The sequence below is a fragment of the Muricoccus nepalensis genome, from assembly GCF_006438825.1.
Taxonomy (GTDB): Bacteria; Pseudomonadota; Alphaproteobacteria; order Acetobacterales; family Acetobacteraceae; genus Roseomonas; species Roseomonas nepalensis.
Genome location: NZ_RCZP01000032.1, coordinates 1 through 54,579 on the forward strand (window position 1 = coordinate 1; position 54,579 = coordinate 54,579).

The 54,579-nt window shown below is 74.0% G+C and carries 54 protein-coding genes, 1 tRNA gene and 1 pseudogene (1 of these 56 only partly in view); 35 read left to right on the forward strand and 21 right to left on the reverse strand.

The window, feature by feature from the left end; genetic code table 11:
* From EAH89_RS22700 to ccmA, 4 genes and pseudogenes are all read right to left on the reverse strand, one after another.
* Nucleotides 1-260, reverse strand: a pseudogene (locus tag EAH89_RS22700) (hypothetical protein); the annotation flags it as partial.
* A gap of 51 nt (nt 261-311) precedes the next feature.
* Nucleotides 312-725, reverse strand: coding sequence for a hypothetical protein (locus tag EAH89_RS22705; protein ID WP_140885988.1), 414 nt, complete (start codon nt 723-725; stop codon nt 312-314).
* Nucleotides 726-757: 32 nt separating this feature from the next.
* On the reverse strand, nt 758-1,408 hold the full coding sequence (gene ccmB / locus EAH89_RS22710; protein ID WP_140885989.1) for a heme exporter protein CcmB: 651 nt from the start codon (nt 1,406-1,408) through the stop codon (nt 758-760).
* Nucleotides 1,405-1,995, reverse strand: coding sequence for a heme ABC exporter ATP-binding protein CcmA (ccmA, locus tag EAH89_RS22715; RefSeq protein ID WP_241667156.1), 591 nt, complete (start codon nt 1,993-1,995; stop codon nt 1,405-1,407). Before ccmA ends, ccmB begins: the two co-directional genes overlap by 4 nt.
* Before the next feature lie 103 nt (nt 1,996-2,098).
* Between ccmA and acnA the strand changes: the two genes are divergently transcribed.
* The 3 genes from acnA to EAH89_RS22730 all read left to right on the forward strand — a co-directional run bounded on the left by acnA (nt 2,099) and on the right by EAH89_RS22730 (nt 6,658).
* Entirely contained in the window at nt 2,099-4,804 is a 2,706-nt protein-coding gene (acnA, locus tag EAH89_RS22720) for an aconitate hydratase AcnA (protein ID WP_140885991.1), read from the forward strand.
* 148 nt (nt 4,805-4,952) lie between these two features.
* A complete protein-coding gene (locus EAH89_RS22725; protein ID WP_140885992.1) occupies nt 4,953-5,900 on the forward strand; it encodes a diacylglycerol/lipid kinase family protein in 948 nt (315 codons plus the stop codon).
* Nucleotides 5,897-6,658: a metallophosphoesterase family protein gene (locus EAH89_RS22730; RefSeq protein ID WP_140885993.1), complete on the forward strand. Its 762-nt coding sequence runs from the start codon at nt 5,897-5,899 to the stop codon at nt 6,656-6,658. The genes EAH89_RS22725 and EAH89_RS22730 overlap by 4 nt, the downstream gene beginning before the upstream one ends.
* A gap of 78 nt (nt 6,659-6,736) precedes the next feature.
* Here EAH89_RS22730 and EAH89_RS22735 read toward each other — a convergent pair whose 3' ends face one another.
* Nucleotides 6,737-7,978, reverse strand: a complete 1,242-nt coding sequence (locus EAH89_RS22735) for an MFS transporter (protein WP_140885994.1) — start codon at nt 7,976-7,978, stop codon at nt 6,737-6,739.
* A 71-nt stretch (nt 7,979-8,049) separates the two neighbouring features.
* On the opposite strand from EAH89_RS22735, the gene EAH89_RS22740 reads away from it, so the two are divergent.
* The 4 genes from EAH89_RS22740 (at nt 8,050) to EAH89_RS22755 (ending at nt 13,128) form a co-directional block, all read left to right on the forward strand.
* On the forward strand, nt 8,050-11,070 hold the full coding sequence (locus EAH89_RS22740) for a helicase-related protein (RefSeq protein ID WP_241667158.1): 3,021 nt from the start codon (nt 8,050-8,052) through the stop codon (nt 11,068-11,070).
* A 9-nt stretch (nt 11,071-11,079) separates the two neighbouring features.
* Complete coding sequence (locus tag EAH89_RS22745; protein ID WP_140885995.1) at nt 11,080-11,373, forward strand: RNA-binding S4 domain-containing protein; 294 nt, start codon at nt 11,080-11,082, stop codon at nt 11,371-11,373.
* Between the two features lie 147 nt (nt 11,374-11,520).
* The gene (gene fdxA / locus EAH89_RS22750; RefSeq protein ID WP_140885996.1) at nt 11,521-11,853 is read left to right on the forward strand and encodes a ferredoxin FdxA; all 333 of its coding nucleotides are present in this window, start codon (nt 11,521-11,523) and stop codon (nt 11,851-11,853) included.
* Between the two features lie 432 nt (nt 11,854-12,285).
* Nucleotides 12,286-13,128 carry a CarD family transcriptional regulator gene (locus EAH89_RS22755; protein ID WP_241667159.1) on the forward strand — a complete coding sequence of 281 codons (843 nt, stop codon included), beginning with the start codon at nt 12,286-12,288 and terminating at the stop codon, nt 13,126-13,128.
* Nucleotides 13,129-13,261: 133 nt separating this feature from the next.
* On the opposite strand, the gene EAH89_RS22760 is transcribed toward EAH89_RS22755, so the two are convergent.
* The 3 genes from EAH89_RS22760 to EAH89_RS22770 form a co-directional block, all read right to left on the reverse strand.
* Nucleotides 13,262-14,059 (reverse strand): Bax inhibitor-1/YccA family protein, encoded by a 798-nt coding sequence (locus tag EAH89_RS22760; protein ID WP_140885997.1) that lies wholly within the window; start codon nt 14,057-14,059, stop codon nt 13,262-13,264.
* A gap of 124 nt (nt 14,060-14,183) precedes the next feature.
* Nucleotides 14,184-16,697, reverse strand: a complete 2,514-nt coding sequence (locus EAH89_RS22765; RefSeq protein ID WP_338325544.1) for an ABC transporter permease — start codon at nt 16,695-16,697, stop codon at nt 14,184-14,186.
* A 10-nt stretch (nt 16,698-16,707) separates the two neighbouring features.
* Entirely contained in the window at nt 16,708-17,442 is a 735-nt protein-coding gene (locus tag EAH89_RS22770; protein ID WP_140885998.1) for an ABC transporter ATP-binding protein, read from the reverse strand.
* 58 nt (nt 17,443-17,500) lie between these two features.
* Between EAH89_RS22770 and EAH89_RS22775 the strand changes: the two genes are divergently transcribed.
* The 6 genes from EAH89_RS22775 (at nt 17,501) to EAH89_RS22800 (ending at nt 21,550) form a co-directional block, all read left to right on the forward strand.
* A complete protein-coding gene (locus tag EAH89_RS22775; protein WP_241667160.1) occupies nt 17,501-18,112 on the forward strand; it encodes an arylesterase in 612 nt (203 codons plus the stop codon).
* A 6-nt stretch (nt 18,113-18,118) separates the two neighbouring features.
* Nucleotides 18,119-18,655 (forward strand): RNA 2',3'-cyclic phosphodiesterase, encoded by a 537-nt coding sequence (gene thpR / locus EAH89_RS22780; protein ID WP_140886000.1) that lies wholly within the window; start codon nt 18,119-18,121, stop codon nt 18,653-18,655.
* A gap of 29 nt (nt 18,656-18,684) precedes the next feature.
* A complete protein-coding gene (locus EAH89_RS22785) occupies nt 18,685-19,395 on the forward strand; it encodes an NAD-dependent deacylase (RefSeq protein ID WP_140886001.1) in 711 nt (236 codons plus the stop codon).
* Nucleotides 19,386-20,021: a uracil-DNA glycosylase family protein gene (locus EAH89_RS22790; RefSeq protein ID WP_161993718.1), complete on the forward strand. Its 636-nt coding sequence runs from the start codon at nt 19,386-19,388 to the stop codon at nt 20,019-20,021. Before EAH89_RS22785 ends, EAH89_RS22790 begins: the two co-directional genes overlap by 10 nt.
* An 85-nt stretch (nt 20,022-20,106) precedes the next feature.
* Nucleotides 20,107-20,823 (forward strand): phosphatase PAP2 family protein, encoded by a 717-nt coding sequence (locus tag EAH89_RS22795; RefSeq protein WP_140886002.1) that lies wholly within the window; start codon nt 20,107-20,109, stop codon nt 20,821-20,823.
* 112 nt (nt 20,824-20,935) lie between these two features.
* Nucleotides 20,936-21,550: a LysE family translocator gene (locus EAH89_RS22800; protein WP_140886003.1), complete on the forward strand. Its 615-nt coding sequence runs from the start codon at nt 20,936-20,938 to the stop codon at nt 21,548-21,550.
* A gap of 9 nt (nt 21,551-21,559) precedes the next feature.
* Here EAH89_RS22800 and EAH89_RS22805 read toward each other — a convergent pair whose 3' ends face one another.
* The 5 genes from EAH89_RS22805 to EAH89_RS22825 all read right to left on the reverse strand — a co-directional run bounded on the left by EAH89_RS22805 (nt 21,560) and on the right by EAH89_RS22825 (nt 27,098).
* Nucleotides 21,560-22,447, reverse strand: a complete 888-nt coding sequence (locus tag EAH89_RS22805; RefSeq protein WP_140886004.1) for an NAD(P)H-hydrate dehydratase — start codon at nt 22,445-22,447, stop codon at nt 21,560-21,562.
* A 28-nt stretch (nt 22,448-22,475) separates the two neighbouring features.
* A complete protein-coding gene (locus EAH89_RS22810) occupies nt 22,476-23,249 on the reverse strand; it encodes a histidine phosphatase family protein (protein WP_140886005.1) in 774 nt (257 codons plus the stop codon).
* Nucleotides 23,250-23,316: 67 nt separating this feature from the next.
* Nucleotides 23,317-24,009, reverse strand: a complete 693-nt coding sequence (locus EAH89_RS22815; protein ID WP_140886006.1) for a DUF6544 family protein — start codon at nt 24,007-24,009, stop codon at nt 23,317-23,319.
* 323 nt (nt 24,010-24,332) lie between these two features.
* A complete protein-coding gene (locus EAH89_RS22820; RefSeq protein WP_140886007.1) occupies nt 24,333-26,510 on the reverse strand; it encodes a TonB-dependent receptor in 2,178 nt (725 codons plus the stop codon).
* A 180-nt stretch (nt 26,511-26,690) separates the two neighbouring features.
* Nucleotides 26,691-27,098 (reverse strand): metallopeptidase family protein, encoded by a 408-nt coding sequence (locus EAH89_RS22825; RefSeq protein ID WP_241667161.1) that lies wholly within the window; start codon nt 27,096-27,098, stop codon nt 26,691-26,693.
* A 48-nt stretch (nt 27,099-27,146) separates the two neighbouring features.
* On the opposite strand from EAH89_RS22825, the gene EAH89_RS22830 reads away from it, so the two are divergent.
* The 3 genes from EAH89_RS22830 (at nt 27,147) to EAH89_RS22840 (ending at nt 29,415) form a co-directional block, all read left to right on the forward strand.
* Nucleotides 27,147-27,437: a 4a-hydroxytetrahydrobiopterin dehydratase gene (locus tag EAH89_RS22830; RefSeq protein WP_140886008.1), complete on the forward strand. Its 291-nt coding sequence runs from the start codon at nt 27,147-27,149 to the stop codon at nt 27,435-27,437.
* 110 nt (nt 27,438-27,547) lie between these two features.
* Complete coding sequence (locus EAH89_RS22835) at nt 27,548-28,534, forward strand: tripartite tricarboxylate transporter substrate binding protein (protein WP_140886009.1); 987 nt, start codon at nt 27,548-27,550, stop codon at nt 28,532-28,534.
* 65 nt (nt 28,535-28,599) lie between these two features.
* The gene (locus EAH89_RS22840; RefSeq protein WP_140886010.1) at nt 28,600-29,415 is read left to right on the forward strand and encodes an ABC transporter substrate-binding protein; all 816 of its coding nucleotides are present in this window, start codon (nt 28,600-28,602) and stop codon (nt 29,413-29,415) included.
* A 91-nt stretch (nt 29,416-29,506) separates the two neighbouring features.
* Here the strand turns inward: EAH89_RS22840 and EAH89_RS33170 are convergent, their stop codons facing one another.
* The gene (locus EAH89_RS33170; protein WP_140886011.1) at nt 29,507-30,046 is read right to left on the reverse strand and encodes a TetR/AcrR family transcriptional regulator; all 540 of its coding nucleotides are present in this window, start codon (nt 30,044-30,046) and stop codon (nt 29,507-29,509) included.
* Between the two features lie 52 nt (nt 30,047-30,098).
* Between EAH89_RS33170 and EAH89_RS22850 the strand changes: the two genes are divergently transcribed.
* Entirely contained in the window at nt 30,099-30,461 is a 363-nt protein-coding gene (locus EAH89_RS22850; protein WP_140886012.1) for a DUF2306 domain-containing protein, read from the forward strand.
* A gap of 44 nt (nt 30,462-30,505) precedes the next feature.
* Nucleotides 30,506-31,381 carry a PhzF family phenazine biosynthesis protein gene (locus EAH89_RS22855; protein WP_140886013.1) on the forward strand — a complete coding sequence of 292 codons (876 nt, stop codon included), beginning with the start codon at nt 30,506-30,508 and terminating at the stop codon, nt 31,379-31,381.
* A 42-nt stretch (nt 31,382-31,423) separates the two neighbouring features.
* Here the strand turns inward: EAH89_RS22855 and gluQRS are convergent, their stop codons facing one another.
* A complete protein-coding gene (gene gluQRS / locus EAH89_RS22860) occupies nt 31,424-32,278 on the reverse strand; it encodes a tRNA glutamyl-Q(34) synthetase GluQRS (protein ID WP_140886014.1) in 855 nt (284 codons plus the stop codon).
* A gap of 44 nt (nt 32,279-32,322) precedes the next feature.
* On the opposite strand from gluQRS, the gene EAH89_RS22865 reads away from it, so the two are divergent.
* The 3 genes from EAH89_RS22865 to EAH89_RS22875 all read left to right on the forward strand — a co-directional run bounded on the left by EAH89_RS22865 (nt 32,323) and on the right by EAH89_RS22875 (nt 34,544).
* Nucleotides 32,323-33,003: an alpha/beta hydrolase gene (locus EAH89_RS22865; RefSeq protein WP_140886015.1), complete on the forward strand. Its 681-nt coding sequence runs from the start codon at nt 32,323-32,325 to the stop codon at nt 33,001-33,003.
* Between the two features lie 222 nt (nt 33,004-33,225).
* Nucleotides 33,226-33,807, forward strand: coding sequence for an HNH endonuclease (locus EAH89_RS22870; RefSeq protein ID WP_408906315.1), 582 nt, complete (start codon nt 33,226-33,228; stop codon nt 33,805-33,807).
* Nucleotides 33,808-33,857: 50 nt separating this feature from the next.
* Entirely contained in the window at nt 33,858-34,544 is a 687-nt protein-coding gene (locus tag EAH89_RS22875) for a hypothetical protein (protein ID WP_140886017.1), read from the forward strand.
* A gap of 16 nt (nt 34,545-34,560) precedes the next feature.
* On the opposite strand, the gene EAH89_RS22880 is transcribed toward EAH89_RS22875, so the two are convergent.
* Together EAH89_RS22880 and EAH89_RS22885 are read right to left on the reverse strand one after the other, a co-directional pair.
* Entirely contained in the window at nt 34,561-35,139 is a 579-nt protein-coding gene (locus EAH89_RS22880) for a demethoxyubiquinone hydroxylase family protein (protein WP_140886018.1), read from the reverse strand.
* On the reverse strand, nt 35,139-35,627 hold the full coding sequence (locus tag EAH89_RS22885; RefSeq protein ID WP_140886019.1) for a disulfide bond formation protein B: 489 nt from the start codon (nt 35,625-35,627) through the stop codon (nt 35,139-35,141). Before EAH89_RS22885 ends, EAH89_RS22880 begins: the two co-directional genes overlap by 1 nt.
* A gap of 85 nt (nt 35,628-35,712) precedes the next feature.
* Here EAH89_RS22885 and EAH89_RS22890 point away from each other — a divergent pair, with 85 nt between their 5' ends.
* The 13 genes from EAH89_RS22890 (at nt 35,713) to EAH89_RS22950 (ending at nt 48,330) form a co-directional block, all read left to right on the forward strand.
* The gene (locus EAH89_RS22890) at nt 35,713-36,177 is read left to right on the forward strand and encodes a cupin domain-containing protein (protein WP_241667162.1); all 465 of its coding nucleotides are present in this window, start codon (nt 35,713-35,715) and stop codon (nt 36,175-36,177) included.
* Nucleotides 36,157-36,242: transfer RNA gene (locus tag EAH89_RS22895), tRNA-Leu, on the forward strand. Before EAH89_RS22890 ends, EAH89_RS22895 begins: the two co-directional genes overlap by 21 nt.
* A 190-nt stretch (nt 36,243-36,432) precedes the next feature.
* On the forward strand, nt 36,433-39,228 hold the full coding sequence (locus tag EAH89_RS22900) for a PAS domain S-box protein (RefSeq protein WP_140886022.1): 2,796 nt from the start codon (nt 36,433-36,435) through the stop codon (nt 39,226-39,228).
* 103 nt (nt 39,229-39,331) lie between these two features.
* Nucleotides 39,332-40,282: a glycine betaine ABC transporter substrate-binding protein OsmF gene (gene osmF / locus EAH89_RS22905; protein ID WP_140886024.1), complete on the forward strand. Its 951-nt coding sequence runs from the start codon at nt 39,332-39,334 to the stop codon at nt 40,280-40,282.
* A gap of 10 nt (nt 40,283-40,292) precedes the next feature.
* The gene (locus EAH89_RS22910; protein WP_140886026.1) at nt 40,293-41,453 is read left to right on the forward strand and encodes an ABC transporter permease subunit; all 1,161 of its coding nucleotides are present in this window, start codon (nt 40,293-40,295) and stop codon (nt 41,451-41,453) included.
* Nucleotides 41,450-42,376, forward strand: coding sequence for an ABC transporter ATP-binding protein (locus tag EAH89_RS22915; RefSeq protein WP_140886027.1), 927 nt, complete (start codon nt 41,450-41,452; stop codon nt 42,374-42,376). The genes EAH89_RS22910 and EAH89_RS22915 overlap by 4 nt, the downstream gene beginning before the upstream one ends.
* The gene (locus tag EAH89_RS22920) at nt 42,373-43,110 is read left to right on the forward strand and encodes an ABC transporter permease (protein WP_140886028.1); all 738 of its coding nucleotides are present in this window, start codon (nt 42,373-42,375) and stop codon (nt 43,108-43,110) included. The genes EAH89_RS22915 and EAH89_RS22920 overlap by 4 nt, the downstream gene beginning before the upstream one ends.
* Before the next feature lie 120 nt (nt 43,111-43,230).
* Nucleotides 43,231-43,524: an acyl carrier protein gene (locus EAH89_RS22925; RefSeq protein ID WP_140886030.1), complete on the forward strand. Its 294-nt coding sequence runs from the start codon at nt 43,231-43,233 to the stop codon at nt 43,522-43,524.
* Between the two features lie 7 nt (nt 43,525-43,531).
* Entirely contained in the window at nt 43,532-43,990 is a 459-nt protein-coding gene (locus EAH89_RS22930) for a 3-hydroxyacyl-ACP dehydratase FabZ family protein (protein WP_140886031.1), read from the forward strand.
* On the forward strand, nt 43,987-45,156 hold the full coding sequence (locus tag EAH89_RS22935) for a beta-ketoacyl-ACP synthase (protein WP_140886033.1): 1,170 nt from the start codon (nt 43,987-43,989) through the stop codon (nt 45,154-45,156). The genes EAH89_RS22930 and EAH89_RS22935 overlap by 4 nt, the downstream gene beginning before the upstream one ends.
* Nucleotides 45,157-45,158: 2 nt before the next feature.
* Nucleotides 45,159-46,409, forward strand: a complete 1,251-nt coding sequence (locus EAH89_RS22940) for a beta-ketoacyl-ACP synthase (protein ID WP_140886034.1) — start codon at nt 45,159-45,161, stop codon at nt 46,407-46,409.
* Nucleotides 46,409-47,431, forward strand: a complete 1,023-nt coding sequence (locus EAH89_RS22945) for a zinc-binding dehydrogenase (protein WP_140886035.1) — start codon at nt 46,409-46,411, stop codon at nt 47,429-47,431. Before EAH89_RS22940 ends, EAH89_RS22945 begins: the two co-directional genes overlap by 1 nt.
* Before the next feature lie 2 nt (nt 47,432-47,433).
* Nucleotides 47,434-48,330, forward strand: a complete 897-nt coding sequence (locus EAH89_RS22950; protein WP_140886037.1) for a lipid A biosynthesis lauroyl acyltransferase — start codon at nt 47,434-47,436, stop codon at nt 48,328-48,330.
* A 3-nt stretch (nt 48,331-48,333) separates the two neighbouring features.
* On the opposite strand, the gene EAH89_RS22955 is transcribed toward EAH89_RS22950, so the two are convergent.
* The 4 genes from EAH89_RS22955 to EAH89_RS22970 all read right to left on the reverse strand — a co-directional run bounded on the left by EAH89_RS22955 (nt 48,334) and on the right by EAH89_RS22970 (nt 53,774).
* Nucleotides 48,334-50,163: an SLC13 family permease gene (locus EAH89_RS22955; RefSeq protein ID WP_140886039.1), complete on the reverse strand. Its 1,830-nt coding sequence runs from the start codon at nt 50,161-50,163 to the stop codon at nt 48,334-48,336.
* A 112-nt stretch (nt 50,164-50,275) separates the two neighbouring features.
* Nucleotides 50,276-51,157 (reverse strand): 3-hydroxyisobutyrate dehydrogenase, encoded by an 882-nt coding sequence (gene mmsB, locus EAH89_RS22960; protein ID WP_140886041.1) that lies wholly within the window; start codon nt 51,155-51,157, stop codon nt 50,276-50,278.
* Between the two features lie 81 nt (nt 51,158-51,238).
* Nucleotides 51,239-53,212 (reverse strand): methyl-accepting chemotaxis protein, encoded by a 1,974-nt coding sequence (locus EAH89_RS22965; RefSeq protein WP_140886043.1) that lies wholly within the window; start codon nt 53,210-53,212, stop codon nt 51,239-51,241.
* An 88-nt stretch (nt 53,213-53,300) separates the two neighbouring features.
* Entirely contained in the window at nt 53,301-53,774 is a 474-nt protein-coding gene (locus EAH89_RS22970; protein WP_140886045.1) for an Lrp/AsnC family transcriptional regulator, read from the reverse strand.
* A 114-nt stretch (nt 53,775-53,888) separates the two neighbouring features.
* Between EAH89_RS22970 and phhA the strand changes: the two genes are divergently transcribed.
* Nucleotides 53,889-54,579 carry the 5' portion of a phenylalanine 4-monooxygenase gene (gene phhA / locus EAH89_RS22975; RefSeq protein ID WP_140886047.1) on the forward strand. Its footprint extends 170 nt past the window's final position, so 691 of the gene's 861 nt are visible here — the first part of the coding sequence; it begins with the start codon at nt 53,889-53,891; its stop codon lies beyond the right edge, outside the window.

Here is a 54,579-nt window from a genome sequence, read left to right on the forward strand (position 1 = left end):
GCGGGGCGCGGCGGCCGGGCCTCGCGCGCGGGCGGGCGGGCGGCGGGGGCGCCCTTGCGCGCGGCCGGCCGGGACGGCGCCACCGCGCGCCGCGGCGACGCGCCCGCCCTGGCCCGCGCGCCGGCGGGCGGAGTCGCGCGGGCGGGGGCTTGGCGAGCGGCCGCGGCCGGGCGCGCCCCGCCGGGCTCGCGCGGCGCCGGGGCGGCGGCGGGCCCGGTGAGGAGGCAGGCGAGGATCAGGGCGGCGCGGCGGAACGTCATGGCCGCATCCTGCACCGCCGGCCCCGCCGCGTCAGGCGGGCCGGCGGGCGGTCAGGTTTCCGGGAAGAGGGGAAGCGCGCCCTCGTCCTCGCGCCGCCGGCGGGCGCGGGCGGCCTCGGCGGCGCGCAGGCGGAGCAGCTCGTCCAGCATGCGGTCCATGGTCTGCCAGAGGGGCTCGTTGCCCTGGCGCTCCTTCATGACCAGCGCGTGGGCGGCGAGCGTCACGTTCAGCGTGCCGCGGGTGGTCTCCGGGCGCGGCATCCGCATCTGGACGAGGGCCTTCTCCACCTCCTCCAGCGGCGCGCCGATGGTCTCCGCGATGAAGGCGGGCTCGTGCCCGGCGCGGCGCAGGCGGCGTGCCTCGTCGCGCTGGCGCGGCTCCAGGGCAATGGCGGGGCGCAGCATCACCGTGCGGCGCGACATCTCGCCCGAGCCGGAGCCCGGCGGCTTTCCCTTGAATGCCATGCCGATACTAACGCCGGAAAGCGGCCCCCAATTCAACCCTCCCGCAGCGCGGCCCCGGCCGCCAGAGGCGCGAGCGGCAGGGCGCCCGCGAGGAAGGCGGCGAGCAGGAGGAGGAAGGGGCGCGGCTCCGCGCCCGCCGAGGCGGCCTCGATCGCGCCGGCCGCGAAGATGACCACGGGCACGGCCAGCGGCAGGACGAGCAGCGGCAGCAGCACGCCCCCCCGCCGCGCCCCGAGCGTCAGCGCCGCGCCGAGGGTGCCGAGCAGCGACAGGACCGCCGAGGCGAGGCCGAGGGCGAGCACCGCCACCCCCCAGGCCTCGGCCGGCAGGGCAAGGAGGGCGCTGGCGATGGGCGTGGCCAGCAGCAGCGGCAGGCCGGTGACCACCCAGTGCGCGGCCGCCTTCGCGGCGGCGAGCCCCGCGGGAGGGAGGCCCGTGGTGAGGAGGAGGTCGAGCGATCCGTCCTCCGCCTCGGCGGCGAAGAGGCGGTCGAGCGGCAGGAGGGCGGCCAGCAGCGCGGCCGTGACGAGCGCGCCGGGCGCCAGCCGGGCGAGCGCCTCGGGCGAGGGGCCGACGCCGAAGGGGAAGAGGGCGCAGACGATGACGAAGAAGAGCACCGCCGCCAGCGCCTCCGCGGGGTGGCGGAGGGCAAGCCGGAGCTCGCGCAGGAAGACCGCGATCAAAGCTGGAAGTCCCGCGCGCCCGGCAGCGGCAGCGGCAGGTGGGTGGCGGCGAGCACGATGCCGCCGCGCGCGCGGTGCGCGGCGAGGAGGGTGCCGAGGCGGGCGACGGAGGCGGTGTCGAGTCCCAGCGTCGGTTCGTCGAGCAGCCAGAGCGGGGCGTCGCCCAGGACGAGGCGCGCGAGCGCCAGCCGGCGCCGCTGCCCGGCGGAGAGGGTGCGGCAGGGCAGCCCGGCCAGCGCCGAGAGGCCGAGCGCCTCGAGCGCCGCCGCCGGCTCGCCCCCGCGGAGGCGGGCCCAGAAGGCGAGGTCCTCGGCCGGGGTCAGCGCGGGCTTGATGGCGTCCTGGTGGCCAAGGTAGCGCGTGCGGGCGCCGTGGGCCGCGGCGTCGGCGGCGATGTCCTCGCCCTCCCAGGCCAGGCGCCCCGCGGCCGGGCGCAGCAGGCCGGCGATCACCCGCAGGAGGGTAGACTTGCCGGCGCCGTTGGGGCCAAGGAGCAGGAGGGCCTCCCCGGGCGCCGCGCGCAGCGACAGCCCGGCGAAAACCACCCTTCCGCCGCGCCGGGCGGCCAGGTCTTCCGCCGCCAGCACGCCCCCCGGATCCCCCCTGAAAACGGTCCCGCCCCTGGACCGGAAACCCTTGCCATGCTTCAAGCAGCCCCGAAATTCAAGCATGCCCGGGGAGTTGCGACGCATGACCAAGATCGGCCAGGACACCCTCAAGACGCGCCGGACGATCTCCGTCGGCGGCAAGACCTACAACTACTTCTCCATTCCCGATGCGGGTAAGGCCCTGGGCGTCGATTTCGCCCGGCTTCCGAACAGCCTGAAGGTGCTGCTCGAGAACGTGCTGCGCTTCGAGAACGGCGGCACCTACAAGGTCGAGGACGCGAAGGCGATCGCCGGCTGGCTCGAGAAGGGGCAGTCCGACCGCGAGGTTCCGTTCCGCCCCGCGCGCATCCTCATGCAGGACTTCACGGGCGTGCCGGCCGTGGTCGACCTCGCCGCCATGCGCGACGGCATGCTCAAGCTCGGCGGCGACCCGCAGAAGGTGAACCCGCTGGTGCCGGTCGACCTCGTGATCGACCACTCCGTGATGGTGGACGTCTCGGGCACCGCCGACGCGCTGCGCAAGAACGTCGACATCGAGTACGAGCGCAACGGCGAGCGCTACGAGTTCCTCCGCTGGGGCTCGGCCGCCTTCGACAACTTCCGCGTCGTGCCCCCCGGCACCGGCATCTGCCACCAGGTGAACCTCGAGTACCTGGCGCAGGTGGTGTGGACGAACGACGACGCCGGCGACACCTACGCCTATCCTGACAGCTGCTACGGCACGGACAGCCACACCACCATGGTGAACGGCCTGGGCGTGCTCGGCTGGGGCGTGGGCGGCATCGAGGCGGAGGCCGCGATGCTCGGCCAGGCCATCGCCATGCTCATCCCCGACGTCATCGGCTTCAAGCTGGTCGGCAAGCTCAAGGAGGGCGTCACCGCCACCGACCTCGTGCTGACGGTTACGCAGATGCTCCGCAAGAAGGGCGTGGTCGGCAAGTTCGTGGAGTTCTACGGCCAGGGCCTGACGCACCTGCCGGTCGCGGACCGCGCGACCATCGGCAACATGGCGCCCGAGTACGGCGCGACCTGCGGCTTCTTCCCCGTGGACGAGGCCACGCTCGGCTATCTCCGCCTCTCCGGCCGCGAGGAGGCCCGCATCGACCTCGTGCGCGCCTTCGCCCAGGCCCAGGGCATGTGGCGCGACGACAGCACGCCGGACCCGGTCTTCACGGACACGCTGGAGCTCGACCTCTCGACCGTCGTGCCCTCAATGGCCGGGCCGAAGCGGCCGCAGGACAGGGTGGTGCTGACCGAGATCGCCACCTCCTTCGGCCGCGAGCTGCCGAACCTGGCCGCCCCCGGCGCCCCGCCGGCCGATTCGCGGGTCGCCGTCGCCGGTGCGAACTACGACCTCGGGCACGGGGACGTGGTGATCGCCGCCATCACCTCCTGCACCAACACCTCCAACCCCTACGTGCTCGTGGCCGCCGGCCTCGTCGCGCAGAAGGCGCGGGCGAAGGGCCTGAAGCCGAAGCCCTGGGTGAAGACCTCGCTCGCCCCCGGCTCCCAGGTGGTGACCGACTACCTAATGGCCTCCGGGCTGCAGGCGGAGCTGGACGCGCTCGGCTTCCAGACGGTCGGCTATGGCTGCACCACCTGCATCGGCAACTCCGGCCCGCTGGCGGACGCGATCGTGGACGCGGTGGAGGACAACAAGCTCGTCGTTGCTTCCGTGCTCTCGGGCAACCGCAACTTCGAGGGGCGCGTGCACCCGAACGTGCGCGCGAACTACCTCGCCTCCCCGCCCCTCGTGGTCGCCTACGCCCTGGCCGGCACCATCACGAAGGACATCACCACAGCGCCGCTCGGCAACGGGCATGACGGGCAGCCCGTGTACCTCCGCGACATCTGGCCGGAGCAGGCGGAGATCAACGAGGTCGTCCACCGCGTCCTCACCCGCGAGATGTTCCGCTCCCGCTACGCCGACGTCTTCAAGGGCGACGAGCACTGGCAGGGCATCCAGGTCGAGATGGGCAGCGACACCTACCGCTGGAACTCGGGCTCCACCTACGTGCAGAACCCGCCCTATTTCGAGGGCATCTCGCCCGAGCCCGCGCCGGTCGGCTCCGTGACCGGGGCCCGCGTGCTTGCCGAGCTCGCGGACAGCATCACAACCGACCACATCTCCCCGGCCGGCTCCATCAAGAAGGCCTCGCCCGCCGGCGAGTACCTCCTGGAGCACCAGGTGCGGCAGGACGACTTCAACTCCTACGGCGCCCGCCGCGGGAACCACGAGGTCATGATGCGCGGCACCTTCGCCAACATCCGCATCAAGAACGAGCTCGTCCCGGGGATCGAGGGCGGCATCACCAAGCACTACCCCTCCGAGCAGGTGATGCCGATCTACGACGCGGCCATGAAGTACAAGGCCGAGGGCGTGCCGCTGGTGATCTTCGGCGGCAAGGAGTACGGCACGGGCTCGTCCCGCGACTGGGCCGCCAAGGGCACGATGCTGCTCGGCGTGAAGGCGGTGATCGCCGAGAGCTTCGAGCGCATCCACCGCTCGAACCTGGTGGGCATGGGCGTGCTGCCGCTCGTCTTCAAGCCGGGCGAGGACCGCAAGAGCCTCGGCATCACCGGCGCCGAGACGATCGACATCCTCGGCCTCGAGGACCTCAAGGCGCGGATGCTGCTCGACATCGTCATCCACCGCCCGGACGGCACCGAGACCCGCACCCAGGTCCAGTGCCGCGTCGATACGGCCGACGAGGTCGAGTACTACAAGCAGGGCGGCATCCTTCACTACGTGCTGCGCAGCATGGCCGGGGTGAAGGTCGCGGCCTGACCCGGCGGCGAAGGCCGGCATGGAAGGGGGCGCGGGCCGGGGGGTCCGCGCCCCTTTTCGTTTCGCGCCCCTCCCGGCCGGCTCTTTTCGGGCTGGGGCCGTGCCGCGGGCGAAACCCTTCCACGCGGCGCGGCGTTCGCCCGGCGCAATGGGGGACAGGCTTCTGGACGATCAGCGCCCACTGAAGCGGGCAGTCCTGGTGATGAACGGGCGCGCGGGCACGCTCTCCGCCCGGCCCGAGCTGCCCCGTCTGATTCCGGAGGCGCTCCGCGCCGCGGGATTCGACCTCACCATCATCGCCGAGGACGCGGCCCCAGACATGCAGGGCCGGGTGGAGGCCGCCATCGCGACCGACGCGCCGGTGGTGATCGTAGGCGGGGGGGACGGCACGATCCGCAGCGTCGCCTCCCGGCTCGGCGAGAGCGGGCGGACCCTCGCGGTGCTGCCGCTCGGCACCCTGAACCTCCTCGCCCGCGACCTCGGCATGCCGCTCGACCCTGTGGAGGCGGCGCTCGCCCTCGGGCGGTCCGTCGAGCGGCGGATCGACGTCGGCGAGGTCAACGGCGAGGTCTTCCTCTGCCAGGCGGTCATCGGCCTGCCGAACTACATCAACCGCTACCGGGAGCTGCACCGGCGGGAGAAAAGCTGGCGCTCGCTGCTGAAGGTCTTCCTGGCCGCCGGCCGCTTCCTGCTCCGGCAGCGGCCGCACCGGCTGATGATCAACGCGCCCGGCTGGCACAAGCCCTGGCGGATCTGGACGCGGGCGCTCTCGGTCGTGAACAACGGCTACGAGGAGGGGGCGGGGCGGATGTTCCACCGCCCCGTGCTCGACGGGGGGGAGCTGCACCTCTACGTCAGCCGTCGCTTCTCGGTCGGCTGGTCGGCCAAGATGCTGCTCTCGATGGCGCTCGGCATGTGGAAGCGCTCGCGCGAGATCGAGATCGTCTCCGGGCCCTCCTTCACCGTCCGCTCCCGCCGGCAGAGATTGCGGGTGATGAACGACGGCGAGGCCTGCATCCTGCGCACCCCCCTGCAATTCTCGATGCGCCCGCGCGGCCTGGCCGTGCTCGCCCCGCCCCCGGAGGCGGAGGGATGAGGATCATCGACCACATCTCGGACCTGCACTTCCGCCGGATCGACCAGCGCGCGGTGGACGCGCTGCTCGAGCGGCTCAACGCGGACCCGGCGCATCTCATCGTCGTCTCGGGCGACCTGACGATGCGCGCCCGCCCGCGCGAGTTCCGCGCCGCCCGCGCCTTCCTCGACGCGCTGACGGTGCCCTGGCTCGCCGTGCCGGGGAACCACGACATCACCGCCTATTACCTGTGGGAGCGGCTCCTCAATCCCTTCGGCCGCTGGGAGCAGATGATCGCCTCCGACACGGAGCCGATGTACGAGGACGAGGAGATCCAGGTGATCGGCCTCAACACCGTCTCGCGCGGCGGGCTGCACCTGAACTGGGAGAACGGCCGCGTGCCCCGCTCCGGGCTGCTGCGGCTGGTCCGCCGGCTGCGCCGCCTGCCGGAGGGGCCCTTCCGCATCGTGGTGGCCCACCACCCCTTCCTCGCGCCGCCGGAGCGGCCCGACACGCCCGTGGTGAAGCGGGGCGAGCGGGCGCTGCGCGACCTGGCGCAGGCCGGCGTCCGGCTCGTGCTCTCGGGACACCTGCACGTGGGCTTCCACAACCTGCACGCCGTGACCGCCGAGGAGGGGGACTCGCTGCTCGTGCTGCAGGCGGGCTCCGCCACCTCCACCCGGCTCAGGGGCGAGCGGAACGCCTACAACCGCGTCATCGTGGAGAACGGGCGCGCGCGCTGGACCGCGCATCACTGGGACGGCGAGGCCTGGTCCTAGGGCATCGCCGCCCGTCGCCGCGGACACGGGCGGCACCCCCTTCCCCGCCCGGCCCGGCGGGAGGGTGCCCCGCCGGCCTCAGCCCTCCCGCCAGCGCCAGGCCACCGGCAGCGCCACGGCGCAGAGCGCCGCCATCGCCAGGAAGGCTCCGGCCCCGTAGGTCGCGTAGAGCGCGCCCGCCGCCAGCATCGCCATCGCCTGCGCCCCCGTGTTGCCGAGCGCCGCGTGCAGGCTCTGGGCCGAGAGCGCCTCCCCGGGCGGCGCGTTCGCGGAGAGCCAGCGCATCGCGCCCATGTACTGCACGCCGAAGGTGACGGCGTGGAGCGCCTGGAGCGGCACCAGCAGCCAGAACTCCGTCGTGGCAGCCAGCGCGCACCAGCGCAGGACGCCGGCGCCGGCCGCGAGCAGCATGAGGGTCCGGGGCGAGAGCCGCCCGAGCAGCGGCCGCGCCCAGAAGAAGAGCAGCACCTCCGCGAGCACCCCCTCGGACCAGAGGAAGCCGATCGCTTCCGGCGAGTGCCCGGCCCGCGCCCAGTGGATGGAGGAGAAGCCGTAATAGGCGGCGTGGCTTCCCTGGACGAGGCCGGTGATGGCGACCAGCCGCCCGAAGCCCGGCCGCCGCAGGAGGTGCAGCGGGAAGACCCGGCGCAGCCCGCCGCCACGGGTGGGGGCCGGGCGCGGCGCCCCGGCCTCGGCGCGCGGGAGCGCCCAGGCGGCGAGCGCGGCCGCGGCGTAGCACCCGCCGAGGAGCCAGGGCATGGCCGCGTAGCCGATCCGGGAGGCCAGCCACCCCGCCCCGACCGCGCCGAGGATGAAGGCGACCGACCCCGCGGAGCGGACCCGCCCGTAATCCGCGCCGGCCCGGCGCGTGGCGGCCAGCGTCAGCGCCTCGCCCACCGGGCCGAGGGGTGCCATGGCGGCGGCGAAGACGACCTGGACCGCGAGCACCGCGAGGAAGCCGCCCGCCGGGAGGAACATCGGCGCGGCGAGGGCCGCGGCGGCGGCGCAGGGCACCAGCATCAGCCGCCCGTCGCCCAGCCGGTCCGCCAGCCGCCCGAAGGCCGGGCCCACCGCGAAGCGCACCAGCGAGCCCGCGAAGAGAACCCCCGCCACCGCCTCGGCCCCCAGCCCCTTCCCCGCGAGGAAGGGCGGCAGGAAGGGCATGGTGACGCCGACGCCGAGGAAGCTGGCCGCGAGGAGCAGCGCGAGGCGGAGGAGCGGTTCCCCTGGCCGCGGGGCGGAACGGGCCGCCGGCGCGGGGCCGGGCCCGGCGATGGCTCCGGGGGCGGGTGGCACGGGGACGGGAGGGGGCGCGTTCATGAGTCCCCGGCACCCTCCCGCTAACCTCAGCGCTTGCCAAGGCGGCGATGCGGGGCCACACGTCCCGGCCAATGAGCCCGCTCTCAGACCGCCAGATGTTCCCCTCCCGCGTGAAGGCCGTCCTTGGCCCGACGAACACCGGGAAGACCCATCTGGCCATCACCCGCCTGCTGGCCCATTCCAGCGGCATCATCGGCTTCCCGCTCCGCCTGCTGGCGCGCGAGAACTACGACCGGATGGTGGCCGCCAAGGGCGAGCGGCACGTCGCCCTCATCACCGGGGAGGAGAAGATCGTCCCCCCCGGGGCGAAGTGGTTCGCCTGCACGGTGGAGGCCATGCCGCTCGACCGCCAGGCGGAGTTCGTGGCGGTGGACGAGATTCAGCTCTGCGCCGACGCCGACCGCGGGCACGTCTTCACGGACCGGCTGCTGAACGCGCGCGGGCTGGTCGAGACGATGTTCCTTGGCGCCGAGACGATCCGGCCCTTGCTGCAGCGCCTCGTGCCGCAGGCGGAGATCGAGAGCCGGCCGCGACTGTCCCAGCTCACCTATGCCGGGCCGGCCAAGCTCACCCGCCTGCCCTCCCGCTCGGCGGTCGTCGCCTTCTCGGCGGGGGAGGTCTACGCGATCGCGGAGGCCATCCGGCGGCGGCGGGGCGGCTGCGCGGTGGTGATGGGCCGACTGAGCCCCCGCACGCGCAACGCCCAGGTTGCCCTCTACCAGAACCGGGAGGTCGACTTCCTCGTCGCGACCGACGCGATCGGGATGGGGCTGAACATGGACGTGGACCATGTCGCCTTCGCGAACCTGCAGAAGTTCGACGGCCACCGCCCCCGCCTGCTGAACCCGCAGGAGGCCGCCCAGATCGCCGGGCGCGCGGGGCGCGGCATGCGGGACGGCACCTTCGGCGTCACCGCCGACTGCCCGCCGCTCTCCGACGAGATGGTCTACAAGATCGAGGGCCATCACTTCGAGCCGCTGACGACGCTGGCCTGGCGGAACAGCGACCTCGACCTCGGGAGCATCGACGGGCTGCTCGACAGCCTCGCCCGGCCACCGCCCTTCCAGGGGCTGGCGCGGGGCAACGACGCCACCGACCACGTCACGCTGGAGGCCCTCTCGCGCGAGCCCGAGGTGCGGCGCCTGGCGGGTTCCCGCGCCCGCGTGCGCCTTCTCTGGGAGGCCTGCCAGATCCCGGACTTCCGGAAGCTGGCGGACGAGAGCCACACCCGTTTCTGCGCCCGCGTCTTCGGGCATCTGGCGCAGGAGGGGACTCTGCCGGCAGACTGGGCCGAATCCCAGATCGCCTATCTCGACAACACCGAGGGCGACCTCGATACGCTGATGGCCCGGCTCTCGGGCATCCGCACCTGGACCTATGTCGCCGCCCGCGCCGACTGGCTGAAGGACGCAACCGCCATGCAGGAGGCCGCACGCGCCGCCGAGGACCATGTCTCCGACGCGCTGCACGAGAGGCTCACCGCCCGCTTCGTGGACCGCCGCGCGGCCCATCTCATCCGCAAGCTCGACGAGGGGGAGGACGACCTTCTCTCGGCGGTCGCGCGGAACGGGGACGTGGTGGTCGAGGGCCATCCCGTCGGGCAGGTGAAGGGCTTCGTCTTCGAGACCTCGGCCGACGCCGAGGACGAGGAGGAGCGCAAGGTCATGCTCCGCGCCGCCCGCCGGGCGCTGCGCGAGGAGATGCCGCGCCGCGTCGCCGCCCTCGAGGCCGCGCCGGACGAGGCCTTCGGGCTGACGAAGTTCCAGCGGATCACCTGGAAGGCGGAGGGGGCCGACGAGCCGGCCGAGGTGGCCAAGCTCAAGCCCGGCACCTCGCCCGAGAAGCCGGTGATCGAGCCGATCGACTCGGAGTTCATCGACAGCGCCCAGCGCGACCGCATCCGCGCGAAGCTGGCCACCTGGTTCGACGCCCTGGTCGCGCGCGACTTCGCGCCGCTGATCGAGGCCGAGGCCAAGGCGGCCGAGGACGCGGAGCTGCGCGGCCACCTCTTCCGGCTGCGCGAGTACCTGGGCCTTCTGCCCGGCGGCACGGAGCGCGAGATCACGCCCGAGCTGCGCGGCAAGCTGAAGGCGATCGGCGTCCGCGCCGGGCGCTTCGCCCTCTACATCCCCGAGATGCTCAAGCCCCGCCCCATGGCGCTCAGGGCGCAGCTCTGGGCGCTGAAGGCGAACTCCGCCGTGCCCTCCCTGCCCGGCGGCGGGCTCGTCTCCATCGTGCCGCCGCGCGACTGGCCCCGCGGCTTCGCGGCGACCATGGGCTGGGTCCAGGCCGGCCCCGCGCTGGTGCGCCTCGACGTCGCCGAGCGGATCGCGGGCGAGCTCGGGCATCTCACCCGCCGCTCCCCCGCCGCGCTGCCGATGGACGTGGCCAGCCGCCTCGGCGCCAAGGCCGACACGCTGCCGGCGGTGCTGAACGCGCTCGGCTTCCGCCTTCTCGCGTCCGAGCCGCTGGAGGAGGGCGCCTACGGCCCGCCCGCGCCGCAGCTCGTCGCCGCCCGGCGGGAGGACAGCCAGCGCCACCGGGGCCCGCGCCGCGAGGGCGCCGAGGGAGAGGCACGCGGCTTGCGGGAGGGCCAGGACCGCCGCGGGCGCGACCGCCCGCGCCGGGACGCCGCGCCGGCCACGCCCGCCGAGGGCGCCCCCCTTCCCGAGGGGGCCGAGGCGGCGCCGGCGGAAGGGGCTGCCCCCGCCGAGGGAACCCCGGCGGTCGCGCGCGAGGGACGCCCGCCGCGCGGGCCGCGCCGCGACAACCGCCAGGGCCAGGGCCAAGGCCAGCGCCAGGGCGGCGAGCGCGCCGCGGGCGCGCCGGAGGCCGGGCGCGGCGGGGATCGCGGCCGCCCGGACCGCGGCCCCCGGCCGCCCGGCGACGCGCCCCGCGGCCCGCGGCCCGAGGGCCAGCGCTTCGAGGGGCCCCGCGGGGAGGGCCCGCGCGGCGACCGCGGCCCGCGCCGCGACCGCCGCGACGACGCCCCGCCGCAGCCCCGCCCCGTCTTCGAGGCGCGGCGCGACAAGGCCGCGGACCCGGACAGCCCCTTCGCCGTGCTCGCCCGGCTGAAGCTCGGAAAGACCTGACGCCCCGGCATGGCGGAGGCGGAGGACCGGGACTGGCAGCGCCTGGACAAGTGGCTCTGGTGCGCGCGCCTGTCCAAGACGCGCTCGGCCTGCGCCGCCTTCGTCGAGCGCGGGGGGGTGCGCCTGAACCGGCAGCCCGTGGACAAGCCGCACGCCCGGCTCCGCCCCGGCGACGTGCTGACCCTGGCGCTGGGCGGCGCGGAGCGCGGCGTGGTGAAGGTCTGGCGCGTCCAGGCCCTGGCCGAGCGGCGCGGCCCGCTGGCGGAGGCGCGGACGCTCTACGAGGAGATCGGGCCGGAATGAACGCCGCGCGCGGGCACGCCGGGCGGCCGATGTTCGCGCCGCGCGCTCCTGCTCGCCAATTCCGCGCCTTGCGCAGCGCGTCCCCGCGGTCCATTTCCGCCGGGTCGGGGCCGCCCGCCGTTCCGCGGGCTCTATGAGGGGCTGACTGTGACCTACGTCGTCACCGAGAACTGCATCAAGTGCAAGTACATGGACTGTGTCGAGGTTTGTCCGGTGGACTGCTTCTACGTCGGCGCGAACATGCTCGTGATCCATCCCGACGAGTGCATCGACTGCGGCGTCTGCGAGCCCGAGTGCCCGGCGGAGGCGATCCTTCCCGACAGCGACGACCGCGCGACCGACTGGGCCGAGCTGAATCGCACCTACTCCGCGCAGTGGCCGAACATCTCCCGCAAGGGCGAGCCGCCGGCCGACGCGAAGGAGTGGGACGGCAAGCCCGGCAAGGCCGAGCTGTTCGACGCCGCGCCCGGCGAGGGCTGACGCCCCGCCGCATGGGGCCGGCGCGGCGCCCGGCCGCGTCGTTGCAGCCGTGGAGCTTCCTTCGCGGCGTCCCCACAACCCCGGCGCGTCCGCGGCGTTGCGCCGTGATGATTCCCTGCGTCGTGACCGGGCCGGCAATCCGTGCTACGGTTCGTTATCGAATACGGACACCGGACCGGGCGATGCCGGGCTGGGGACGGAAAACACGCGCCAGGATGGCCGCCGGGCGCGTCGTCCCGTCGTGGCCGGAACACCCCTCACCGATCCCGATGCCCGCGCGGGCGCCAGGGTCGTGACGCCGTGCCGGCGCCGGCGGGCGGGATCGTGGCTGGGCCTCTTCGAGGGGCCCGGTTCCCCGAACCTCGGCTTCCAGGCGCCATCCCGGCCCTTGCCGGCGGGAACGGCGGCGAGACAGAGATTGCGGAGAGCATGATGAAGGCACCCGCCGGGAGCAAGTCCCCGAGCAACCCGAGCCTGCCCAAGGCGGCCGCGCCGACGGCGAAGGCCAAGCCCATCGCGTCCGACCGCAAGACGGAGCCGGAGGCGGCCGCGCCGAAGAAGGCGCCGGCCGTGGCGCCGAAGGCGAAGGCCGCCGCCGCCCGGACCGACGTCGCCGCGAAGACCGAGGCCCCGGCCAAGCGGGCGCCGGAGAAGCCGGGGATGGCCGAGGCCCAGGCCCCCGCGCCCGTGCCGCCGCCCGAGCCCGCGGCGCCGGAGGCGGTGATCCAGGCGCCGATGCGTCCGGCGCCGCCGCCCAAGCCGCTCGGCAACGCCGGCAAGGACTTCCGCGCCGGCGACTTCGTCGTCTACCCCACCCACGGCGTCGGCCAGGTGCAGGGCATCGAGGACGTGCCGATCGCGGGCCAGACCCTCAAGGTGATCACCGTCACCTTCGAGGAGAACCGGATGACGCTGAAGGTCCCGATGGCCAAGGCGGCCTCCTCGGGCCTGCGCAAGCTCGCCTCCGAGAAGGTGATGGGCGAGGCCATGGAGACGCTGCGGGGCCGCGCACGGATCAAGCGCACGATGTGGTCGCGCCGCGCGCAGGAGTACGAGCAGAAGATCAACTCGGGCGACCCGATCGCCATCGCCGAGGTGGTGCGCGACCTGCACCGCAACGCCGGCCAGCCCGACCAGTCCTTCTCCGAGCGGCAGATCTACGAGCTGGCGCTGGAGCGGCTGGCCGCCGAGGTCGGCGCGTTGGACCGCACGGACAAGGTGGCGGCGACGCAGAAGCTGCTGGACCACCTCAAGACGGTGGAGAAGGAGAAGTAGCCCTCCCCTCCCCGCCGCCCGGCCCCCGCGAGGGGAGCCGGGCTTTTTCATGCGCGGGCCGACCCGTTGGACGAGCACGAAAAAACCCCGGGGATTGCTCCCCGGGGTTCCGTCGTTCGGCGTCCTGCCGCGGTCAGTCGGACGAGTTGCGCACGCCCATGAACTGCAGCAGCAGCTGGAAGAGGTTCACGAAGTTGAGGTAGAGGCCCAGCGCGTCCATCACGGAGCGCTTGCCCGCCTCGTCGGAACCCTCGGCGTAGCTGTACTCGATGTAGTCGCTCTTGATCCGCTGCGTGTCGTAGGCGGTGAGGCCCGTGAAGATCACCACGCCGAGGACCGAGATCGCGAACTGCAGCGCGGAGCTGCCCACGAAGGCGTTGACCAGGCCGGCGATGAGGATGCCGATGAGGCCCATCATCAGGAAGCCACCCATCCGCGTCAGGTCGGCCTTCGTGGTGTAGCCGTAGAGGCTGACGGCCGCGAACATGCCGGCGGTGACGAAGAAGGTGCTGGCGACCGAGGCGCCGACATAGACGACGAAGATGTTCGCCATGCTGGCGCCCATCGCCACGCAGAAGGCCCAGAACAGCGCCTGGGTCGTCGTGCGCGAGAGCCGGTTGATGCCGAAGGACAGCACCATCACGAAGGCCAGCGGCGCGAACATCGCGACGAAGCCGAGGATGGTGGGCTGGGTGGCCAGGCCGCGCGGCGTCCGCACCACGTTGAAGAACAGCTCGGCGAGGCCGGTGTTCGCGATCAGGTAGGCGGTGATGGCCGTCAGCGCGAGGCCGGAGGCCATCCAGTTGTAGACGCGCAGCATGTAGGCGCGCAGCCCGGCATCCAGTGTGGCGGCATCGGTGGCGGCGCGACCCAGCGGCTGGTTCCAGACGGACGGGCCGTTCTGGAGACGGTTGTCGGGACCGAAGGCCATGAGGTTCAGAACTCCTTCCGGGATGGACACCCGCCCATCCCTGCGTGAGAGATATATGGACTTCTTGTAATGCGGATCAAGCGGCAATCCGCAGGGAGGGGCCGGAAAGCGGGGGTGGTGCCCATCACTCGTTCCGCAGCAGCGGCGCCGCCTTCGCCCGCAGGGCCAGGGCGGTCCCGGCATAGCCCATCGCGAGGGTGAGGGCGATGCAGAGAAGGATCGTCACCGCGAGGGTGCCGGGCAGGAAGGTCCAGTCCGTCCGCATGACGAATCGGGTCACCCCCCAGGAGGCCAGCGTGCCCACGGCCGCCGCGACCAGGCCGGCCACGAGGCCGAGCAGCCCGAACTCGACCAGCCAGGCGCGCCGGATCTGCGAGCGGGAGGCGCCGAGCGTCTTGAGCACCACCGCGTCCCGGATCCGCCGCCGCTGCCCCGCCGCCACGGCGCCCGCCAGCACCAGCAGGCCCGAGACGAGCGTCAGCGCCGCCGTGGAGGAGAGCGCCGTGCCCAGCCGCTGCAGGAGCACGGCCAGGGCGTCGAGGGCGTCCCGCACGCGGATGCCCGTCACGTTCGGCAGCGCGTCGGTCACCGCCCGCAGGAGGTTGCCGTCCTGGGCGGGGTCGCCGCGGACGGTCGCGATGTGGGTGTGGGGCGCGGCCTCCAGCATGCCGGGCGAGGCGATCATGGAGAAGTTCAGCCCGAGGCCCCGCCACTCAATGTCGCGGGTGGAGGCGACCTTGAGGTCGATGTCGCGGCCGAGGACGTTCACCGTGATCGTCGAGCCGGGGCCGGCCTTCCAGCCGCGCGCGAGGTTGTCGTCGAGGGAGACGAGGGGCTCGCCCCGGTAGTCCGCCGGCCACCAAGCGCCCTGCACCACGCGCGTGCCCTCGGGCGGGGCGGCGGCGTAGGTGAGGCCGCGGTCGCCGCGGAGCGCCCAGCGGGTCTCCTCCGTCGCCTGCACCTGGTCGGCCGGCACCCCGTTCACCTTCGCGATGCGGGCGCGGAGCGACGGCACGCGGCGGACCTCGGTGACGCCGGGCACGGCCCTCGCGACCCGGTCGAACTCGGCGGCCTGATCGGACTGGATATCGATGAAGTAGAAGGAGGGCGCGGCGTCCGGCAGGCTCTCGCTGATCTGCTTGCGAAGGTTCCCCTGGATGAGGGCAATGGCCGCGAGCGTGGAGAGGCCGATGCCCAGCGAGACGAGCATCAGCGAGGTCGGCGCCCCCGGCCGGTGCAGGTTGGCCAGTCCCAGGCGGAGGGAGGGGCGTCGCCGCACCGGCAGCCGCCGGGCCACCGCCTGCAGCCCGGCCGCCGCCAGCCGGAAGAGGCCGAGCGTGCCGAGGGCGGCGAGGCAGAACCAGAGGGCGAAGAGCGGCCGCTCCGCCGTGCCCACCACCAGCGCGATGAGCGCGGCCACGGCCGCGGCGTTGGCCAGGACCAGCCCGGGCCGCGGCCGACGCGCGTCGGGCAGCAGGTTGTCCCGGAACAGCGCGGCGCCGGGGATGTCCCTGGCACGGCCGAGCGGCCAAAGCGCGAAGGCGAGGGCCGTCAGCAGCCCGTAGGCCGCGGCGAGCGCCAGGGGCAGCGGGTAGAAGCCCAGTCGCGGCGGCACCGGCAGGGCGCCGGCGAGCGCCACCGCGGCCAGCGCCGTCAGCGCGTAGCCGGCGACGAGCCCGATGACGATCCCGAGCAGCGCGAGGCCGAGTACCTGGATGAGGTAGGTGGCGAAGATGGCCCCCGCGGGCGCACCGAGGCAGCGCAGCGTCGCGATGGTCCGCGCCCGCTGCTCCAGCCAGGAGCGCACGCCGGTGGCCACGCCGATGCCGCCCACGAGCAGCGCCGTCAGCCCCGCGAGCACGAGGAAGGAGGCGGCCTGGTCGAGGAAGCGCGTGACGCCCGGCTGGCCCTGGGAGGAATCGCGCACCCGCCAGCCGCCGTCGGCGAAGGGCTGGGCGCGGAGCGCGTCGGCGACGGCGCGCGCGTCGGCGCCGGGCGGCAGGGCGGTGCGCATCTCGTAGGTCACGAGGCTGCCGGGCTGCACCAGCCCCGCGGCCTCCAGTGCCGCGAGGGGGATGATGGCGCGGGGGCCGAGCACGGCAGCGCCCGCGGCCTTGTCGGGCTCCGAGACGATCGCGCCGCGGTAGCGGAAGCGGGCGTCGCCGATCCGCACCACCGCGCCGGGCGAGAGGCCCAGCCGCTGCGCGACCAGCGGGTCGAGCGCCACGGGCGGCAGCTCCCCCGGCCCCGCGCCGAGCGGCCCCGGGGGATCGAGCGCCAGCTCGCCGTACAGAGGGTAGGCGTCGTCGGCCGCCTTCAGCTCGACCAGGGTCCGCTCGCCCGAGGGGGCCACGGCCATGGAGCGGGTGAGGACGAGCCGGGAGACGCGGCCGCCGCGCGCCTCGGCCCAGGCAAGGGCCTCAGGCGGGAAGGGCCGGGAATTGGCGGCCAGCACGTCGCCGCCCATCAGCCGGGCGCCGTCGGCCTCGAGCCCCGCCTGCACGGCGGCGCGCAGGGTGCCCACCGCCGCGATGGCCGCGACCCCGAGGGCGAGGCAGGCGAGCACGATCCTCAGGCCCCGGACGCCCCCGCGCAGCTCCCGCCGCGCCAGGCGCCAGCCCATGGCCCAGTTCTTCACGCGACGTTCCTCACGCGGATGGGCCCGTGTCGGAGACGATGCGGCCGTCCTCCACCCGGATCTGGCGCTCGCAGCGGGCGGCCAGGGCGGGGTCGTGGGTGATCAGCAGCAGGGTGGTCCGGAACCGCTCCCGCATGCCGAAGAGAAGGTCCATGACCTTCTCCCCCGTGGCGCGGTCGAGGTTGCCGGTGGGCTCGTCGGCCAGAAGGAGGGCGGGCTCGGCCACGAAGGCGCGGGCGAGGGCGACGCGCTGCTGCTCGCCGCCCGAGAGCTGGCCGGGGTAGTGGCCGACCCGGTGGCCGAGGCCGACGGACTTCAAGGCCTCCTCCGCCCGCTCGAAGGCGTCGGGGCGGCCGGCGAATTCGAGGGGGATGGCGACGTTCTCGAGCGCCGTCATGGTCGGCACGAGGTGGAAGGCCTGGAAGACGATGCCGAGGTTGTCGCGCCGGAAGCGGGCCAGCTCGTCCTCGTCCAGGGCGGCGAGGTCCTCGTCGGCCACGCGGAGGGTGCCGCCGCTGGGGCGCTCCAGCCCGGCCAGCAGCATCATGAGCGAGGTCTTGCCGGAGCCCGAAGGCCCAACGATCCCAACCGCCTCGCCGGGGTTCACGGAGAGATCGACGCCCCGGAGGATGTTGACCTCACCCCCCGCCCCCACCACCCTGAAGGCGAGTGAGCGTGCGTCGATCAGGGGCGCGCTGGCCGTCACCGTCGTGGCGGCCGGGGTCTGAGTCAGGGAATCCGGCATGGGGGCGAGATTGGGGCGCCGGGCGCTCATCGGTAGGGGCAGCGCCGGTTTCGTTCTGTTGCTGGCCGGAAATGGTCGGGCCGGCGCGCAGGCCCCGGCCGGCCGGCCGCTGCGCCTGCTGATGCTCGGCGACAGCATCACCGCCGCCTACGGCCTCTCGCGCCCCGAAGGCCTGCCCGCCCGGCTGGAGGCCGCGCTGCAGGCCAAGGGCCGGCCCGTCACGGTCCTCGATGCCGGCGTCTCCGGGGACACCACGGCGGGCGGGCGCTCCCGCCTCGAGTGGTCGCTGGCCGAGAAGCCGGACGCCGTGATCGTGGCGCTGGGCGGCAACGACGGGCTGCGGGCGATCGAGCCGCGGGCCAGCCAGGCGAACCTGAAGGCGATCCTCGAAACGCTGAAGGCCCGCGGGATCCCCGCGCTGCTGGCGGGCATGTACGCGCCGCCGAACCTCGGCGCCGACTACGTCCGGGAGTTCGCGGGCGTCTTCCGGCGGCTGACCGAGGAGAACCCGGAGGTCGTCTTCTACCCCTTCCTGCTCGACGGCGTGGCCGGGGACCGGGCGCTGAACCAGGCCGACGGCATCCACCCGAACCCCCGGGGCGTTGAGGAGATGGTCCGCCAGATGCTCCCGGCGGTTGAGACGCTCCTCGATAAGGTGAGGCCCGCCTGAGCTGCCATGGTCCGTCTCTTCGTCGCGCTCGCCCTGCCGGACACGCTGCGAACGCAGCTCTCCATGCTCGCGGGCGGCATCCAGGGCGCCCGCTGGGTGCGCCCCGAGAACTACCACCTGACCCTTCGCTTCATCGGCGAGGTCGAGAACTGGCGGGCCGACGAGGTGGACGAGGCGCTCTCGGCCATCCGCTGCAAGACCTTCGACCTCTCGCTCCGCGGCGTCGGCACCTTCGAGAAGGCGGGCAAGATCGGGGCGCTGTGGATCGGCGTCGAGAAGAACGAGGGGCTGACGCACCTGCAGTCGAAGATCGAGACGGCGCTGCAGCGCGTCGGGCTGGAGCCGGAGCGCCGCCGCTTCGCGCCGCACGTCACCCTCGCCCGGACCGACCGCGCGCCGCCCGAGAAGCTGGTGGCCTGGGTGCAGGCCCACAACCTGTTCCGCGCGCCGCCGGAGCCGATGGAGCACTTCACCCTCTTCTCCTCGCGCCTCGGCAAGGAGAGCCCGGTCTACGTGCCCGAGGTCGAGTACGAGCTTGCCTGACGCGGGGGCGATGACGATCTGAGGGCGGCATGGCAGCCCCCACGATCGTCATCCTCACCGGCGCCGGGATCTCCCGCGAATCCGGCCTGCACACCTTCCGCGACCCCGACGGGATCTGGGCGCGGCACCGGATCGAGGACGTGGCGACCCCCGAGGCCTTCGCCCGCGACCCCGCCCTGGTGCAGGGCTTCTACAACGCCCGGCGCGCGGCGCTGCGCGACCCCGCGATCCGCCCCAACGCCGCGCACGAGGCCCTGGCCGAGCTCGACTGGCGCTGGCCGGGCGACCTGCTGCTGGTGACGCAGAACGTGGACGACCTGCACGACCGCGCGGGCTCGCGGCGCCTCGTCCACATGCACGGGGAGTTGGCCAAGGCGCGCTGCCTCCGCTGCGGCGCCGTCGGGCCCTGGGAGGGGGACCTCTCTCCGGAAACCCCCTGCCCGGCCTGCGGGGCGGCGGGGGGGATGCGGCCCCATGTCGTCTGGTTCGGCGAGCTGCCGCTCGAGATGGAGCGGATCGAGGCGGCGCTGGACGACTGCGGCCTGTTCGTCTCGATCGGCACGAGCGGCGCGGTCTACCCGGCCGCCGGCTTCGTGCGGGAGGTGCGGCACCGCGCCGAGACGCTGGAGCTGAACCTCGAGCCGAGCGAGGGGAGCCATCTCTTCGGCGAGGCCCGGCACGGCCCCGCGACGGTCCTCGTCCCCGCCTTCGTGCGGGAGGTGCTGGCCCGATGGGGGTGATCCCGCCGGGCGGGGCCGAGCCGCGGGACCCCGGCCTGGCGCCCGGCGCCAGCATGGCCGAGGCGGCGGCGGCGGCGAGCGCCTGCACCCTCTGCGCCCGCCACCTGCCGCTCGGCCCCCGCCCTATCCACCAGCTGCACGAGCGGGCGCGCATCCTCGTGACCAGTCAGGCGCCCGGGACGAAGGCGCACCTGTCGGGCATCCCCTTCGAGGACGCCTCGGGCGAGCGGCTGCGCGACTGGCTCGGGATGGATCGCGACCGCTTCTACGACCCGACGAAGCTCGCGATCCTGCCCATGGGCCTCTGCTACCCGGGGCGCCTCCCGCGGGGCGGCGACTGCCCGCCGCGGCCGGAATGCGCGCCCCTCTGGCACCCGAGGATCCTGCCGCGCTTCACCAACCTCCGGCTCCGCCTGCTGGTCGGCGCCCACGCGGTGCGCTTTGTCCTCGGCGGGCGGATGCCGCTGGCCGAGCGGGTGGCGCGCCACGCGGAAACCCTGCCCGCGCATTTTCCGCTGCCGCATCCCTCCTGGCGGACCCTGGTCTGGGCCAAGCGGCACCCCTGGTTCGACGCGGAGGTCATCCCCGCCCTGCGCCGGGAGGTGGAGCGGGCGCTCGCGGAGTGAGGCCGGCCTGCGCCGAGGGAATCGGCGAGGCGTCCAAACTGATTTCGTAACGGCTTGTCAGGGCTCTTCTGTCATAGCCTTCGGCATGCAGGCTCTGGACTCCGCGGCTCTCCTGTCGCTCAACCGCTGGGTCGGGACGAGCTGGACCTTCGACTACCTGCTGCTGACGGTCCTCGAATCCTCGCTGCTCAAGGGCGGCGTGCTCGTCGCGCTGCTCTGGTGGCTCTGGGAGCGGGACGCCTCCGACCGCTCGCCGCTCCTGGTCGCGAGGACCCTGGCCGGGACCCTCGTCGCGGTCGCGCTCGCGCGGGGGATGCAGAACTTCCTTCCCATGCGGCCGCGCCCCCTGCACGACGCGGCCCTGGCGGGGAGAGGCTTCCGGCTCGCCGAGGATATCCCCGCCACCATCCTGGAGGGGTGGAGCTCCTTCCCGAGCGACCATGCCGTCCTCGCCTTTGCCATGGCGACGGCGGTCTTCCTGGCGCATCGCGGGCTCGGCGCCTTCGCCCTCTTCTGGGCGCTGGTCGTGAACGGCCTGCCGCGGGTCTATTTCGGCCTTCACTACCCCTCGGACATCCTGGGCGGCGCCGCGATCGGCATCGCCGTCATGGCCCTGGTGCACGGCCTGCGGGTGTCTGGCGGCGTGGAGCGGGCCGTGAGGCGCTTCGCCACCGAACGCCGGGGGCTGTACTACGCCGTCTTGTTCCTCGTGACCAACCAGATGGCCACCGTCTTCGAGGGAGCGCGCGACCTGGCCGAGGCCGGCGCCACCGTGGCGAAGCTGATGCTGCAACGCCTCTGACCCAGGGGGGACGCGGCGCGCAATGGGGCGGAGGCGTGGCTTCACAGCCGCTCCCGCCAGGAGGATGATCCCAGGACGGCCGAACGCGGCCTCTCACCGGGACCTGGCCTCCATGACCCTCTCCGGCCTGCTGGTCTTCGCGGCCGCCTACCTCGTGGCGACCGCCTCCCCTGGGCCCGGGATCGCGGCGCTTGTCGCCCGCGTGCTGGCGAAGGGCACGCGGGGCGTCCCCTGGTTCATCGCGGGCTTCGTGGTGGGGGACCTCGCCTGGCTCGCGATCACGGCGGCGGGGCTCTCGGTGCTCGCGCAGCGCTTCGCGGTCCTGTTCCTGGTCATCAAGTACGCGGGGGCGGCCTACCTGCTCTTCCTGGCCTTCCGGCTGTGGTCCGCGCCGCGCGATCCCGTGGCCCTGGACCGGCCCGTGCCGGCGGAGAGTGGTCCGCGGCTGTTCCTCGCGGGGCTGGCGGTCACGCTCGGCAACCCGAAGGTGATCGTCTTCTTCGTGGCCCTGCTCCCGACCGTCGTGCGGCTGGACGCGCTCTCCCTCGCGGGCCTGCTGGAGATCGCCGCGCTCGGCGCCGCCATCCTGACGGCGGTGCTGTCCGGCTACGCCCTCGCGGCCGCGCGGGCGCGGCGGCTCTTCACCTCGCCGCGGGCCGTTCGCGCGTTGAACCGGGGCACCGGGGCCGTGATGGCGGGCGCGGCGGTGGCCATCGCCGCGCGCTGAACGCCCGCGCTAGCCGGCCGTCGCCGAGAGGTCCGCCATGATGGCGGGGATCTCGGCCAGCAGTTCCCGCGCGAGGAAGCCGAGCGGCCCGATCCGCCGGGAGAGGCGGTGCCCGGCCTCCGCGTGCAGCCAGACCGCCCAGGCCGTGGCCTGCACCGGGGTTGCGCCGCGCGCCAGCAGCCCAGCCACGATCCCCGCCAGCGTGTCCCCGGAGCCGGAGGTGGCGAGGCCGACGAGGCCGTGGTCGCAGGACAGGGCGGCACCCCCGGGCGCCACCACCCAGGTCAGCGAGCCCTTCATCGCAACGACCGCCCCGAGCGCGTCCGCCGCGCGGCGGGCGGCGGCGAGCGGGTCGGCGGAGACTTCCTCCTTCGGGATGTGAAGGATGCTCGCCATCTCGCCGGCATGGGGCGTGACCACGCTGCGGCCGCCGTGGCGGCGGAGCGCCTCCGGGTGCGCGCCGAGGTTGCTCATGGCCCCGGCGTCGAGAACGATGCCGGCGCCCGGGTCCAGCCCGTCGAGCAGGGCGGCGGCGAGCGCCCGCGCGCCCTCCCCGCTCATCCCGGGCCCGAGCAGGACCGCGGCGCAGCCGTCCAGGCGGGGCAGGAGCGCGGCGGCGGCGCCGGGGGCGATGGTGCCCTCCGCGGTCTCCTCGAGGGCGACGACGAGGGCCTCCGGCATGGCCATCGCGAGGTGGAAGGCGGCGGAGCGCACGGTGGCTAGGCGCAGCTTCCCGGCGCCAGCCCGCAGGGCGGCCTCGCCGGCCAGCAGCACCGCGCCGGGCACCTCCGCGCAGCCGCCAACAACCTGGACGGTGCCGCGCTGGGACTTGTCGTCGTCGGCGGCGGGGATGGGGAGAGGGTGGGCGCGCAGCCAGGCGGGGTCGATCGCCGTCATGCCCGGGGGTTCCGGGCGAGGAGGGCCCTCATGGCGCGACCTCCTTCGCGTCCGGCTCGGCCGTGACGGGCGTTCCCTCGCGCTCCAGCGGCGCCACGAAGTTGTAGCGGGCGAGGTGCAGCGCGCCCGTGGCCCCCTTCGCGCGGTCGAAGCGGTACTCGGTGATGCCGCAGTTCGGCACGTCCCCCTCGCGGTCGATGGCCAGGATGCGCTCCTCCGTCATGTTCTCGAGCAGGTAGCGCAGGCAGAGCACGACCACCTGGTGGCCGACGACGATCACCCGCCGCCCGCCGTGGTGAAGGCTGATCGTGTCGAGCGCGGAGCGCAGGCGCAGGATCACGTCGCACCAGGATTCGCCCCCCGGCGGCCGGTGGTAGAACTTGCCGAGCAGGCGGCGGAACTCGGCCTGATCGGGGTGCACGTCGCGGATGCCGCGCGTGGTGAGGCCGTCGAGGACGCCGAACTCCTTCTCCCGCAGGCGCTCGTCGATGACGAAGTCGTCGGGCGCGACGGGCAGGCCGCCGGCCTCGTGGATCAAGCCGGCCGTCTGGCGGGCGCGGTGGTAGGGCGAGCAGAGCACGACCTCGGGCCGCGCCTCCTCCGGCATGGCGCCGAACCAGCGGCCGAGGGAGCGCGACTGCTCCTCGCCGAGGGCGCTGAGCGGCACGTCGACGTCCCGCCCCGGGACCTCGATGCGGGCAGCGCCGGCGCGGTGCGCCGCGTCGCGCGCGACGTTCCCCGCGCTCTCGCCGTGGCGGACGATCCACAGCGTGTCGGGCCAGCGTTGGGACGGGTGCTGCATGGGGGCGCGATCCTCTTCCCCAGCCCAACGCCCCGCTGCCGGGTCGGTTGGGCCGGGGGTGCCGCGGTCAGGCGATGGCCCAGCGCTCGATCCGCCCCTGCCATACGGTGAACCAGCGCCCTTCCACCTGCCAGCCGACCTCGCCCGCGAAGGGCAGCCATCGTCCCTCGTGCCGCCGGTGGTCGTGGAACCGCCCGCGCCAGGGGCGTGGAACGAAGCGCCCGCCCTCGTGGCGCGGCCGGTCGTCGGCCCGGGCCGAGGCGATCCGCCCCTCCTCGTCCAGCCCGAGTTCCACCTCCGCCCGCGCCGCGCCCTGGCCGGCGGCCACGCGGAGCGTCCGCTCGTCCAGCACCCGCCAGGAGAGGAACGGGTTCGACAGGATCGCGTCCGGTGCCCAGGCGAGCTCGGCGAGGTAGCGCATCATCTCTCCCCTCGCCGCCTCCTCCCCGCCCCGCAGCCCCGCGATCCGCAAGAGGCCGAGGAAGCGCACCTCGAGCCACGCCTCCCCGTCCTGCAGGGCGTCGGTGACCGCGACGCAACCGAGCGGACCGGTCCGCGCGCGCCAGGTGAAGGCGGGCCGTTGGAGGTCGATCCCCTGCCGTGCGGAGAAGGGCGCGAAGCGATCCGTCGGACCGTCGCGCATCGTACCCGCCTGAGTGAGCGTGACGCGCGCCGGCGAGGGGCGGCCCGCGGCGCCCAGGCGCTGGGCCAGCGCCCGGACTTCCGGCGGAAGGACGGGGGGCAGGCCGGAGTTCACCATCGCTTCGCTCTTCCCCTTGCGCGGCAGGTCGAGGGGGACACCCGGCGGCCTGCCTTCAAGCTGGGCCGGACTCGCCCCGTCGCGGCCGGAGGACAAGGCGCGTTCGCGGGCGCCTGCCCGATTGTGCGGGCGTCCCCGCCGCGCCCGCAACCGTGGACCGCGCCGATGGCCAACGCAGACCGATGGGGCGCGCGAGGGGAAGCCGCCCGGTGGGATTTGGTACCAGCGCCAAGAAGCGACACGCAGGCCAGACCTCGCCTGGCCGTCGTGCGGCGCCCCTCCAGTTCGGGGAGGCGCCGCCGTCCCGGCCAAGCCCTGACGACTCAGAAGCGGGCGGTGAGCGCCGCGCGGACGGAGAAGGGCGCGCCCGGGGTGATGTTGTTGTTGCTGTTGGCCACGGGGTAGTACTTCGCGCCCAGCAGGTTCTCCGCGTTGATCTGCGCCCCCCAGCGCTCGTTGATCTTCCAGAAGATCGCCGCGTCCACCCTCGCGAAGCCCGGGATCCGCACGGCGTTGTCGGTGGCCGCGAAGTAGGAGGACTGGGCGATCACGCCCAGGCCCGCGCCCCAGTTCTCCGTGAAGTCGTAGCGGTTCCAGAGCGAGGCGGAGTGGCGGGAGAGGAAGGGCACGTTGTTGCCCTTCGCGATGGTGGCGGACTGGTTGCTGCTGATCACGCCCTCCGTGTAGGCGTAGCCGCCGAGCACGCTCCAGGCGTCGGTCACCCGCCCGCGCGCCCCGATCTCGAAGCCTTCGGTCCTCGTTCCGTCGACCAGCACCAAACGGGTGGAGTCGTTCGGATCGGGAACCGCCACGTTGGTGCGATCGAGGTGGAAGAGGGCCGCGGTCAGGCTGAGGCTCCGGGCCACGTCCCACTTCGCGCCAACCTCGTAGTTCGTGAACTCCTCCGGGCGGAGGTTCGAATTGTTCAGGTTGAGGGAGGCGAGCTGCTCGCCGGCCCGCGGGAGGTAGGAATTGCTGTAGCTGGCGTAGAGGGACAGCGGCTCGACCGGCTTGTAGACGAGGCCGACGCGCGGCGAGACCTTGTTGTCAGTGCTGTTGAATTGGGCACGGGTGTTGTTGTTCGTGAAGTCGACGTCGAAGTTCTCGTAGCGCAGGCCGGCGATGAGCTGCACCTGGGGCAGGAGCTGGATCTGGTCCTGCACGTAGGCGGCCGCCGTGGTGGCCACCCCGTGGTTGTACGCGTCGGTCGTGTTGTGGCGGAACGAGACGGGCGTGCTGACGCGGGTGGCGCTGAGCGGCGTGACGAAGTTGGTCGCGTTCGGGCCCACCGCGGTGAAGTAGCCGGTGTTGCGGAAGTTGTCCGAGACCTGGTGCTGGTACTCGAAGCCCGCGAGGATCGTGTGGCGGATGGGCCCCGTGTCGAGGGAGAACTGGACGTCGGTCTGGTTGATGATGTTGTCGCGCTGGATCGCGTTGTTGTAGGCGGCCAGCGAGACGGCCGTGCCCCGGGCGTTCACCGCGCCCGAGAAGACGTTCTGGTAGAACTTGTCGTAGGTCGCGTAGCGGAACAGGTTGCGCACGACCACGCCGTTGTCGAAGCGGTGCTCGCCCGAGACGTTCACCGCGTTCAGGTTGACGTGGTTGATGCTCTGATTCGGGTCGCCCACGAAGGTCGAGACGCCCAGCCGGACCGGCTTGCCGTTGAAGGAGGGCACGCCGCGGTCGGTGTTCCGCTCGTCCCGGAAGTTCTCGTAGCTGACGCGGAGCGTGGTGCTGTCGCCGATCCGGAAGGCCGCGGTGGGGTTGATGCCGTAGCGGCGGATGCTGACGCCGTCGCGGTAGGTGTCCGTGTCCTCGTACATGCCGAGGATGCGGAAGGCCGCGTGCTCGTTGATCGCCTGCCCGACATCGATCGTGCCGCGGAGGTTGCTGTAGGAGCCGGTCTGCAGCCGGACCTCGCGAATCGTCTCCCAATCGGCCTGCTTGGTCACCCGGTTCACCACGCCGCCGCCGCCGCCCCGGCCGAAGATCATCGCGCTCGGCCCGAGCAGCACCTCGACGCGGTCGATGTTGTAGAGGTCGCGGTAGTACTCGACGTCGTCGCGCAGCCCGTCGACGAAGAGGTTGGCGGTGCTGGAGTAGCCGCGGAGGACCGGCGTGTCCCGGTTGCCCTCGCCCTGCGCGAAGCCGGCGCCGGGCACGAAGCGGAGCGCGTCCTGCAGGTTCTGCACGGAGAGGTCGCGGATCGCCTCCTGGGTCACGACGCTCACGCTCTGGGGCACGTCGCGCAGCGGCGTGTCGGTGCGGGTCGCGGTGCGGCTGCGGGTCGTCTGATAGCCGTTGGTGCTGGCGGGCGAGGCCTGGACGTCCACCATGGGCACGGCGACGACGCCGTCCGGCGCGGCCGGGGACGCCGTCTGGGCGAGCGCGAGCGGCAGGCCCCCCGATCCCAGCGCCGTCGCGGCGAGGAGCAGGAACGCCCGGCCGCGCGGCCTGTTGCCCGCCGAAGGGGGGAAGGAGGGGGTCGTCCGGCGGGTCATGGCGTTCATCCGTCCTGATAATCGTAATTGCGACTTACTTGCATTAGCGAGTTACCAGCGGATGCGCGCGGTCGCAACCCGCGACCGCGGGGAAATCAGGCGATGAAGGGGTGGTGAGAACCGGGGGCTGGGCGGCGGGACGCGCCGGAGCGCGCCGGCACTCGGCGGATCAGGAAGGCCTCAGCCCTCGCCTTCCAGCCGCGCGATGCCCTCCTCGGAATAGCCGAAGTGATGGGCGATCTCGTGGATCAGCACGTTGCGGACGAGCCGGAACAGGTCCTCGCCGCTCTCCACCCACTCCACCAGGATTGGCTCCCGGTAGAGGAGGATGACGTCCGGGCCGCCCGGCGGGTCGAGCACCGACTTCTCGGTGAGCGGCGTGCCCCGGTAGAGGCCCGTCAGCTCCCACGGGTGCTCCAGGCCGAGCGCGGCGAGGGTCTCGTCGTCGGGGATCTCCTCGACGAGGATGGCGGTGCCGCGGACGGCCTCGCGCAGCGCCGCCGGGATGGCGGCGAAGGCGGTCTCGGCCAGGGCGGCCAGGTCCTCGGCGGTGGGCGGGGCGCCCCATTTCATCTCGGTGTTCGGCATCGGCGAAGGGGGCCATAACGGCGCCCCAGGTCAAGCAGGAAGAGCGCGATGGTCGAACCCCTTTCCCCCGCCCGGCGGCAGGCGCTGCCGGACCTGCTGCCGCACTGGTCCCTGGCCGCGGGGCGGGACGCGCTCTGCCGCCGCTTCCAGTTCCGCGACTTCACCGAAGCCTTCGGCTTCATGGCGCGCGTTGCGCTGCTGGCGGAGAAGCAGGACCATCACCCGGAGTGGTCGAACGTGTGGAACCGGGTGGAGATCGCGCTGACCACCCACGACGCCGGCGGGCTGAGCGAGCGGGACATCGCCCTGGCCGCCGCGGTCGACGCCCTGCTGCCCTGAGGCGCCGGGACGGCGCGCCGCCCCTCCCCGCGCCCGGAGCGTTGCGCCCCGGGGCCGCCGGGGGCAGCCTCTCCCGCCACGCCGCCGGAGCGGCGGGAGGGAGGAAGACCATGGACATCACCCGCCGCGCCGCCCTGGCCGCGCCGCTGCTCGCCGCGCCCGCGCTGCTCGCCGTCCGCACCGCCCGCGCGCAGGGTGGGTTTCCCAGCCGCCCCGTCCGGATGATCGTTCCCTACACCCCGGGCGGCGTCTCCGACATCACCGCGCGCCTCATCGCCGAGCCGCTCGCCGCCGCCTGGGGCCAGCCCGTGCCGGTGGAGAACCGCGCAGGGGCCGACGGCATCATCGGCACGGATGTCGTCGCGAAGTCGGCGCCGGACGGGCAGACCCTCGGCCTCGTCTCCGTCGGGCACCCCGTCAACGCCGCCTTCTACCGCCTGCCCTACGACACGATGCGCGACTTCTCCTTCGTCACGCTGACGACGCGGACGCCGCTCGTGCTCTGCGCGGGCAAGGACTTCGGCCCCTCCAGCGCGGCGGAGCTCGTCGCCCTCGCCAAGTCCAGGCCCGCCGGCCACGTGACCTTCGCCGGGACGGGAGGGGTGGTGCGCCTGGCGCCGGTGCTCTTCGCGCAGCGCGCGGGGGTCGAGCTGACCTATGTTCCCTACCGGGGCTCCACCCAGGCGCATCCCGACCTCATGGCGGGGCGGGTGGACATCATGTTCGACACGGTGCCGGCCGCCCTCGCCCATATCCAGTCCGGCTCCTTCAAGGCCCTGGCGACCACCGGCGCGGCCCGCGCCCCCCAGCTTCCGGACGTGCCCACCCTCGGCGAGGCCTTCATGCCGGGCTTCGAGGCCTCGACCTGGGGCATGGTGATCGGCCCCGCTAACATCCCCGCGCCGCTCCTCGCCAAGATCTCGGCCGATTGCGGCTCGGCCGTCCTGCGCCCCGAGATCGCCGCGCGGCACGCGGCCCTCGGCGCCGAGGTCGTGCGCTCCACGCCCGAGGAGACGCGGCGCTTCGTGGGCGCGGAGATGGAGAAGTGGGGCGACGCCGCGCGGCGCGCGGGGATCCAGCCGCAGGCGGCCGGCTGACCGGCGCCGCCTTCCGGCGCGGCGGGCGCGTGCTAGCCTGCCGGAAACAGGAGGAAGCGCGGCTCATGACACGCAAGCTGCCCCGGCGCTCTGCTGTCGCCGCGGCCCTCGTCGGCCTTCTAGTATCGGCCGCGCCCGCCGGCGCCCAGCCGGCGCCGCGGGAGGTGGTGGCGACCCTCGCGCCCAGCGGCGCGCTGCGGGCGGCGATCAACTTCGGCAACACGGTCCTCGCCCAGCCCGACCCGGCGACGGGGGCCCCGCGTGGCGTCTCCGCCGAGCTGGCGGCTGAGCTTGCGCGGCGCCTGGGCGTGCCGGTCACCTTCCTGACCTTCGACAGCGCGGGGAAGGTAACGGATGCCGGCAAGCAGGGCGCCTGGGACGTCGCCTTCCTCGCCCGCGACCCCGTGCGCGCCCAGGGCATCCTCTTCACCGCGCCCTACGTCGTCATCGAGGGAACCTACATGGTCCGCGCCGCCTCTCCGCTGCAAAGCGTGGAGGAGGTGGACCGTCCCGGCACCCGCGTCGCGGTCGGCCGCGGCAGCGCCTACGACCTGTTCCTCACGCGCGCGCTGCGCCAGGCCGAGCTGGTGCGCGCGCCGAGCTCGCCGGAGGCCATCGAGCTCTTCCTCCGCGACCGCCTGGAGGCCGCGGCCGGGGTGACCCAGCCGCTGGTGGAATACGCGCGCACGCATCCGGCGGTGCGGGTCATTCCCGGCCGCTTCATGGTGATCGAGCAAGCCGTTGGCATTCCCGCGGGCCGCGAGGCCGGGCTGCCCTTCGTGCACGCCTTCGTGGAGGAGATGAAGCGGTCCGGCTTCGTCGCCCGGGCCCTCGCCGCAAGCGGCCAGGGCGATGCCGCCGTGGCGCCGCCGGCGCCCTGAGGCGCCTGCCGGTCCCTTCCGGGCGCGCCCGCGAGGCGGATGGCAGAAGCCGCCCCGAGGCGAAGACGCCTGATGGCTTGGCGGGGCGCCGTCAGGCGCCGGTCACGCCCAGCACCTCCTTCACCAGCGCGACGGGGTCGTCCGACGGCAGGGCGCCGTCGAGCAGCAGCATGGCCAGGCCGTGCACCAGCCCCCAGGCCCGCAGCGAGGCCGCGCGCGAGCCCGCGACGCCCGAGAGCACCGCGAAGGCCTCGCGCCGAGCGGCTCCCAGCACCTCGTCCGTCGCACGCGCGGTGAGCGGCCCGAACATGAGGCGGAAGCGCGCCGGCCGGGCCAGCGCGAACTCCACATAGGCGACGCCCATCGCGTCCAGCGCCGAGCCCGGCGCCTCGGCGGCGGCGCGGCCGAGCGCCTCGCCGAAGGCCGCGAAGCCGCGCGCGGCCAGCCGGGCGAGCAGCGCCTCCTTGTCCGGCACGTGGCGGTAGGCGGCCGCCGGCGAGACCCCGGCCCGCCGCGCCACCTCCCGGAGCGAGAGCGCGCCGTCCCCGCCCTCGTCCAGGAGCGTCTCGGCGGCCGAGAGGAGCGCCGCCAGCAGGTCCCCGTGATGGTAGGGCCGATCAGATGTTGACACTGATTACATACCCGCTAAGTTAACGTCGTTCACATAGCGGAGCCCGGGTTCCATGCCCATTCCCGTTCTTGCCCATCTCGCCTTCTCCTCGCTTGCCATGCTGACGGTGCCGATCGCGCTCTTCCTGCCCAAGCTTGGCGGGTGGGGGCATCGCCTCTGGGGAAGGCTGGCGGCCGCCGGCCTCATCGGCGCGGCGCTCAGCGCCCTTTTCGTGGCGCGCCACGGCCCCTCGCCGCTGCATGTCCTGGCCATCGCCCTGCTGCTGACCGTCGCGCGGGCGGTCCACCAGGCGCGGCACGGGCGCATCGCGTCCCACCGGCGGCTGATGCTGATCGCCGGCGGCAGCCTCTACGTGGCGGGGGCGGCCGCCATCCTCATCCCCGGGCGGCTGGCCCACCGGCTCCTGTTCGGCTGAGGCCGCCCCTTACGCCGGGCCGGGCGGCGCGCCAGGATCGCGCCATGCGCAGCTTCCCCTTCGTCACCGTCGACGTCTTCACCGACCGCCGCTTCGGCGGCAACCCTCTGGCGGTCTTTCCCGACGCGCGCGGCCTGTCGGACGGCGAGATGCAGGCCCTCGCCGCCGAGTTCAACCTCAGCGAGACCACCTTCGTGCTACCGCCCGAGGACCCCGCCAACACCGCGCGCGTCCGCATCTTCAACCGCACGGCCGAGATGCCCTTCGCCGGCCACCCGAATGTCGGCACGGGCTTCGTCCTCGCCGGGCGCGCCGCCGGCGGGCTGCTGCGCTTCGAGCAGATCGCGGGGCTGGTGGAGGTCCGCATTGCCCCCGACGGGCAGGGCGCGACGATCAGCGCCCCGCAGGCGCTCAAGGTCGGCGCCACCCTGCCCGCCGCCCTCGCCGCCGCCTGCGCGGGGATCGGGGCGGAGGAGATCCTCACGGAGCGCCACCCGCCCACCCTGGCCTCGGACGGGGGCAACCACCGCCTGATGGTCGAGGTCACCCCGGCCGGCCTGGCCGCGGCCGCGCCCGACCTCGCCGCCTTCCGCCGCGCGGTCGCGGAGCACCCGGCGGCGCTCGGCGGGATGCTCTCGCTCTATCTCTACCGCCGCGAGGGGGATGGCCTGCGCGCCCGCATGTTCGCCCCGCTCTCCGGCACGCCCGAGGACCCGGCGACCGGCAGCGCCGCGACGCCGCTGGCCGGCTTCCTGCTGCACCTGTCCGGCGGGCAGGAGGCCGCCCTCGACATCGTCCAGGGCGTGGAGATGGGCCGCCCGAGCCTGCTGCGCACCACCGCGCGGCGGGACCCGGAGGGGATCCGCGCGACGGTGGGCGGCGGCTGCGTGCCGGTGCTGCGGGGGGAGGCGCTGCTGTAAGCTCCTGGGGCCTGCGTCGCCGGAGGGGGCGGCGCGGGCCCGCTATCCGCCGCCCGCCGCGGCACTTCGCACGGCCGCGGCGTCGAGGCCCTCGGCCCGCATCGCGCGGATCGCCACCGCCCCGTCCCGCTTCGCCAGGCGCCGCCCGTCCGGCCCGCGAAGCAGGGGATGGTGGCGGTAGGCCGGCGCCGGCCAGTCCATCAGCGCCTGCAGCAGGCGGTGCAGGCTCGTCGCCGCCTTCAGGTCCTCCCCGCGGGTCACCAGGGTCACGCCCTGCAGGGCGTCGTCGTGGGTGACGCAGAGGTGGTAGGAGGCGGGCGTGTCCTTGCGGGCGAGCACCACGTCGCCGAAGGACGCGGGGTCGCAGCGCAGGCGTCCCTCCCCCCTCTCCTCGAAGAACAGCGGCTCCCCGACCGCCGCCAGGGCCCCGGCCATGTCGAGGCGGAGCGCGTAGGAATCCCCGGCGGCCAGGCGCGCGGCACGGAGCTCGGCCGGCAGGCGGCGGCAGGTGCCGGGATAGAGGGGGCCGTCGGGCCCGTGCGGCGCGGCGCCGATCGCGGCCACCTCGCGCGCGATCTCCGCGCGCGTGCAGAAGCAGGGATAGAGGAGGCCCCGCCGCGACAGGCCGTCCAGCACGGCGCGGTAGGCGGGAAAGTGCTCGGACTGCACGCGGACGGGACCGTCCCAGTCGAGGCCGATCCAGGCGAGGTCCTCGAGGATGGCCGCCGTGTACTCGGGCCGGCATCGCGCGCGGTCGATGTCCTCGATCCGCAGGAGGAAGCGCCCGCCCGCCTCGCGCGCCGCGCGCCAGGCGAGGAGGGCGGAATGGGCGTGGCCAAGGTGGAGGAAGCCCGTCGGGCTCGGCGCGAAGCGGGTGGTGACGGGGCTTGCTGCCATCGCGCCGCACGGGTTAGCCGGGGGCGACACGCAAGGGAAGCATCATGCCTGATCCGATCGGACCGGCCCTGGACGGGCCGCGCTGGGGCCCCGCCTCGAAGGGAGCGGCACGGCAGGTCGTCTTCCTGCTGCACGGCTTGGGCGCGGACGGGAACGACCTGATCGACCTCGCGCCCCAATGGTCTCGGGCGGTGCCGGAGGCCCTGTTCATCGCGCCGCACGCGCCCACCCCTTACGAGGGCGCGCCCTTCGGTCGCCAATGGTTCGCCCTGACCGACCGCGACCCCGCGCGGATGGAGGCCGGCGTGCGCGCCGCCTTCCCCGCCGTGGACGCCATGATCGCGCGCGAGTGCGCGGCGGCCGGCCTGCCCGAGACCCATGCCATGCTGATGGGCTTCAGCCAGGGCGCGATGACGGCGCTCTTCTGCGGCCTGCGCCGCGCCACCCCACCGGCCGCCATCCTCGCCTATTCCGGCATCCTCCTGGCGCCGGCCACGCTCGGCGCCGAGATCCGGGGCCGCCCGCCGGTGCTGCTGGTGCACGGCGAGGTCGACGAGGTCGTGCCGGTGGCCGGGAGCCGGATGGCGGAACGCGAGCTGCGCGACGCGGGCGTGCCGGTGGAGGCGGTCTACTCCCCGCGACTCGGGCACGGGATCGACGACGCGGGCCTGGCGGCGGGCGCCCTCTTCCTCCAGCGGGCCGCGGCGGGGCTCCCCCCAGCCTGAAAACGCGGCCCGGCGCCCTCATGCCGGGCTCAGGGCGTGACGCTCCCGTGAAGCCGAAGGCGGGTGAGTTGCACCCCTTGCGGCCCCCTGCCATCCTCCCCGCTGTTCGGGGCGGCGCCACTTGATCTGGGGCCCGACCGCCCGGCGGAGCCCCAGAGCTGGTGTAGCCGCGCCCCCGGTAGGGAGCAGCGCGTGCCAGACGGTACCCAGCTTGGCGGTGATTTGGGTGAGGTCCCCTCCTTCGCGTCCCCCGGCGGGCGTGGCTTCCCGGCCCTGGTGCTGAACGCCGACTTCCGGCCGCTCTCCTACTTCCCGCTCTCGATCTGGTCCTGGCAGGACGCGGTGAAGGCCGTCTTCCTCGACCGGGTCTCGGTGCTGAACGAGTACGAGACCGAGGTGCACTCCACGAGCCTCACGATGCGCCTGCCGAGCGTCATCGCGCTGAAGGAGTACATCCCCGCCGCCCGGCGCCCGGCCTTCACCCGCTTCAACGTCTTCCTGCGCGACCGCTTCGCCTGCCAGTACTGCGGCGCCGACCGGCCGGCGCCGGACCTCACCTTCGACCACGTCATCCCCCGCAGCCGCGGCGGCCGCACGACCTGGGAGAACGTCGTCGCCGCCTGCGGGCCCTGCAACCTGCGCAAGGGCTCGAAGCTGCCGCGGGAGATCGGGATGCACCCCCGCCACCCTCCGCGGCAGCCCACCTCCTGGGAGCTTCAGGAGAACGGGCGCGGCTTCCCGCCGAACCATCTCCACGAGAGCTGGCGCGACTACCTCTACTGGGACAGCGAGCTGGAGAACTGAGGCCGCACCGCGTTCTGGCCCCCGGGCACCGGGCGGGCTACAAGGCGGGCATGCCGTCCAGGGCCCTCCTGCTCCTCGCCTTGCTCCTGCTCGGGGCCTGCAGCGCGCGCAGCGCGCCGGGGCTGACCACCGCCGGCGCCTTCGACCGGCTGCCGGACGAGATCGCGGGCTTCCACAAGACGCGCCCGGACGAGACGGCCGGCTCAGGGCTCGTCGCCCGCTTCGCCAACCCCAACCGCGCCTCGGCCTCCATCCACGCCCTGCCGCCGACCGCGCGCGGCGACGCACGGGACGGGGAGGACGGGCCGGAGGTGAGCGCGGCCGTGGAGGTCTTCGCCCGCGCGACCATCGTGGACGCCGCCTCCCGCCGCGAGAACGCGACGCTCCGCCACTTCGGCGCCCGCGTGGCGGAGGCCGGCCCCGCCGCGCGCTGCCTCGACGTGCAGGTGCGGGGCGAGATACCGCGCCGGCAGCTCGGCTGCGCCGCCATGCTGGAGCGGCGCGTCTTCGTGGTCACCGTCGTGGCGCCGGAGACGGTGGAGCCGCGGAACGGAGCGCGGGACCCGCTGCTCGCCGTGACCATGCGGCTGCTCGGGGCGCTATCGGGGCAACCGCCGGGGGTGGGGCCTGGGTCCGCCGAGCCGGCGCTCCCCCTCCCCGCCGCCAGCCCGCCGCCGCCCCCGCGGCGCGCGCCGCTGCCGCCGCCGGTCCTTCTCGGCCCCGCCTACCGGACGTGAGACCGCGGCGCGGGCGTCAGATGCGCTCGCTCACCTTGATCGCTACCTTGCAGCCGGCCTTGATGACGCGGGAGAGCAGCTTGTAGGCCGGGGCCAGCTCCGCCTCGTTCTCGAGGCCGATGTCGCGGTGCTCGAGCTCCTCCTGGCGGAAGCGCTCGATCTTGTCGCGGAGCGGCGCCTCGTCGTCGCCGAGGGTCGCGTGCTGGGCGGCGTAGTGCTCGTCGATCGCCTCCTCCACCGCGACGGTGCAGGCCATGGCGCCGCGGTGGCCGATCAGCGCGGTCGCTGCGCCCAGCGCGAAGCCGGCGACGTGCCAGATCGGCAGCAGCGCCGTCGGCCGCACGCGGCGCCGGCCAATCAGGTCGGTGAAGGTGTCGAGATGGACCTGCTCCTGCGCCTTCATGTGCTCGAGCACCGGCCCGTACTTCGTGCGGCCGAGCACGGCGAGTTGGCCCTCGTAGATCCGCTTGGCGCCGTACTCGCCGGCGTGGTCCACGCGGATCGTCCGCGCCACGTAGTCGCGCGGCGTCGGGTCGCCCGGCAGGCGTCCCTCCAGCGTGCCGCGCCCCGCCGTTCCGCTGCCTGCCTGGCTCATTATCGGGCTCCTCTACGGGACCAGTTAAGCGCGACGGCGCCGAGGGCAAGCGCGTAGAGGAGGTTCATCGCGGCCATCGAGACCGGCAGGCCCGGGACGAGGTAGGCGGCGGCGTCGCAGGGCTTGGCCGGGCGCGCGGCCAGGCCGCGCAGGAGGTCGTCCACCGATTGCCCCGCGCCGGCCGTCGGCGCCGCGCAGGAGGGGAGCGGGCTTGGCCACCAGCCCTGCTCCACGCCGACATGCAGGCCGGCGATCGCGCCCGAGGCGAGCACCGCGATCCCCGCCAGCAGGAGGAGAGGCCGCGAGCGGAGGGTGGCGGCCAGCGCGGCCAGCACCGCCGCCGCCCAGTAGGGCCAGCGCTGCCAGAGGCAGAGCGCGCAGGGCGCCATGCCCAGGAAGCGCTCCGAGGCCAGCGCCGCCAGGGGCGCCGCCGCGGCGAGGAGGGCGACGGCCGTCGCGTGTTGCCGGGTGCTCGTGGGGGTGCTCATCTTCCACCCAGGCTGGCGCCCGGCCCCTGACCGGGCAAGCCCCGCCGGGCGCATGGCGGCAACACGGCCGAGGGGGGAGACAGGGGTGCGGACCACCGTCAGCAAGGCAACCGGCGCGACCTACGACGCGGGGCTGCGCGGCTTCTTCGCCTATCGCGACCTCGGCGCGCGCGAGGCCACGGGGGGCGGGCACGCGGCCCACATCATCCGCGCCGTGCCGGGCGAGGGCCCCAAGCCCGCCTGGCACACCCACGACCTCGGCTTCCAGCTCGTCCTGGTCCTGCAGGGCTGGGTGCGCTTCGAGTACGAGGATATCGGCGAGGTGCTGCTGGAGCGCGGCGACAGCGTGATCCAGCCCCCGGGCGTCCGGCACCGCGAGGTCGCGCATTCCGACGACCTGGAGATGCTCGAGGTCACCTCCCCCGCCGCCTTCCAGACGGCGGAGGCCGAGGCGCCGGCGGGCCGTGCCGCACGGCTGGACGAGGCGGGGTCGGCCGTGGCATCCAGCGCCCTGGCCGAGGCCAGCCCCGCGGGTGTGGCGGAACGGTAGACGCGACGGACTCAAAATCCGTTTCCGGCAACGGAGTGTCGGTTCGAGCCCGACCACCCGCACCAGGGCGACCGCCCCCACCCCGACGGACCCGCGGCGCTTTCGGGGGAGGGGTTGCAACCGCGCGCGTCCTGGCGCTTTTCTGCCCGGCAATGCAGCCCTCCGCTCTGACGCGACACGCGGCCGCCCGCCTTCCGGCCCGCCCCCCCGTGGCCTGCCGGCGGACCGGGCACCCCGTTCCTTGATGATCGCCGTATGCTGAGCTTCCTGTCGGGCGGGGGAAGCCTCGGGGCCCTCCTACGCGCGCATGACTGGGGCGCGACGCCGCTCGGTCCGCCGGAGTCCTGGCCGCCGTCCCTGAAGACCCTCGTGGGCGTGATGCTGGGCTCCCAGCACGCGATGTTCGTGGGCTGGGGACGCGCGCGGACCCTTCTCTACAACGACGGCTACGCGGAGATCCTGGGCGCCAAGCACCCGGCGGCCCTCGGGGCCGGGCTGATGGAGGTCTGGGCGGAGATCGCGGCGGACCTCGCCCCCTTGGTCCAGGAGGTCGAGGCGGGCCGGTCCGTCCACATGGACGACATCATGCTCGTCGTGCAGCGCAACGGCTACCGCGAGGAGGCGCATTTCGCCTTCTCCTACACCCCCATCCGCGGGGAGGGCGGGGTGGTCGAGGGCTTCTTCTGCCCGGTGATGGAGACCACGCGACAGGTGCTCTCGACCCGCGCGCTGCGCGACAGCGAGGCCCTGGCCCACCAGATCTTCGACAGCGTCACCGACCACGCCATCATCGTGACGGACGTGGAGGGACGGATCACCCGCTGGAACGAGGGCGCGCGCCGCACCTTCGGCTGGACGGAGGACGAGATGCTCGGCGACACCGCCGACCGCCTTCTCACCCCCGAGGACCTGCGCGCGAACCGGCTGGACGCGGAGCGGCGCGAGGTGCTCGAGCAGGGCTTCTCCCCTGACGAGGGCTGGCACCTCCGCTCGACGGGGGAGCCGTTCTGGGCGAGCGGGGAGATGACGCCGCTGCGGGACGATGCCGGCACCCTGGTCGGCTTCGTGAAGGTCCTCCGCGACCGCACGGCGCAGCGCGAGGCGGAGCGGGCGCTCGCCCTCAGCGAGCAGAGCCTGCGGGAGGCGGCGGAGGCCGTGCCCGGCTTCGTCTGGACGGCGGACGCGGAGGGCGCGATCAACTACAGCAGCCGGCGCTGGCACGAGTATTCGGGAACCCTCCCCGGCGAGGTGCTCGGCCGGAACTGGGCGATCTTCGTTCATCCAGACGACCGCGCCACCGCCGGCGCGCGCTGGGCCGAGAGCATCGCCACCGGCACGCCCTACGAGGTCGAGTACCGGCTCCGCCGTGCCGACGGCGCCTATCGCTGGTGGCTCGCCCGGGCCCAGCCCATGCTGGGCGAGGACGGCGCGGCGCGGCGCTGGATCGGCGTGTGCAGCGACATCCAGGAGATCGTCGAGGCGCGCGAGACCCTCGCCCGGTCGCGCGAGGACCTGGAGGCGCGCGTCGCCGAGCGCACGCGCGACCGCGACCGCATGTGGCGGCTCTCGACCGACATCATGCTCGTCGCCGCCTTCGACGGGCGGATCGAGGCGGTGAACCCTGCCTGGACAACCCTGCTCGGCTGGTCGGAGGGGGAACTGCTCGGGCACGACTTCCTGAGCCTCGTGCACCCGGACGACATCGAGGGGACGCGCGAGGAGGCGTGCCGGCTCGCCAACGGCCTGACCACGCTGCGCTTCGAGAACCGCTACCGGTGCAAGGACGGCGGCTACCGCTGGATCTCCTGGACCGCGGTGCCGGACGAGAGCTTCATCCACGCCGTCGGCCGCGATACGCAGGCGGAGAAGGAGGCCGCGGAGGCGCTGCGCTCCACCGAGGCCGCGCTTCGCCAGGCGCAGAAGATGGAGGCGGTGGGGCAGCTCACCGGGGGGCTGGCCCACGACTTCAACAACCTGCTCACCGGCGTCATCGGCAGCCTCGAGCTCATGCAGCGGCGCCTTGCCGCGGGGCGTCCGGAGGATGTCGGGCGCTACGTCGCGGCCGCCACCGCCTCGGCCAACCGGGCGGCCGCCCTCACCCATCGCCTCCTCGCCTTCTCGCGCCGCCAGCCACTCGCGCCCAAGCCGGTCGACGCGAACGAGCTCGTCACCTCCATGGAGGAGCTGCTGCGCCGGACCATCGGGGAGAGCATCCGTCTCCGGATCGTCGCCACCGAGGGCCTCTGGCGCACCCTCTGCGACCCGCACCAGCTCGAGAGCGCGGTCCTCAACCTCTCGATCAACGCGCGGGACGCCATGCCGGACGGCGGGCGGCTGACGATCGAGACCGGGAACGCCCGGGTCGAACCGGGCAAGGACGCCTCCGCCCTCGACGTCCCGCCCGGCGACTACATCCGCATCCTCGTCTCCGACACGGGCACCGGGATGGATCCCGGCACGGTCGAGCGCGCCTTCGAGCCCTTCTTCACGACCAAGCCGATCGGTCAGGGCACGGGGCTCGGGCTTTCCATGGTCTACGGCTTCGCACGCCAGTCGAACGGCCACGCGAGGATCGTCTCGGTGGCCGGGCGGGGCACGACGGTGCAGATCTACCTGCCCCGCCACCGCGAGGACGGCACCGAGGCCGAGGAGGCCGCGCCCGCCGCCGCCTCGGCGCGGGGCACCGAGAACGGGGAGGTGGTCCTCGTCGTCGAGGACGAGACGGTGGTGCGCGACCTCGTGGTCGAGGTGCTCGCCGAGCTCGGCTACCGCGCCCTCCAGGCGGCCGACGGGCCGGCCGCGCTGCAGATCCTGGAATCCCGCGCGCGCATCGACCTGCTGGTGACCGATGTCGGCCTGCCCGGGCTGAACGGGCGCCAGCTGGCGGACGCCGCGCGCCGGCACCGCCCGGGGCTGAGGGTGCTCTTCATGACGGGCTATGCCGAGAACGCGGCGGTCGACGCCGGCTTCCTCGAGCCCGGGATGGAGCTGATCACGAAGCCCTTCGCCATCGAGGGGCTGGCCGCGCGCATCCGGTCCATGATTGCCTAGCGCTTTGCAAATCCCGGCGAGGTGGCGGAGGCTCGCCCCGCCGTTCCGGCCGCTCTGTCGTTCCGAGGACAGGCCGGCCGACCGGCGAGGGGAGACACCGGGCATGCCCGCGACGCCGACACGCCGCCTCCTGCTGGGCTCCGCCCTGGCCCTGCCCGCCCTTTCCGCCCGGCCGGCGCGCGCCCAGGGAAGCGGGGCGCGGGAGGGCCGCCCGGTCACCGTCGCCTCCAAGCTCGACACGGAGGGCGCTCTGCTCGGGCAGATCATCGCCTCCGTGCTGGAGGCGCGCGGGGTGGCCGTGCGCCCGCGCCTGCAGCTCGGCCCCACCCGCATCCTCCGCCAGGCCATCCTGGCCGGGGAGGTGGACCTCTACCCGGAATACACGGGCAACGGCGCCTTCTTCTTCCAGCAGGAGGACGACCCCGCCTGGAAGCGCGCCGAGACCGCCTATGAGCGCGTGCGGGCGCTCGACGCCGAGCGGAACGACATCGCCTGGCTCCGCCCCGCCCCCGCGAACAACACCTGGGCCATCGCCGTTCGCGGCGACCTGGCCGCGCGGGCAAACCTTCACAGCCTGGAGGACCTGGCCCGGCACCTCGCGGGCGGCGGCGCCTTCAAGCTCGCCGCCTCCGCCGAGTTCGTGGAGAGCCCGGCCGCCCTCCCCGCCTTCCAGCGCGCCTACGGCTTCACCCTCTCGCCCGCGCAGCTTCTCGTGCTGCCGGGCGGCGACACGGCGGTCACCATGCGGGCGGCAGGGGAAGGCCTCAGCGGGGTGAACGCGGCGATGGTCTACGGCACGGACGGCGCGATCTCCGCCCTCTCGCTCCGCGTGCTGGAGGACACCCGCGGCGCGCAGATCGTCTACCAGCCCGCGCCCTGCGCGCGCGGCGAGGTGGCGCGGGGGCTGCCCGACCTGCAGGCCTGGCTCGCGCCCGCCTTCGCGGCGCTCACGCTCGAGCGGTTGCAGGCGCTGAACGCCGCCATCGTGGTGGAGGGCCGCCCGCTCCGCGACGTCGCCCAGGAGCACCTTCGCCGCGTCGGGCAGGCCGGCTGAACGCGGCGCGGTGCCCTCCCCCCACTGCCCGGCCGGGCGCCTCGCGGGCGCGCCCGCCCTCGCGCCCCTGGCCCTGGCGGCCATCCTGGCGCCGCTTCTGCTCGGCTGGATCTCGGTCGCCCCGAACCGGCTGGTCTCGCCGCGGGCGGCCTCGCTGCCCGGGAGCGCGCCCGTCCTCGCGGCCCTCGTGCTGTTCCATCTCTCCGGCCTCGTGCTTCTCCTGGCCGCCTGGCGGCCCCGGCCTTTCTGGCTGGCCGAGGCGGCGGCCATCGGCGCGGTCCTCGCCCTGGCCGCGACGGTCGGGCTCGGCACCGCGGCCGCCCTGCCCGCCGGGAGCACCGTGGCCCGGGCGGCGCCGGCCGCGGGGGCTTGGCTGGGCCTGCTGCTGCTCGCCCTCGCCCTGGCCGCCGCGGCGGTCGTCCGCGGCGGCACCCCGGCGCTGCCCCTGCTCGGCGCGCTGCTGGGGCTGGCGGCCCTGGGCGCCGCCGGGGTGTTCGACTCCCTCTCCCTCGCCCGGGAGATGGCCGGGCGTGCCGCCGACCTCCGGGGCGCCATCGCGGGCCATCTCGGCCTCTCCCTCGCCTCGCTCCTCCTCGCCCTGCTGGTCGCCGTCCCGCTCTCGGCGCTGGCCTTCGTCCGCCCGCGGCTGGAGGGCGCCTTCCTGGCCATCGCCTCGGGCATCCAGGTGGTTCCCTCGATCGCCCTCTTCGGCCTACTGATCGCCCCGCTCGCCGCCCTGGCCACCGCCTTCCCCGCGCTGCGCGCTATGGGGCTGGGCGGCATTGGCCCCGCCCCGGCCGTGATCGGGATCGCGGCCTATCTCGTGCTCCCGCTGGCTGGGGGGATCCTCTCGGGCCTTCGCGTGGCGCCGGACGACCTCCTCGAGGCCGCGCGCGGGCAGGGCCTCTCGCCCCGGGGCGTGCTCCTCGGGGTGCGGCTGCCGCTGGGGGCGGGGGTCATGCTGGGGGCGCTGCGGCTGGCTTCCGTGCAGGCGGTGGGGCTGTCCACCCTGGCCGCCCTGGTCGGCGGCGGCGGGCTGGGAACCCTCGTGTTCCAGGGCATCGGGCAGCTGGCCACCGACCTCATCCTCCTCGGAGTCTTCCCCATCCTCGCGCTGTCGCTGGCCGTCGACGCCGGGCTGGCGCTTCTCGCGCGGCGGGTCGCGCCATGATCGCCTTCGAGGCCGTCTCCCACCGCTACGGCGCGGTCGAGGCGCTGCGGGAGGTCAGCCTGGAGGTGCCGTCCGGCGCCCTCTGCGTCCTGCTCGGCGAGAGCGGCTCGGGCAAGTCCACCCTTCTTCGCACGGTCAACCGCTTGGTCGAGCCGAGCGCCGGCCGCGTGACCCTCCAGGGCCGGGACGTGGCCGCGATCGACCCGCAGGCTCTTCGCCGCGGGATCGGCTACGTCATCCAGTCCGTCGGGCTCTTTCCCCACCGCAGCGTCGCCGAGAACGTGGCCACCGTGCCCCGCCTGCTCGGCTGGGACCGCGCGCGCATCGAGGCACGGGTGGACGCCCTGCTGGCGATGGTCGGGCTGGAGCCCCGCGCCTACCGGGACCGCCCGCCGGCGACCCTGTCCGGGGGCCAGGCGCAGCGCGTGGGCCTTGCCCGCGCCCTGGCGGCGGACCCGCCCGTCCTGCTGATGGACGAGCCCTTCTCCGCGCTCGACCCGGGCACGCGCCGCGAGCTGCAGGCCGCCCTGCGCCGCATCCACGCGGAGACGGGCAAGACGATCCTCTTGGTGACCCACGATGTGGAGGAGGCGCTCGCCCTGGCCAGCCGCGTCGCCGTCATGGCGGGGGGACGGCTGGTCGCCGAGGGGGTGCCCGCGGAGGTCTTCGGCCCGGGCGCGCCCGACGTGGTGCGCCGGATGGTGCGGGCCGGCGCCCTCGCCTTCCACCGCCTCGCGGCCCTCGACGCCGCCGCCGCCGCGGCGCCCGGCCCCGCGCCGGGGGCGCCCCTTCTGCCGGCCGGCGCCCGGCTGAGCGACGCGCTCCTCCTCATGCTCGAGCACGGGACCGGCTGCTTGGCGCTGGAGGGGGACCCGCCGCGCCACCTGACCGTGGCGGGCCTCCTCGGCCATTCGGCCCCGTGACGCGCCGCGCCCTTCGCCTCGGCGCCGAGGCCGTGGCCTTCCTCGCCGCCCTCCTGGCCGCCCCGCAAGCCGAGGCGCTCTGGCGCGCCCTTTTCCCGGAGGTCGCGCGGCCGACCTACCTGCAGGACCCCTGGCTCTCGCTGCTGGGCTGGCACCTCGCCCTGTCGCTCGGGGCGGTCGCCCTCGCGGCCCTCATCGGCGTTCCCGCGGGCGTGCTCGCCACCCGCGCGGGCGGGCGGCGGCTGCGCCCGCTGCTGGACGCCGTCTTCTCGCTCGCCCAGAGCATCCCGCCGGTAGCCGCCATCGCGCTGGCCCTGCCGCTGCTCGGCTTCGGCGCCGCGCCCACGCTGCTGGCGCTCGTCCTCTACGCGGCGCTTCCGGTGCTGCGCGCCACCGTCTCGGGGCTGGATTCCGTGCCGCCCGGCGCCGTCGAGGCGGCGCGCGGCCTCGGCCTCTCCGGCTGGCAGCGGCTGCGGGACGTGGAGCTGCCCCTTGCCCGGCCCGTGATGCTCGCGGGGCTGCGGGTGGCCGTCACGCTCTCGGTCGCCACCACGGCGGTCGGCGCCATCGCGGGGACGCGCTGCCTCGGCACGCCGATCGTGACGGGCCTGGCCAACGCCAATCCCTCCTACGTGCTGCAGGGGGCGATCTTCACCGCCTGGCTCGCGCTGCTGCTGGACCGGGCGCTGGGGCTCCTCGCCCCCGCGGCCCCGGAGGGACCGGCGCGGCCCTGACCGGCCCCGCCCCTGGACTTCGGACCCGATTCCGGTCCATCACCCGCGCCGATCACCCGAGACCCCTTCCCTGCCCGGCGCCCGGCGCGGCGGGGTCCGCGCCCGACCAGGAACCGTCCCATGGCTGCCGACACCACTCCCACCTTCGACCGGGTGGCCGACATCATCGCGGAGAACAGCGAGGTTGCCCGGGACGGCATCAAGCCGGACAGCCACGTCACCGAGGACCTCGGCATCGACAGCCTCGACTTCCTGGACATCGTCTTCGCCATCGACAAGGCCTTCGGCATCAAGGTGCCGGTCGAGAAGTGGACGCAGGAGGTGAACGCCGGCGAGAAGCCCGCGGACCACTACTTCGTCATGAAGAACCTCGCGACCCGCATCGACGAGCTGGTCGCCGCCAAGGCGGGCTGAGGCGCGCATGCGCCTCGAATACTTCCAGATGATCGACCGGGTGGTGTCGCTCGAGGGCGACGCCATCGTGGTGGAGAGCCGCGTGCCCGAGGCGTCGCCCGTCTTCGAGGGGCACTTCCCCGGCCACCCGCTGGTGCCCGGCGTGCTGCTGGTCGAGACCATGGCGCAGGCGAGCGGCTGGCTCATCCTCGGGCGCAACAACTTCGAGCGCATGCCCTTCCTGATGACGGTGAAGGAGGCGAAGTTCCGCTCCTTCGTGGGCCCCGACGCGCCGCTCGACGTCACCGCCCGCATCTCGCACGAGGGATCGGGCTACACCGTGACCGAGGCGCGCCTGACGAGCGCGGGCAAGCGCATCGCCGAGGCCGAGATCCTGCTGCGCTCGATGCCCTTCCCCAACCCGGAGCTGGAGGCCGCCATGCGCGCCAACGCCGCGCGGATCGGCCTTCCCGGATACGCCGCATGACGCGCCGGGACGTCGTCATCACGGGCATCGGCCTGGTCACCGCCCTCGGCGAGGGGCCGGACGCCCATTGGGACGCCCTCTCGGCCGGCGCCGCGCCGGTCGTGGACAACGACACCTACGCCCCCTGGCCCGTGCATCCCCTGCCGCCGCTCACCCTCGACCGGCAGATCCCCAAGAAGGGCGACCAGCGGCAGATGGAGCCCTGGCAGCGCCTGGGCACCTACGCCGCGGGGCTGGCCATCGACGACGCCGACGCGCGCGGCCTGGTGGAGGACATGCACCTGGTCGTCGCCGCCGGCGGCGGCGAGCGCGACCTGGCGCTTGACGAGCAGGTGAACGCCGAACTGGCCGAGGCGAACGACGGCCCGCGCCTGAACGAGATGCTGGCCACGGGCCTCCGCCCCACGCTCTTCCTTGCCCAGCTCTCGAACCTGCTGGCGGGCAACATCTCGATCGTCCACGGCGTCACCGGTTCCTCCCGCACCTTCATGGGCGAGGAGAGCGCGGGCGCCGACGCGCTGCGCATCGCGCATGCCCGCCTCGCCGAAGGCCGCGGCGGCATCGCGCTCGTGGGCGGCGCGATGACGGCGCAGCGCTGGGACCTCCTGCTGCTCTACCGCGGCGAGGACGGCCTCTGGCAGGGACCGCACCGGCCGCTCTCCGAGCGCGAGCGGCCGGGCATGGTGCTCGGGGGCATGGCGGGCTTCCTGGTGCTGGAGACCGCCGAGCACGCGCGCTCCCGCGGCGCCCGCGTCCTTGCCCGGCTGGATGCCGTCGCCACCGACGCCGCGCGCCGCGCCGCGCCCGGGGAGGCCACGGCCGCGGCCCGCGCCCTGCTCGCCCGCGTCGCCCCCGGGGGCGTGGACGCCGTCATCTCCGGCGCGACGGGCACGCCCGGCGCCTGGGCGGAGGAGGACGCCTTCCTCCGCGGCGTCGGCGCCCCCGTCCGCCGGCCGGGAAGCCTGATCGGCCACGGGGTGGAGGGCGCCTTCCCCGCCCATGTCGCCCTGGCCGCGCTCGCCCTGCACCGGGGCGGCTTCTACGCCCCCATGGACCCCGCCGACGCGCCGATGGACCCGGAGGACGCCCCCTCCCGCATCCTCGTCACCGGCTTCGGCCAGTGGCGCGGCGAGGCGCTCGCCACCGTCTCGAGGGCGGAGCCCTGACCATGCGCGACCATCTCGGCCGTCCCCTCGTCGCCGTCACCGGGATCGGCGCCGTGACCTCGCTCGGCTTCGGCGTGGCCGAGAGCTGGTCGCGCCTGCTGGCCGGCCAGTCCGGCATCCGCCGCATCACGCGATTTCCGACCGACCACCTGAAGACCACCATCGCCGGCACGGTGGACCTGCCGGACGACGAAGGCCTCACCAGCCCCGTCCGGGTGGAGCGCATCGCCGGCATGGCCATCGAGGAAGCCGTGAGCGAGGCCACCATCGGCAGCAAGGGCGCCTTCCCCGGCCCCCTCTTCCTCGGCATGCCGCCCGTGGAGGTGGAATGGCCGACGCGCTTCGACCTCGCCCGCCGCGCCCGGGATCCCTCCTACGCCGCGATGACGAAGCAGGCCGAGGGCCGGCACGACGTGTACGAGACCTTCCTCTACGGCGGCGTGGGGGAGCGCCTGGCCGCCCGCTTCGGCACGCGCGGCGCCCCCATCTCCGTCACCACCGCCTGCGCCACCGGCGCCACCGCCATCCAGCTCGGCGTGGAAGCCATCCAGCGCGGCGAGTGCGACGCCTGCGTCGCGCTCGGCGCCGACAGCACCGTGCAGCCCGAGGCGCTGATCCGCTTCTCGCTTCTCTCCGCCCTCTCCACCCGCAACGACGACCCGGCGAAGGCCTCCCGGCCCTTCGAGAAGAACCGCGCCGGCTTCGTCATGTCCGAGGGCGCGGGCGCGCTGGTGCTGGAGAACTACGAGGCCGCGAAGGCGCGCGGCGCCACCATCCTCGGCCTCGTTTCCGGCGCGGGCGAGCGCGCGGACAACTTCCACCGCACCCGCTCCAACCCCGATGGCCGTGCCATCGTCGGCGCGATGCGGAACGCGCTCGCCGATGCCGGGCTGGAGCCGGGCGACATCTCCTACGTCAACGGTCACGGCACCGGCACGCCGGAGAACGACAAGATGGAGAATTTCGGCATGCGCGCGGTGTTCGGGGAGAACGCGCCGCCGATCTCCTCGAACAAGAGCATGATCGGGCACACCCTCTCGGCCGCCGGCGCGCTGGAGGCCGTCTTCTCGCTGCTCACCATCCGCGACCAGCGCCTGCCGCCCACCATCAACCACGACGAGCCCGACCCCGGCATCACGCTCGACGTCGTGCCCAACGTCGCGCGCGACGCGACGGTGCGGCACGTCCTCTCCAATTCCTTCGGCTTCGGCGGCCAGAACGTCTGCCTGGTCCTTTCCGCGGAACCCACCTGATGCGCGCCCTCCGCCTCCACGGCGACCGCGACCTCCGCCTGGAGGACATCGCCGAGCCCCCGCCTCCCGGCCCCGGCGAGGTCCGGCTGCGGATGCGGGCCGTCGCGCTGAACCACATCGACGTCTGGGGCTGGCGGGGCATGGCCTTCACCCAGCGCAAGCTGCCGATCTGCGTCGGCGCGGAAGCCGTGGGCGAGGTGGTCGCCCTCGGCGAGGGCGTGGAGGGCTGGAAGCCCGGCGACCGCGTGGCGCCCTACGGCGCCCAGACCTGCGGCCGCTGCGAGGCCTGCCTCGCGGGGCGCGACAACCTCTGCGAGAACGTCTCGGGGGTGATGGGCTTCCACCTCGACGGCTTCGCGCAGGAATACGTGAACCAGAAGGCGCGCCTGCTGGTGCGGGTGCCCGACGCGGTTCCCGACAACGACGCCGCCTGCGCCGCCATCACCTTCTCGACCGTCGAGCACATGCTGTTCGACAACGCGCGCCTCCAGCCCGGCGAGACCATCCTCATCCAGGCCGCGGGATCGGGCATCGGCACGGTGGCCATCAAGGAGGCCAAGGCGCTGGGCTGCACGGTGATCGCGACGGCCGGCGACGACGAGAAATGCGCGAAGGCCGCGGCGCTCGGCGCCGACCATGTCGTGAACTACAGCGAGAAGAACTTCGCCTCCTTCGCGCGGCGCGTCACCGGCAAGCGCGGCGTGGACGTGGTGTTCGAGCACGTGGGCGCCACCACCTGGGCGGGCTCGCTGCTGGCGCTGAAGATGGGCGGGCGGCTCGTGACCTGCGGCAGCACCTCGGGCGTTTCCGCCGAGACCAACCTGATGATGATCTTCCAACGCCAGCTCCGCATCTTCGGTTCCTTCGGCGCCTCCATGCGCAACGTGGCGGACGGGCTGGCGAAGATGGCCGGCGGCATGTCCCCGGTGCTCGACCGCGTCATCCCCCTCGAGAACTTCGCGGAAGGCCTGGACCGTCTCGAGAGCCGGCGCGTCTTCGGCAAGATCGTGGTGACGATCTAGCCGTGGCGAAGGGAGGGGGTGCGGCGGAGGCGGCGCTATCGGCCCTCACCCGGCTCGGCTTCTCCGTGCCGCGCGCGCTCGGCCCCGATCTTGCGCCCCGGATCGGCGCGGCCGTCGCGCGCCGCCTCGGCCCCTTCACCGGCGCCCACCGGATCGCGATGGAGAACATCGCCGCCGCCTTCCCCGAGAAGGACGCCGCCTGGCACCGGGCGATCGCCGACGAGGCCTGGGACAATCTCGGCCGCGTCGCCTGCGAGTACGTCCATATCGACCGCATCTGGGACCTGACGGAGCCGCGCGACCCGGCCGGCCGGATCGAGGTGGACGACGCGACCTACGCGCGCTTCCAGGAGCTGCGGGAGAGCGGCGGCCCGGTCCTCATCTTCGCCGCCCATCTCGCGAACTGGGAGCTGCCCGCCGTGGCCGCGGCGCGGCACGGGCTGGACGCCGCCGTGCTCTATCGGACGCCGAACAGCCGGCCGATCGCGGAGGCCATCCTCGCGCTGCGGAAGGGCGCCATGGGGGAGCTCATCCCCGCCGGGCTGATGGCGCCGACCAAGCTGGCCAAGGCGCTGCAGCGGGGGGCGGTGGTCGGCATGGTGGTGGACCAGCGCTTCGGCCGCGGCCCGCGCATCGACTTCCTCGGCCGCCCCGCCCAGGCCAACCCGTTGCTGGCCAACCTCGCTCGCCGCTTCGATTGCCCGGTGCGCGGCGCCCGCGCGATCCGGCTGGAGGGCGGCCGCTTCCGCCTCGAGCTCACCGACCCCATCCCGATGCCGCGCGACGCGGAGGGCCTGATCGATGTGCCCGCCGCCACCCAGGTCATCAACGACGTCATCGCCGGCTGGGTGCGCGAGCACCCCGGGCAGTGGCTCTGGATGCACCGCCGCTGGCGCTGACGGCTAGTGCGGGGCGAGCGGCCAGAACAGCGCGATCAGCGGGACGCCCACCAGCAGCATCAGGATCGAGAGTGGCAGGCCCAGGCGGGCGTAGTCGCCGAAGCGGTAGCCGCCCGGCCCCATGACCAGCGTGTTGCACTGGTGGCCGATGGGCGTGAGGAAGTCGCTCGCCGCGCCCAGCGCCACCGCCATGAGAAAGGGATCGGGGTTCAGGCCGAGCTTGGACGCCAGCGTCGCCGCGATCGGCCCCATGACGAGGACCGTCGCGGCGTTGTTCAGGAAGGGCGTCACGGCCATGGCGAGCATCATCGTCACGCCGAGCGCGGCCATCCCCGGCAGGCCCTGCACCGCGCCCGTCAGCCAGCCCGCCAGAAGGTCCGTGCCGCCCGTGTGCTGGATGGCCCCGCTGACGGGGATCAGCGCGGCCAGGAGCACGACCACCGGCCAGTCCACCGCCTGGTAGGCGTCGCGGGCCGACATGACGCGCAGCGCGAACATGGCGACCACCGCGCCGAAGAAGGCGACGGCGATGGGGAGCAGGCCGGCGGCGACGATGGCCATGGCCGCGGCGAGCACGGCGAGCGGGATCCAGGACCGCCGCCCACGGCCGAGGGCCATGTCGCGCTCGGCGAGCGGCAGGACGCGCAGCTCGCCCATCTTGTCCGGCATGCTCGCGGCGAGGCCGCGGAGGAGCACGACGTCGCCCGCCCGCAAGCGGAGATCCGAGAGGCGCTCCTGGATGTGGCGCTCGCCACGGCGGCTGACCGCCAGGAGGGAGAGGCCGTGGCGGTTCCGCAGCGAGAGGGCCGCCGGCGTGCGGCCGACCATGGGGCTGTCCCCGGTGATCACCCCCTCCATCACCTGCTGGTCGTCGGCGTCGGTGTCGGGGTCGTCGCGGGTGAACTCGTCCTCGGCGAGGATCAGCTCGGCGCGGGCGACCAGCCGCTCGAGATCGGCCGGCTCGCCCCGGAGGATGAGCGCCTGGCCGGCCGGCAGCGGGTGATCGGGCGACGGCTCGGCTCCGGCCCCTTTCGCCATCGCTTCGTCCGCACCGTCCGGAGACGACTGGCGCGGCGGCAGGACGGCCGAGACCTGCACCTCGCCCTCCGCGAGCGCCTCCAGCTCGGCCACCGTGAGGCCGACCGCTTCGCCCTCGTCCGGCAGCCGGGCTTCCAGCGTGTAGTGGCTGATGTTGAAGGCCGCCTCCATCGAGGCCGCGCCGCGCCGCCCCCCGGGCAGCAGCCTCCAGCCGACGGAGAGGAACAGCAGAGCCACCGCGCAGACGCCGAGCCCGACCGGCGTGTAGTCGAACATGTGGAAGGGGGTGCCCGTCAGCTCCTCCCGCACGCGGGACATGATGATGTTGGGGGCGGTGCCGACAAGCGTGACGACCCCGCCCACCATGGCGGCCGCGGCCATCGGCATGAGCATCGCGGCGGGCGGCGTGCCGGTGCGGCGGGCGATCTGCAGCGCGACGGGCATCATGATCGCGAGGGCGCCAACGTTCTTTGTGAAGACCGAGAGCAGCATGGTCGCGCCCACCAGCACAGGCACCTGGACCGAGACGGTGCGCAGGCGGGGCGTGATGGGCCGGAGGATTGTCTCGACCGCGCCGGAGCGGGCGACGGCCTGGCTGATCACCAGCGCCGCCGCGACAATCAGCACGACGTCGTCCGAGAAGCCCTCGAACGCCTTGTCTGCCGGCACGACACCGAGGAGGACGCCCGCCAGCAGGGCTCCCAGGGCCACGGCGTCGTAGGCGAAGCGTCCCCAGAGAAAGAAGCCGATGGTCACGCCCATCAGCGCGAAGGCCAAAGCCTGGTCGAGTGTCATGCGCCCCCTGCCGCGACAACCAAGGCCCGGCCGTCCTGCCGGGCTCCGCCGATCGGCTGCGCTGCCAGCAGAAGCGGCGCGGGGCCGCTGAGTTGCGGAAGGGGGCCGGCGATCAACCCGGCGGGCTGCTCCGCAGCATCTCGATGATGCCGGAGAAGTCCCGGCCCGCCCCGTCCTGCTCCACGAAGCGCCGGTAGAGGTCGAGCGCCCGCGCGCCCATGGGGGTGGCCGCGCCCGTCTCGTCCGCCGCCTGCTGGGCCAGCCCCAGGTCCTTCAGCATGAGCGCCGCGGCGAAGCCCGGCTGGTACCCGCGGTTGGCGGGGCTGCCCGGGACGGGCCCGGGCACGGGGCAGTAGGTGGTCAGCGACCAGCACTGGCCCGACGACTTCGAGGCCACCTCGAACAGCGCCTCGTGCGAGAGGCCGAGCTTCTCGGCGAGGACGAAGGCCTCGCAGGTGCCGATCATGCTGATCGCCAGCAGCATGTTGTTGCAGGCCTTGGCCGCCTGCCCCGCCCCGGCCTCCCCGCAGTGCACGACGGTCCGGCCCATGGCGCGAAGGACCGGCTCGGCGCGGGCAAAGGCCTCGGCCGGGCCGCCCACCATGAAAGTCAGGGTACCGGCCTCCGCGCCCATCACCCCGCCGGACACAGGCGCATCGAGGAAGGGCTTGCCCGCGGCGGCGGCCACCTCCCGCGCCGTGCCGACATCAATGGTGGAGCAGTCGAGCAGGACGGCCTCCGGCGCCGCCGCCTTGGCCAGGCCGCCCGTGCCGAGCCAGGCGTCGCGCACGTGCTGACCGGCCGGCAGCATGGTGATGACGAAATCGGCGCCCCTTGCCGCCTCGGCCCCCGACGCCGCCGCGGCGGCGCCCTCGGCACGGGCCATGGCTTGCGCCGAGAGGTCGAACACCGCGACCGCGTGCCCGGCTTGGACGAGGTTGCGGGCCATCGGCGCGCCCATGTTGCCCAAGCCAACGAAGCCGATCCGGGCCATTCATTCCTCCGCGTCCTGTTGCGCGGAGGCTAGGCTGCGGTCGGCGCGGCAGCAATCCGCGCGGGCGGAGGGCCGCGGCCTTCAGGCGGCCTGGCGGTCGCGGGCGTCGAGTTCCGGCGGGACGGAGATCGGGCGCGTGAAGGCCAGTCCCACCCCCTCCTCGCCCCGGTCGAAGACGACCTTGCACCCGGCGAGGAGGCCAACCCGCTTCAGCCGGAGTTCGCCGGCATCGCCCACGGGGCAGGCGGCGCCCACGCGGACGCGCGCGCCCTCCTCCGAGATGTCGACCAGCGTGGCCTGGTGCAGCACGCCTCCCAGGAAGAGCTCGCAGGGCTCGCTGACCGGCCGCCGCTGATGGGTTCTCCGCTCCGCCTCCGCGACGGAGGTGCGGACGGACTGGACCAGCCGCTGGCGCGACTGCCCAGCCTTGCCGGCCAGGTCGTCCGCGCCGGAGCGGAGACGCTTCGCCTTCTCGTCGGCTTGGCCGGCGATCTGCAGGACGCCGGTCATTGCGTCGGTCACCGATTGCGCGGCCGCGGCGGCCTCGGACACGGAGCGGCTGATCTCCTGCGTGGCCTCGCTCTGCTGCTCCATCGCGGCGGCGATCGCGGCCGAGACCTCGTCGATCTGGCCGACCTTCCCGCCGATCCGCGCCACGGCCTCGACCGTGTCGGAGGTGGCCATCTGGATCTGGGCGATCTGCTTCGTGATCTCGTCCGTGGCCCGCTCGGTCTGTCCGGCCAGCTTCTTCACCTCCGCCGCGACGACGGCGAAGCTGCGGCCCGATTCGCCGGCGCGCGCGGCCTCGATGGTCGCGTTCAGGGCGAGCAGGTGCGTCTGGCTGGCGATGTCGGCGATCAGCGAGGTGATCTGCCCGACCTGCTCCACCTCGCTGCGCAGGTGGCCGATCGCCTGCTGCGCGGCGTCGCTCTCGGCGACCGCGGCCCGCGTCGTGTCGCTGGCCTCGTTCACGCGCTGGGTGATCCCGGTGATGGAGACGGCCAGCTCCTCGGAGGCGGCGGCCATGGTCTGGGCGCTCGCCAGCGCGTTGCCCGCCGCGCGGGCCGCCGTTCCCGCGTGATGGCCCACGGCCTCGGCTGCGTCGGCCATGCCCGAGGCGTCCTGGGCCATCTCCAGCGAGATGGTCGTCACCTCCTCGGCCGTCCGCTGCGCGGCGTTCTCCACCTTGTCGGCCATTTCGCGGAGCGCGGCGACGCGGGCCAGTGCGGCGTCGCGGTCGCGCTGGGCGCGCACCTCCTCGGCATAGGCGAGCTTCGCCCGCAGGCTGCGAAGAAAGCCGCTGATGGCGCGAAGCTCGGAGACGGAGGCGTCCTCGATCGTCTCGCGCAGGTCGCCGCGCGCGAGGGCGCCGAACTGCTGGTCGATCCGCAGGAAGGCGCGCTGCAGTCGCCGCAGGACCGATGCCACGTGGAGCGTGACGAGCACCGCGACGCCCGCCAGCGCCGTGGCGCGCACCTCCCAGCCGACCCCCTGGGCCGCCGCGAAGAGGGACGCGGCGACGGCGGCGAAGACGACGCCGAAATCGACGATGACGCTCACCCCGATGCCGCGCATCGCGCGCCGCGCGCGGGAGAGGAGGCCCGTGTGGACGATGGCGCCGCCCCGCACCTTGAGGTGCCGCCCGCGTCCCTCGCGGATGGCGGCGTAGGCGGCCTCCGCGGCCGCCACCTCCGCCCGCTCGGGCTGGGTGCGAATCGAGATGAAGCCCTGCAGCACCCCTTCCTCGACCACCGGGGTCACGTTCGCGCGCACCCAGTAGAAGTCGCCGGTCTTGGTGCGGTTCTTGACGAGGCCTTCCCAGGGCTTGCCCGCGCGCACCGTCTCCCAGAGGTCGCGGAAGGCGGCCTGGGGCATGTGGGGGTGGCGGACGAGGCTGTGCGGGGCGCCGATCAGCTCATCCCGCCCGAAGCCGCTCACCTCGACGAAGGCGTCGTTGGCGAAGATGATCCGGCCGCCCGTGTCGGTCTGAGAGACGAGGAGGGCACCTTCCGGAAGCGGCACCTCGGTGGTGGTGATCGGTCCGTTGTCGCGCATCGGCGTAGCCCCTTGATCCGCCCGGGATCGTGAGGGCTCAGAACATCATAAGATCGTTATGAACCTCTAAATCGGGCGGGTTGCCCCGCTAGACCGGCACCTCGCCCGGCGGCTTGAGTGCGGCCAGCACGAAGGAGGACTTCGTCTCCTTCACCCCCGGCATCCTCAGCAGCGCCCGCACGGCGAAGTCGGCGTAGGCCTCGAAGTCGGCCGCGAGGACGTGCAGCAGGTAGTCCATCTCCCCGCTCATCGCGTAGGCCGCCAGCACCTCCGGGCGCGCGGAGAGGGCCTTCTGGAATCCTTCGACGACCTCCTCCGCGTGGCTCGACAGGGCGACCATGACGAAGGCCTGCAACGGCAACCCGACCCGCCCCGGGTCCACCACGGCGGCGTAGCGGCCGATCACCCCCTCCTCCTCCAGCCTGCGGACGCGCCGCTGGCAGGGGGTCGGGGAGAGGCCGACCTGCTCGGCCAGGGCCACGACCGGGAGCCGGCCGTCGCGCTGCAGGACGCGAAGGATTCGCCGGTCGGTCGAATCGAGCGCTGGAGGGGTTTTCGCCATGATCGAGCCCTCTTGCTTCCGGGATTCGCCAATTCGGCCGGCCTGTCCGCGCAGTTTGCATCTTTTCCCCGGAGCGCTCGACCTAACCTGTGCGAAGAGCGAGGGAGCGAGGCGATGGACAGCAGAATCCACCCGGCCGACGGGATCATCGGTACCCAGACGCTGCCGGAGGGCTTGCGCGGGGACTACGCCCGGGCCCGCCCCGACGGCACCCTGCCCGAGACGCCCCTTGCCCGTTCCGAGGCCGAGCACGCCACCTGGCGGGCGCTGGTTGCGCGCCAGCGCACCATCTATCCTGGCCGCGCGGCCTCCGACTGGCTGAAGGGGCTGGATCGCCTTCGCTGCGACCAGGCCGTGCCGGAGCTGCCCGTCGCGTCGGACATCCTGGAGGAGGCGACGGGATGGCGCCTTGTGCCCTGCCCTGGCCTCCTCCCGGACGCGCAGTTCTTCGCCCTGCTCGCCCGCCGGCGCTTCCCGGTGACCGAGTGGATCCGGCGCCCGGAGGAGCTCGACTACATCGTGGAGCCGGACATCTTCCACGACTTCCTCGGCCACGTCCCCTTGCTCACGAACCCCGACTACGCGGGCTTCCTGGAAGCGTATGGCCGCCTGGGGCTGCAGGCGGAGCGGAAGGGGCAGCTTGCCCCTCTCGCCCGCTTCTACTGGTTCATGGTCGAGTTCGGCCTCATCCAGGAGCGGGAGGGGCTGCGCGCCTACGGCGCGGGCATCCTCTCCTCGCGGACCGAGACGCTCCACGCCCTGTCGGATTCGCCCCAACGGCTTCGCTTCGACATGGACCGGGTTC

What these genes read in the sequence shown, in the direction of transcription:
- EAH89_RS22705 (WP_140885988.1), bottom strand. Translation starts at nt 725, where the DNA reads ATGGCATTCAAGGGAAAGCCGCCGGGCTCCGGCTCGGGCGAGATGTCG.
- acnA (WP_140885991.1), top strand. Translation starts at nt 2,099, where the DNA reads ATGACCAAGATCGGCCAGGACACCCTCAAGACGCGCCGGACGATCTCC.
- EAH89_RS22725 (WP_140885992.1), top strand. Translation starts at nt 4,953, where the DNA reads ATGGGGGACAGGCTTCTGGACGATCAGCGCCCACTGAAGCGGGCAGTC.
- EAH89_RS22730 (WP_140885993.1), top strand. Translation starts at nt 5,897, where the DNA reads ATGAGGATCATCGACCACATCTCGGACCTGCACTTCCGCCGGATCGAC.
- EAH89_RS22735 (WP_140885994.1), bottom strand. Translation starts at nt 7,978, where the DNA reads ATGAACGCGCCCCCTCCCGTCCCCGTGCCACCCGCCCCCGGAGCCATC.
- EAH89_RS22740 (WP_241667158.1), top strand. Translation starts at nt 8,050, where the DNA reads ATGAGCCCGCTCTCAGACCGCCAGATGTTCCCCTCCCGCGTGAAGGCC.
- EAH89_RS22745 (WP_140885995.1), top strand. Translation starts at nt 11,080, where the DNA reads ATGGCGGAGGCGGAGGACCGGGACTGGCAGCGCCTGGACAAGTGGCTC.
- EAH89_RS22755 (WP_241667159.1), top strand. Translation starts at nt 12,286, where the DNA reads ATGAAGGCACCCGCCGGGAGCAAGTCCCCGAGCAACCCGAGCCTGCCC.
- EAH89_RS22760 (WP_140885997.1), bottom strand. Translation starts at nt 14,059, where the DNA reads ATGGCCTTCGGTCCCGACAACCGTCTCCAGAACGGCCCGTCCGTCTGG.
- EAH89_RS22770 (WP_140885998.1), bottom strand. Translation starts at nt 17,442, where the DNA reads ATGCCGGATTCCCTGACTCAGACCCCGGCCGCCACGACGGTGACGGCC.
- thpR (WP_140886000.1), top strand. Translation starts at nt 18,119, where the DNA reads ATGGTCCGTCTCTTCGTCGCGCTCGCCCTGCCGGACACGCTGCGAACG.
- EAH89_RS22785 (WP_140886001.1), top strand. Translation starts at nt 18,685, where the DNA reads ATGGCAGCCCCCACGATCGTCATCCTCACCGGCGCCGGGATCTCCCGC.
- EAH89_RS22790 (WP_161993718.1), top strand. Translation starts at nt 19,386, where the DNA reads ATGGGGGTGATCCCGCCGGGCGGGGCCGAGCCGCGGGACCCCGGCCTG.
- EAH89_RS22795 (WP_140886002.1), top strand. Translation starts at nt 20,107, where the DNA reads ATGCAGGCTCTGGACTCCGCGGCTCTCCTGTCGCTCAACCGCTGGGTC.
- EAH89_RS22800 (WP_140886003.1), top strand. Translation starts at nt 20,936, where the DNA reads ATGACCCTCTCCGGCCTGCTGGTCTTCGCGGCCGCCTACCTCGTGGCG.
- EAH89_RS22805 (WP_140886004.1), bottom strand. Translation starts at nt 22,447, where the DNA reads ATGACGGCGATCGACCCCGCCTGGCTGCGCGCCCACCCTCTCCCCATC.
- EAH89_RS22810 (WP_140886005.1), bottom strand. Translation starts at nt 23,249, where the DNA reads ATGCAGCACCCGTCCCAACGCTGGCCCGACACGCTGTGGATCGTCCGC.
- EAH89_RS22815 (WP_140886006.1), bottom strand. Translation starts at nt 24,009, where the DNA reads ATGGTGAACTCCGGCCTGCCCCCCGTCCTTCCGCCGGAAGTCCGGGCG.
- EAH89_RS22820 (WP_140886007.1), bottom strand. Translation starts at nt 26,510, where the DNA reads ATGACCCGCCGGACGACCCCCTCCTTCCCCCCTTCGGCGGGCAACAGG.
- EAH89_RS22825 (WP_241667161.1), bottom strand. Translation starts at nt 27,098, where the DNA reads ATGCCGAACACCGAGATGAAATGGGGCGCCCCGCCCACCGCCGAGGAC.
- EAH89_RS22830 (WP_140886008.1), top strand. Translation starts at nt 27,147, where the DNA reads ATGGTCGAACCCCTTTCCCCCGCCCGGCGGCAGGCGCTGCCGGACCTG.
- EAH89_RS22835 (WP_140886009.1), top strand. Translation starts at nt 27,548, where the DNA reads ATGGACATCACCCGCCGCGCCGCCCTGGCCGCGCCGCTGCTCGCCGCG.
- EAH89_RS22840 (WP_140886010.1), top strand. Translation starts at nt 28,600, where the DNA reads ATGACACGCAAGCTGCCCCGGCGCTCTGCTGTCGCCGCGGCCCTCGTC.
- EAH89_RS22850 (WP_140886012.1), top strand. Translation starts at nt 30,099, where the DNA reads ATGCCCATTCCCGTTCTTGCCCATCTCGCCTTCTCCTCGCTTGCCATG.
- EAH89_RS22855 (WP_140886013.1), top strand. Translation starts at nt 30,506, where the DNA reads ATGCGCAGCTTCCCCTTCGTCACCGTCGACGTCTTCACCGACCGCCGC.
- gluQRS (WP_140886014.1), bottom strand. Translation starts at nt 32,278, where the DNA reads ATGGCAGCAAGCCCCGTCACCACCCGCTTCGCGCCGAGCCCGACGGGC.
- EAH89_RS22865 (WP_140886015.1), top strand. Translation starts at nt 32,323, where the DNA reads ATGCCTGATCCGATCGGACCGGCCCTGGACGGGCCGCGCTGGGGCCCC.
- EAH89_RS22875 (WP_140886017.1), top strand. Translation starts at nt 33,858, where the DNA reads ATGCCGTCCAGGGCCCTCCTGCTCCTCGCCTTGCTCCTGCTCGGGGCC.
- EAH89_RS22880 (WP_140886018.1), bottom strand. Translation starts at nt 35,139, where the DNA reads ATGAGCCAGGCAGGCAGCGGAACGGCGGGGCGCGGCACGCTGGAGGGA.
- EAH89_RS22885 (WP_140886019.1), bottom strand. Translation starts at nt 35,627, where the DNA reads ATGAGCACCCCCACGAGCACCCGGCAACACGCGACGGCCGTCGCCCTC.
- EAH89_RS22900 (WP_140886022.1), top strand. Translation starts at nt 36,433, where the DNA reads ATGCTGAGCTTCCTGTCGGGCGGGGGAAGCCTCGGGGCCCTCCTACGC.
- osmF (WP_140886024.1), top strand. Translation starts at nt 39,332, where the DNA reads ATGCCCGCGACGCCGACACGCCGCCTCCTGCTGGGCTCCGCCCTGGCC.
- EAH89_RS22915 (WP_140886027.1), top strand. Translation starts at nt 41,450, where the DNA reads ATGATCGCCTTCGAGGCCGTCTCCCACCGCTACGGCGCGGTCGAGGCG.
- EAH89_RS22925 (WP_140886030.1), top strand. Translation starts at nt 43,231, where the DNA reads ATGGCTGCCGACACCACTCCCACCTTCGACCGGGTGGCCGACATCATC.
- EAH89_RS22930 (WP_140886031.1), top strand. Translation starts at nt 43,532, where the DNA reads ATGCGCCTCGAATACTTCCAGATGATCGACCGGGTGGTGTCGCTCGAG.
- EAH89_RS22935 (WP_140886033.1), top strand. Translation starts at nt 43,987, where the DNA reads ATGACGCGCCGGGACGTCGTCATCACGGGCATCGGCCTGGTCACCGCC.
- EAH89_RS22940 (WP_140886034.1), top strand. Translation starts at nt 45,159, where the DNA reads ATGCGCGACCATCTCGGCCGTCCCCTCGTCGCCGTCACCGGGATCGGC.
- EAH89_RS22945 (WP_140886035.1), top strand. Translation starts at nt 46,409, where the DNA reads ATGCGCGCCCTCCGCCTCCACGGCGACCGCGACCTCCGCCTGGAGGAC.
- EAH89_RS22955 (WP_140886039.1), bottom strand. Translation starts at nt 50,163, where the DNA reads ATGACACTCGACCAGGCTTTGGCCTTCGCGCTGATGGGCGTGACCATC.
- mmsB (WP_140886041.1), bottom strand. Translation starts at nt 51,157, where the DNA reads ATGGCCCGGATCGGCTTCGTTGGCTTGGGCAACATGGGCGCGCCGATG.
- EAH89_RS22965 (WP_140886043.1), bottom strand. Translation starts at nt 53,212, where the DNA reads ATGCGCGACAACGGACCGATCACCACCACCGAGGTGCCGCTTCCGGAA.
- EAH89_RS22970 (WP_140886045.1), bottom strand. Translation starts at nt 53,774, where the DNA reads ATGGCGAAAACCCCTCCAGCGCTCGATTCGACCGACCGGCGAATCCTT.